Below are 56863 nucleotides of genomic sequence, written 5' to 3'. Positions count from 1 at the left end.
TTGCCGGATTATGTCAGGGCGACGACCGAGATCACCGCCATGCACGCCGATGCGGCCGACATTGCCGATCTTGAATTGTCACCGGGCGCGATCGCGTTGGTGACCCGCGCCATGAACACCGACCTCGCGGGCGTGCCGGTCCAATACGCCATCACCCGCTTCGCTGCCGACAGGGTTCAGTTCACGATAGAGAATTGAATTTTATAGGGAGGGTGGGCTGTTTGAGCCGGGAACAAGTGCGCCGCATCTCCCCACTCGTGGGGGAGATGGCGAAGCTGACAGAGGGCGACGGCCAGACGAGATTTGCATGACTCGCATGGCGCACACCGCTCACTCGCAAACCCCTCAATGCGCCGCGGACATGTCCCCGAGCACTTCCTTGGACGCAACCGTCGAGTCCGCTTTGAGCTTGTAGACCATGGGAACGCCGGTCGCGAGGTTGAGCGCGAGGATCTGTTCCTTGCTCAGACGGTCGAGAACCATGACGAGCGAACGCAGCGAGTTTCCGTGGGCCGCGACCAGGACCTTCTGACCGGCGAGCACGCGCGGCAGGATCTCCGTCAGGTAATATGGCCAGACGCGGGCGCCGGTGTCGCGGAGGCTTTCGCCGCCAGGAGGCGGGATGTCGTAGGAGCGGCGCCAGATGTGGACCTGTTCCTCGCCCCACTTGGCACGGGCATCGTCCTTGTTCAGGCCAGAAAGGTCGCCGTAGTCACGCTCGTTGAGCGCCTGGTCGCGGATCGTCTCGAGGCCCGGCTGGCCGACATTGTCGAGAATGATCTTGCAGGTATCCTGCGCTCGCTTCAGGTCCGATGTGAAGGCGATGTCGAACTTGATGCCGTAGTCGGCAAGCGCCTTGCCGCCGGTATTGGCTTCCTCGATCCCAAGTTCGGTGAGATCGGGGTTTTTCCAGCCGGTAAACAGGTTCTTCAGGTTCCAGTCGCTCTGGCCATGGCGAACGAGGACGAGAGTACCGCTCATGAAATATTCCTCCGTAGTGGGATCAATGTGAAGAGAGCCCGAGCACGTCGAGCATGGAATAAAGACCGGGCTTCTTGCCGCGCGCCCAGAGCGCCGCCTTGATGGCGCCGCGTGCGAAGATCGAGCGGTCGCCGGCGCTATGGGACAGCGTCACCTGTTCGCCTTCGCCGGCAAGGATAACTGAATGCTCTCCGACCACCGAGCCGCCGCGCAGCGTTGCAAAGCCTATGGAACCCGTTGGCCGTGCGCCGGTATGGCCGTTGCGGACACGCACCGAGTTTTCAGTGAGATCAATGCCGCGCCCGGCCGCTGCGGCCTTGCCGAGCAACAGAGCGGTCCCGGACGGTGCGTCGACCTTGTGCTTGTGGTGCATTTCGAGGATTTCGATATCCCAGTCGTCAGGCGACAGAGCCCGTGCAGCCTGCCCGACCAGGGCGCTCAGCAAATTGACGCCTAGGCTCATATTGCCCGATTTGACGATGCGGGCGTGGCGCGCCGCCGCCTCGATCTTTGCCTCGTCCTCAACTGAACATCCCGTCGTCCCGGTAACATGGACGATACGCGCCTGTGCCGCGAGCCCGGCAAAGGCAACGGTGCTGGCGGGTCTGGTGAAATCGATGACACCCTCGGCATGCAGAAAAGCTGAGAGCGGATCGTCGGTGATCGGGATGCCGTTCTGACCGAGACCGGAAATCTCGCCGGCGTCCTTGCCGACAAAGAGAGAGCCGGGGCTGGCGATTGCGGCATGCAGCGTTGCGCCCTCGGTCGAATGGATGGCGCGGATCAGCGCCTGACCCATCCGGCCTGCAGCCCCTACCACCACCAGCTTCATCGCATTGTCGCTCATGTCGTCCGTCTACCGTCTCGTTTCAGGCTGCCGTGGCTATCAGCCGTGGCTGGATGCTGCCGGCCGCTGCAGGTTGTTGAGGCGAGCGTAGAGGCCGTCGCGAGCGACCGCAAGCGTCTCGTGATTGCCTTCTTCGACAACACGACCCTGCTGCATGACGACGATCTTGTCGGCTCTGACAACAGTCGACAGCCGGTGCGCTATCACGACGACGGTGCGACCGCTCATGGCCTCGTCAAGCGCCTTTTGCACAGCTGCTTCCGATTCCGTATCCAACGCCGAAGTCGCCTCGTCGAGAAGCAGGATCGGCGCGTTGCGTACCAGCGCGCGCGCGATCGAGACGCGCTGGCGTTGCCCGCCGGATAGCGTCACGCCGTTTTCGCCGACGGCCGTGTCATATCCCTGGGGCTGCGCAACGATGAAATCATGCGCATATGCCAGCCGGGCTGCTTCCTCGACCTCTGCATCGGTCGCCTCCGGGCGGCCGTAGCGGATGTTGTCGCGGATCGTGCCTTCGAAGAGATACGGCTGCTGCGATACATAGGCCAGATGCCGGCGTAGCGAATGCTTGGTGATGTGGCTGATATCTTGCCCGTCGATGAGGATCTGCCCCTCGAGCGGATCGTAGAACCTTGGGATCAGGCTGATTACGGTCGACTTGCCGGCACCCGACGGGCCAACAAGCGCCGTGGTCTGTCCACCTTCGGCGATGAAGTCGACACGGTTAAGCACCGCTTCGCCCTGCGCATAGGCGAATGTCACGCCCTTGAACTCGATCTTCGCCTCGGTGACGACAAGTTCCTTGGCGTCGGGAAGGTCCCGCTGACGGGGCTCCATATCGAGAATATCGTAGATCATCCGCGCGTTGACGACGGCACGCTCCATCTGCACCTGCAGCCGGGCGAGCCGGCGGGCGGGGTCGTAAGCGAGCAACAGGGCGGTGACGAAAGAGAAGAAGGCGCCCGGCGGGACATTCTGATAGATCGACCGGTACGCGGCGTAGGCAAGCACGCTGGCAATGGCAAAACCGGCAAAGCTGTCCGTCAGCGGTGCCGTTCGCTCTGAAAGGCGCGCAATCCGGTTGGCCCGGCCCTCGGCGGCCGTGATCAGCTTGTTGATCTTGCGATCGAGCTCCTCTTCCATCGTGAAGGCTTTGACGATGGCAATGCCCTGGATCGTTTCCTGCATCGCGCCAAGAACATGGCTGTTGAGGTTGATCGATTCACGCGTGGCAGCGCGCAGGCGCTTGGAGACATAGCGAAGCGCGTATAACAGTGGCGGCGCCAGCACCAGCACGGCAAGGCTCAGCAACGGATCCTGAATGACCATCACGCCGATCAACGTCACGAAGGTCAGAAGATCGCGCACCGTCGAGGTGATCGTCAGGTTGAGAACGTCGCGGATACCGCCGACGTTCTGGCTGACCTGCGCTGCAATATGAGCAGAGCGCGCTTCGTTGAAATAGCCGACGGAGAGCGACATCAGGTGCGTGTAGAGGCGCCGCTGGTAGCGGGCAACAATATTGTTGCCGATCTTCGAGAGCGCCACTGCCTGGCCGTAACTGGCAAAGCCGCGAAGCATGAAAGCGACGAAAATCGACAGACAGATGATCACGACCATGCTGGCGCGTCGATTGACGAAGGCTTCGTCGATGACCGATCGCATGATCCAGGCGGTGAACCCGGTAGAAAGCGAGACCACGACGAGGCAGGCGATTGCGAATGCATAGCCCCTGATATGGTCGCGGCCGTTTTCGGCGATGATCCGCTTCAGGATACCCGTGATGGTCTCTGTGTTGACGCTAACTTTTTTGCTGTCGGGCGATTTCAAAAATCGGCTTCCTGTCTCAAACCAAGCGAGCCGCTGTTGGCATGGGCTTTCGCGGCTCTATAAAGAGTTCGGACCGGTTTGGCTAGCGCGGTTCAGCGCCGCCAGCGCCGGCCTTCCGTCGCTACGCCGAAATTCTGCGGCATGCGCGCATAGGACGATAATCCCTCGAGCGCTGCGAGCGGATGGGTGACGACATAGGTCGGGATCGCGCGCATCATTGCGGAGTGAGGCGCCTTGTCTTCGAAGGCGGCGCGGAACTCCGGCTTCTTCAGCGCCGGGATGATCTTCTGCGAGATGCCGCCGGAAAGATAGACGCCGCCGCGGGCCATGAACAGCAGCGCGACGTCGCCGGCCAGCCGGCCGAGATAGGTGACGAAAAGCGATACCGTCTCCTCGGCAAGCTTGTCGGTGCCAGCGAGCCCGTGCGTGGTGATATCGGCGGGCTCCTTCAACGTCGGCTGGACGCCGTCGACCTTGCAGAGCGCATGATAAAGGTTCTGCAGGCCACGCCCGCAAAGGATTTGTTCCGCCGAGATCCGGCCTTCGATGGCCTCGAGATGCGGCCAGATCTGCAGGTCGCGCTCGCTGCGCGGGCCAAGGTCGATGTGGCCGCCTTCGCCCGGTATCGGAATCCAGGCGTGCTGGGCATGGACAAGACCGGCAACCCCGAGACCGGTGCCGGGTCCAAGCACGGCGCGTGATGCGACAACGGTTTCGAGTTCCGGCCCGATGGCCTCGCGGGCGTCGCCGGAAAGAGTGGCCACCGCCAGCGCTTGTGCCTCGAAATCGTTGATGATGAGCACGTCTTCGAAACCAAGGTCACTGATCATCGTCTTCGGCCGGACGACCCAGTGCGAATTTGTCAGAGGGATTTCGTCACCGTTGATCGGACCGGCAATGGCGAGCACGGCGGAGCGCGGACGCACGGAAGTCTTGTCGAGCACGCCCTGCTTGATGGCGTCGTCTATTGTCTTGAAGTCTGCAGCATGCAGATTGGGAAATTGCTTCGGCTCGGCATACGCATCGACGAGGACGGAGAAACGAGCATTCGTTCCGCCGATGTCGCCCATCAGGATAGGAAAGGGCAGGGGGGCTTCGCTGTTATTGAGCTTTGGCATGGCCGGTTCCGTGTCTGCCGCCGAGGCGGATTGGTCTCAAAGTGTGGTGATCAGTCGTTCGGCGGTCGCTTCGTTGAGCGCCATTGGAATATCGTAGACGATGGCAAGCCGCATCAGCGCCTTCACGTCGACATCATGCGGCATTGGCGTCAACGGGTCGACATAGAAAATCAGCACGTCGATCTCGCCTGTGGCGATCAAGGCCCCGATCTGCTGATCGCCGCCGAGTGGTCCACTTTTCAACCGGGTAACATCGAGATCCGGACAGACAGCGAGGACGCGGCCGCCGGTTGTCCCGGTTGCAACGATGCGGAACTTAGCCAGGATATGCTGGTTCCGGCGAGCGAAATCCGCCATCGCGTCTTTCTTCTCGTCATGCGCGATCAGCGCAACGCATTTGCCGCCAGCCATGGAATATCGACTCCGCCCGAGGTATTAAATCGATTTGACAGCCTTCTATAGCAAGCCATTGCGGTTTGAAAGATAGGCGGACACGAGGTCCCGCCTGTTTTATTAGCCCCTACTGCTCTGTTGCCGGCAGCGAATCGTCGGGCTCGGCACCTGAAATCGGCTGAGCCGGCACAGCTCCAGCCTTGCCGCCGAGCGTCGCAGCTTTCACGGACGTGATCGATGGAGCGCTCAGCACTGCCTTGCAGGCCTGCGGCAGGTCGGAGACCATGACCTCGCGCGGCTTTACCGGTTTGACGCCGGGCTTCGGTATCGGCTTTGCCCATGGTTCCTGGGTGAACCACCAGGCAAGCGTCTTGTCGCAGCCGTCGCCGGCCGCAACCGGCGCCTGAGGCGTGCACCCGATCGAACCGACAGGGCAGCGGATGCGAATGTGGAAATGCGAGTCATGACCATATTCCGGGCGCAGCTTGCCAAGATTGCTGCGGTCGCCGGTCCAGGTATCGCACATCTTCTTCTTGATCGCGGGATTGACGAAAATGCGCTCGACCTGGGGATAGCTCGCGGCGCGCATCAAGAGCCTGGCGCGCGCGTCGGTCCAGACATTCGGATCAATGGTCAGGAACGCGTTCTTCTGCAGCATCGATGTGAAGGGCATGCTCTCGCGCTCCGCCGGCGTCAGTGTCCGTTTCGGCATCGGCGTCAGCCAGACATCGGCATCCAGCCCGATCTGATGCGAGGCGTGACCGTTGGACATCGGCCCGCCGCGCGGCTGGGAGATGTCGCCGACAAGGATACCCGGCCAGCCGTCAAATTTGGCCGCATCCTGAGACAGGCGTTCGAGCAGCGCGATCATTTCCGGCCGCCCCCAGCGTCGATTTCGCGATGGGCGCATCGCTTCCCAGGTCGGTCCGTCCGCTGGCAGAGCGACCGCGCCTGAAAGGCAACCCTTGGCATAGAAGCCGATCGATTGCGGTGGTCCCTGCGTCGGCAAGGTCACTGCGCCGAAGATCGCCTTGGCGCTGCCGGGCGTCGGAGCCGCCTGCTGCGCTGCGACGTCGCCGGCGATAAGCCCCGCGCCGATGCTTGCGGCAAAGGCAAGGCTAGTGAGAGTGCGAAAGGTTCGAGCCAGACGGAAATTCATGCCATTCCCTAAAAATGCTGCCGGCGGCGGCCGAAGTGATTTGCGATCGAATCTACCGTGAAATCGAATAAGGGTGAATCGATGTTTTTTGCCGCCGGCGTTTAGAATGGCATCCCGGCCCGACGGCTTTCTTCGATCGGGCCGGGATTAGGCTCAATTCGTCAGAATGTCGTCAGTCTTTCGTGTGCGCGAAAGACGCGGAAAAATCCGGGTGAGAGCAAAATCATGCATCTCCGGAGTGAATGTCGCACAGGCGTCTTCTGCGACGATGACAGCGTAATTGCGCGCGTAGGCATCGCGCACCGTCGATTCGACCCCGAAATTTGTGGCAATGCCGGTCAGGATGATGGTCTTGATGCCGCGCCGGCGAAGCTGCAGATCGAGCTCGGTGCCGTAGAAGGCGCTCCAATGACGCTTGAGAATTCTGAAGTCAGGGGTGATCGCCGCGATTTCGGCCGGCTCCGCCATCGCTGCGGCCGGCAGCCCGCCTTCGGGAAAGACGGTGGTTTCGTCGACAGGCTGGTTGACAGCGTCGGCATAGTCTGCGGAGAATCCGACCGTGACGAAAACGACGGTTCCCCCGTCGGCTTTCAGCTTCCGGGCGATGGCAGCCGTATTGTCGACGACCTGCTGTGCGGAATGGGGTGCGAGCGGCCGGCTGAGAACTAGGCCTTGAAGGTCGATGGAGATGAGCGCGGTGGTCTTTGGATCATAGAGAGACATGAAAAGGCTCCGGGAATAACATGAGGATATCCTCACAATGCAGAATATGAGGGAATCCTCGCAAAAATCAAGTGCCGAGCCGCAGACACGTGCGCCCAAGCGTCAGCGGGGCCACGATCGCGTTGCAATTCTTTTGGAAGCGGCGGCGAAAACCTTCTGTGAAAAGGGCTACGATGGCGCGACGATGACCGAGATCGCGGCGGAGGCGCGTTCCTCGATCGGGTCGCTCTATCAGTTCTTTCCGACGAAACCGCTATTGGCAGAAGCGCTGCATGTCGAGCGGCTGGAGCGGCTGAAAGGCGTTCTGCGGGAACTCGAGGAACGGATGGACGGCCATTCCGCGGCCGATATCGGCGAAGCGATTTTCGACAGGTTGGGTGCGTTCATCGAAGAGTTTCCGGAATTTGCCGTTCTCGCCGGCCGGCGCGACATTCCCAAGGAACGGAAGACCCGCTCGCGGGCGGAGCTGAAGGCCCTGATCGCCGCCATCCTGGCGCGCGCCAATCCGCCGGTCACTGGCGAGATCGTGCTCCTGTCTTCGATCATTCTCGAACTGCTGCGGATCGCGGTCGCGGCGGCAACCGATCCTGATGCGCTCGAGGACCAGCAATTGATCAGGGAATTGCGCCAGATGCTGCGCAAGCGGCTGGATGAAGCGTCGACGCGAGGCTGATCGAACTTCGCAGCTGCGCAAAGATCGGTTTGGATGATCTATTTTTTGCCCTCATTTACCTTATGCTAACCCTCAAAAGCAGGGGATTCTGAATGGCATCGACGTGGTCGAAGACTGGCTTAGCTTGTTCTCTTATTTTCATGCTGGCGGTGCCGGCGGTGTCGCGGGCAGACGATCCGCAATTCCGGATCGGGACTGCCATCATCGGCGATCTCAAATACCCGCCAGGCTTTAAGCATTTCGACTACGTCAATCCCGATGCGCCGAAGGGTGGCGACCTGAAGCTATCGGCCTCCGGTACCTACGATACGTTCAACCCGGTACTGCAGAAGGGCGAGACCGTGGCGGGCATGACGCTGGTCTTCGACACCCTCTTGAAGACGGCGGATGACGAGACGGCGTCCTCCTATGGCCTCTTGGCCGAGGGCGTCTCCTATCCCGACGATATTTCCACCGCCACCTTCCGGCTGCGGCCCGAAGCGAAATGGGCGGATGGAACGCCGGTCACGCCTGAGGACGTCATCTTCAGTTTCGAAAGGTCCAAGGATCTCAATCCGCTCTACATGAGCTACTACGCTCACGTCACCGGCGCCGAGAAGACCGGCGACCGGGATGTCACCTTCCATTTCGACGAAAAGAACAATCGCGAACTGCCGCAGATCCTTGGCCAATTCCAGATCGTGCCGAAACACTGGTGGGAGGGCAACGGCCCGGACGGCAAGCCGCGCGACATAAGCCGCACGACGCTGGAGCCGGTCATGGGCTCGGGGCCGTATAAGATCGCCGCCTTCTCGCCGGGCTCGACGATCCGCTATGAGCTGCGCGACGACTACTGGGGAAAGGATATTCCCGTCAACGTCGGCCAGAACAACTTCCGCTCGGTCACCTACACTTATTTCGGCGATCGCGATGTCGAGTTCGAGGGCTTTCGCTCCGGCAATGTCGACTATTGGCAGGATAATCAAGCCAGCCGCTGGGCGACTGGCTATGATTTTCCGGCTGCAAAGGATGGCCGGATAAAGCGCGAGGAATTGCCGAACCCGCTGCGCGCGACGGGCGTGATGCAGGCGCTGGTGCCGAACATGCGCCGCGATCAGTTCAAGGATGAGCGCGTCCGTGAAGCGCTGAACTATGCCTATGATTTCGAAGAGCTGAACCGCACTGTATTCTTCAATCAGTATACGCGGGTCAACAGCTTCTTCTTTGGGACGGAGCTGGCCTCGTCCGGCCTGCCGCAGGGCCGCGAGCTGGAATTGTTGAACGAAGTCAAGGACAAGGTCCCGGCCTCGATCTTCACTACGCCTTACACCAACCCGGTCGCCGGCGATCCGCAGAAATTTCGTGACAATCTCCGCCACGCGATCGAGCTTTTCAAGGAAGCCGGCTACGTCCTCAAGGGCAACCAGATGGTCAATGCCAAGACCGGCCAGCCATTTTCCTTCGAGATCCTCTTGAGCAGCCCTATTCTCGAAAGGGCGACGCTCCCCTATGCGCAGAACCTGAAGAAGATCGGCATCGATGCGCGTGTCCGCACGGTCGACCCCTCGCAGTATACAAATCGCACCCGCAGCTTCGACTACGACATGATCTGGAATGTCTGGGCCGAAACAGTCAATCCGGGCAACGAGCAGGGCAATTATTGGGGCTCGGCCTCAGCCAACCGACCGGGCTCGAGAAATTTCGCAGGTATAGCCGATCCGGCTGTCGACGCGCTGATCCCGAAAATCATCCTCGCCAAGGATCGGGATGAGAAGAACGCCGCTGCGAAAGCGCTCGATCGGGTCTTGCTGGCGGGCCATTATGTTGTGCCGCTCTACTATGCCTCGACGGTCCACATTGCTTACTGGGACAAGTTCGACCGGCCGGCCCAATTGCCGGAATACTCGCTCGGCTTTCCCGATGTCTGGTGGTCCAAGGTGGCGGCAAAGTGAGCGGCCCTTGCATTGGCAAGTCGGCTGGGGTCCAAATGCCCCATGCCGAATCAGCAAGAGCGAAGCCTTGAGGATAGAAGGTTCGGCCGGCGGGCGCGCCGGCAGCAAAGGGTTGATGGTTTGACAGTAGGACGAGCGCAGGAAGGCCACGGCTTGCTCCCGCAACTGGGAGCGGAAGGCTGATGGGCGCCTATATCCTGCGACGACTGCTGCTGATGATCCCGACTGTGGTCGGCATCATGGCAATTTCATTCGCGGTCGTGCAGTTCGCGCCGGGCGGCCCGGTCGAACAGGTAATCTCCCAGCTGACCGGCCAGAGCGACAGCGCGTCGGACCGGCTTTCGGGCGGCGGCGACCTGATGGGCCAGCAATCCTTCGACGATAGCAGCTCACGCTATCGGGGCGCGCAGGGGCTCGACCCGGAACTGATCGCCAAGCTGGAAAAGCAGTTCGGCTTCGACAAGCCACCGCTGACCCGTTTCGGGGAAATGATGTGGAACTACATCCGCTTCGATTTCGGCGAGAGCTTCTTCCGCAACACTTCGGTGATCAATCTGATCCTCGACAAGATGCCGGTTTCTATCTCGCTCGGCATATGGATCCTGCTGTTTTCCTACACGATCTCGATCCCGCTCGGCATTCGCAAGGCTGTCAAGGACGGCTCGACCTTCGATGTCTGGACCTCGGGCGTCATCATCATCGGCTATGCCGTGCCGAGCTTCCTGTTCGGCATTCTGCTGATCGTGGTTTTCGCCGGTGGCTCGTTCTTCGACTGGTTTCCGCTTCGCGGCCTCGTGTCGGATAATTTCGCCAGTCTTTCCTGGTGGCAAAAGCCGCTCGACTATTTCTGGCATCTGCTTCTGCCGCTGATTTCGCTGTCGCTTGCCGCTTTTGCCACCACGACGCTGCTGACCAAGAATTCCTTTATCGAGGAGATCAAGAAGCAGTATGTGACGACCGCGCGCGCCAAGGGACTGACGGAGCACCGGGTGCTCTACGGCCACGTCTTCCGCAACGCCATGCTGATCATCATCGCGGGCTTTCCCGGCGCCTTCATCTCCGCTTTCTTCACCGGCTCGCTTTTGATCGAAAACATCTTCTCGCTCGATGGCCTCGGACGCCTGGGCTACCTCTCGGTGGTCAATCGCGACTATCCGATCGTCTTTGCAACGCTCTACATCTTCTCTCTGATGGGCCTCTTCGTCGGGCTGATTTCGGATCTCATCTACACCTGGATCGACCCGCGCATCGACTTCGAGCGGAGGGATGTCTGATATGGACAAATCGGTCGCGGCCCCGCTCGCAACGCCCATCAAGCCCCCGCGCAAGGGTCTGCTTTCGCCGCCGAACCTTCGCCGCTGGGAGAATTTCAAGGCCAATCGGCGCGGCTATTGGTCGTTCTGGCTGTTCATGGTGTTGTTCGTGCTCAGCCTTGGCGCCGAATTCCTTGCCAACGACAGGCCCATCATTGCCTCCTACAAGGGTGAAATTCTCTTCCCCGTCTTCGTCAACTATCCCGAAGACAAGTTCGGCGGCTTTCTCGCCGAAACAGACTACCGCTCGTCCTTCATCACCGACGAGATCAACGCAAACGGCTGGATGATCTGGCCACCGATCCGCTATTCCTACCAGACGGTCAATTCCAACATCCCGCATTCCGCGCCGACTGCACCCTTCTGGCTGATGAGCAAGGAAGAGCGCTGCTCGGCCTATCCGCTAAAGGCTGCCGATCCGGAATGCAGGTTGGGCAACCTCAACTGGCTCGGCACCGACGACCAGGCGCGCGATGTGACCGCGCGAATGATTTACGGTTTCCGGGTCTCGGTGCTTTTCGGCCTGGCGCTGACCATTTGCTCGGCGATCATCGGGGTGACGGCCGGTGCCGTCCAGGGCTACTTCGGCGGCTGGACGGACCTGCTGCTGCAGCGCTTCATCGAGATATGGTCGTCGATGCCTGTGCTCTATATACTCCTGATCATCGCCGCGATCCTGCCGCCCGGCTTCTTCGTGCTGCTCGGCATCATGCTGCTGTTTTCCTGGGTCGGCTTCGTCGGCATCGTCAGGGCCGAGTTCCTGCGGGCGCGCAATTTCGAGTATGTCCGCGCCGCCCGCGCGCTGGGCGTCAACAACCGCACGATCATGTACCGGCACCTGTTGCCGAACGCGATGGTGGCGACGCTCACCTTCCTGCCGTTCATCCTCTCAGGCTCGATCTCGACGCTCACATCGCTCGATTTTCTCGGCTTCGGCATGCCCCCCGGCTCGCCGTCCCTCGGCGAAATGATCGCGCAGGGCAAATCCAACCTCCAGGCCCCCTGGCTCGGCCTCACCGCATTTTTCACCATGTCGATCATGCTTTCCTTGCTGATCTTCGTGGGCGAGGCGGTGCGCGACGCCTTCGATCCGAGGAAGACGTTCCGATGAGTGCGAGTTCCGAAACCCTGCTGTCCGTCCGCGATCTTTCCGTCGATTTCCATCAGGGAGGCCGAACGTCTACCGCCGTCGATCGAATTTCCTTCGATATCGAGAAGGGCGAAGTGCTGGCGCTGGTCGGCGAGTCCGGGTCGGGCAAGTCGGTCTCGGCAAACTCGATCCTGCGCCTGCTGCCCTATCCCTCGGCGAGCCACCCGTCCGGCGAGATACTGTTCAAGGGCAGGGATCTGCTGAGGGTTTCCGACAACGAGCTGCGTGCGGTCCGCGGCAACGACATCACGATGATCTTCCAGGAGCCGATGACCTCGCTCAACCCGCTGCACTCGATCGAGAAGCAGATCGGCGAGATTCTGGCGTTGCATCAGGGGCTGACCGGCCAGGCGGCGCGCAGGCGCATCCTCGAATTGCTCAATCAAGTCGGCATCCGCGAGCCGGAAAAGCGCCTCAAGGCTTACCCGCACGAGCTTTCGGGTGGGCAGCGTCAACGTGTCATGATCGCGATGGCTCTTGCCAATCGCCCCGAATTGCTGATCGCCGACGAGCCGACCACTGCGCTCGACGTCACCGTGCAAGCCCAGATCCTGGAGCTGCTCCGCGAGCTGAAGCGCGCGCACGGCATGTCGATGCTGTTCATCACCCATGACCTCGGCATTGTCCGCAAGTTTGCCGATCGCGTCTGCGTGATGACCAAGGGCAAGATCGTCGAAACCGGCACGGTCGAGCAGGTCTTCACCAATCCGCAGCACGAATATACGCGGCATCTCCTGGCGTCCGAGCCGCGTGGCGACCCGCCGCTTGCCGATGAAAGCAAGCCTGTCGTCATGGAGGGATCGGATATCCGCGTCTGGTTCCCCATCAAATCAGGGCTGATGCGCAAGGTCGTCGATCACGTCAAGGCGGTCGACGGCATCGATCTCAGCCTGCGCGCCGGCCAGACACTCGGCGTCGTCGGCGAGAGTGGTTCCGGCAAGACGACACTCGGCCTGGCGCTGACGCGGCTGATCTCGTCGAAGGGACGAATCAGTTTCGTCGGCAAGGATATCGAGGCCTATTCCTTCACCCAGATGCGGCCGCTCCGAAACCAGCTGCAGGTGGTCTTCCAGGATCCGTACGGGTCCCTCAGCCCGCGCATGTCCGTAGGCGACATCATTGCCGAGGGGCTGAAGGTGCATGAGCGTGCCCTCTCGTCGGAAGAACGCGATCGGCGTGTCTGCTGGGCGCTGGAGGAGGTTGGCCTCGATCCTCTGACCCGCTGGCGGTTCCCGCATGAATTTTCCGGCGGACAGCGTCAGCGCATCGCGATCGCCCGCGCCATGGTGCTGAAGCCGCGTTTCGTCATGCTCGACGAGCCGACCTCCGCGCTCGACATGAGCGTTCAGGCACAAGTGGTCGACCTTCTGCGCGATCTCCAGCGCAAGCATGATCTAGCCTATCTCTTCATCAGTCATGACCTGAGGGTCGTGAAGGCACTCGCCAACGACATGATCGTCATGCGGTTTGGCAAAGTGGTGGAGAAGGGTCCATCCGCCGATATCTTCCGCGATCCGCAGCACGACTACACCAGGGCGCTTCTCGCCGCCGCTTTCAATATCGAGGCGGTAGAGACAGCCGCGATCCAGCAGTAAAGACATTTCTCCATGACTCGAAGCCCAGTCCTCGTCGATCTGAAGTTCGACCCGCAAACCATCGCCAATGCGTTGCAGAAGGCATTTCCGGATCGTGGCAGCATCAACCTCGCCGATCCGGTAAACAGCGGTGCCGATCTCGCCGATGTCGACTACGCCATCCTCTGGAAGCCGGAACGAGCGCTCTTTTCCAGGGCGCCGAACCTGAAGGTGATCTTCTCCGGCGGCGCCGGCGTCGACCACATCATGGACCTTGCCGGATTGCCGGATATTCCCGTGGTCCGTTTCGTCGACCATAGCCTGACGACGCGCATGAGCGAGTGGATCGTGCTGCAGTGCCTGACCCATCTGCGCCAGGTGGACGCCTATCGGAAACAAGCACTCGACCAGCATTGGCACGAGCTTCCCCAACCGGAAGCAAGCGAGATCACCGTCGGCGTCATGGGGCTCGGCGTGCTGGGTCTGGATGCCGTGGCGAAGTTGAAGACTATGGGGTTCGACGTCATCGGCTGGTCGCGGCGTCACAAGACAATCGACGGCGTGACAACCTACGATGCCGATAATCTGGACGCCTTTCTGCGAGAGACCGACATCCTCGTCGGATTGCTGCCACTCACGCCTGAGACCACCGGTATCTACGACAAGGCGCTATTTTCGAAACTCCGTCAGGACGGGGCGCTCGGCAAGCCGGTCTTCATCAATGCCGGCCGCGGCAAGAGTCAGAACCAGGCTGATCTGACCAACGCGCTGTCATCAGGTGTCCTCGGAGGTGCCTCGCTCGACGTTTTTGAGATCGAACCGCTGCCTGCCGAAGATCCGCTCTGGACGATGGATAATGTCGTCATTACGCCACATGCCGCAGCGGCGTCGGATGTGCGCGCGCTCTTTCGAAATGTCGAGACACAGATTGCCCGTCTCGAGCGCGGCGAGGCGTTGGAGCACGTCGTGGATCGCGCCACCGGTTACTAGCGGTTCTCCAACGGCGGAACCTTTCCTTGCGGCCTATCGTTTCCTTCAAGGAATACTGGGGCAGGCGTTCGCTTGTCTTCCGTGCAAAACCTCGAAGGAGGCAAGGATGGCGACGCATATGGAAAAGGATACTCGATGGGAAAAGTCCGACAACCAACTGCATAGCGAAGAAACGCTTCCGGAAGTCGAAGCCAAGCAGGGTCGTGGCGGCAAGAGAATCCTGACTGTCCTCCTGGCCACCCTGGTGCTCGCCTTTATCGTCTGGATACCCGTTGAGATATGGGGCAACAACAAGGCCGAACAGGCAGCGCCCCAGCCGGCGGCGCAAAACCAGATCACGACGACCGCACCAAAAGCAGCGACCGAGACACCCGCTGCCGTCGACGGACAGCATCGCTAGCCTGTTTGAAGATCGAATATCGAGCACGCCCTGTCGCAAAACCGCGGCAGGGCGTTTAATTTTGTATCAAATTTCTTTAAGCGGCTAGACTCTTTCGCCACATTTTTTGATAAGAATGCACCGCACGCGGAGCTTGCCATTAGGCTGAGGCATGGCGGCCGAGGTCCAGGCCAGGAGACAGGGCAGCAAGCATGACCAAGACGGATATCGCCACCCGCGTCTACAATCACACCTGGAAGCTCGACCCGATCGTCCGCAGCCTGATAGACACCGATTTCTATAAGCTGCTGATGCTGCAGATGATCTGGAAGCTTTATCCGGATGTCAATGCGACGTTCTCACTGATCAACCGCACGAAAACTGTCCGGCTAGCCGAGGAAATCGACGAAAAGGCGCTTCGCGAACAGCTTGATCACGCGCGCACGTTGCGCCTTTCCAAGAAGGAAATGATCTGGCTGGCGGGTAACTCGTTCTACGGCCGCGCCCAGATTTTCGAGCCGGAGTTCCTTACCTGGCTCTCGAATTTCCAGCTGCCGGAATACGAACTGACGAAACGCGACGGCCAGTATGTCCTCGATTTCCACGGCTCGTGGAAAGAGACCACCATGTGGGAAATTCCGGCGCTCGCCATCATCAACGAAATGCGCTCGCGCGCCGCGATGAAGGCGCTAGGCCCGTTTACCCTCGACGTTCTCTATGCCCGCGCCAAAGCTAAGATGTGGGAAAAGGTCGAGCGGCTGCGTCAGCTTCCCGACCTCAGGATCTCGGATTTCGGAACGCGCCGGCGGCACAGCTTCCTTTGGCAGCGCTGGTGCGTCGAGGCGCTGAAGGAAGGCGTCGGTCGGGGTTTTACCGGGACCAGCAACGTGCTTCTAGCCATGGACTCGGATCTCGAAGCTGTCGGCACCAATGCCCACGAGTTGCCGATGGTGGCCGCAGCCCTTGCCAACACCGACGCGGAGCTGGCGAACGCCCCTTACAAAGTGCTGCGCGACTGGAACCGCCTCTACGGTGGCAACCTCCTGATCGTCCTGCCGGATGCCTTCGGCACGGCAGCCTTCCTGCGCGATGCGCCGGAATGGGTTGCCGACTGGACCGGCTTCCGCCCCGACAGTGCCCCGCCGATCGAAGGCGGCGAGAAGATCGTCGCCTGGTGGAAGAAGATGGGACGCGACCCGCGGCAGAAGCTGCTGATCTTTTCCGATGGTCTCGATGTCGAGGCGATCATTCATACCTACAAGCACTTCGAGGGTCGCGTGCGAATGAGCTTCGGCTGGGGCACAAATCTCACCAATGATTTCGCCGGCTGCGCTCCGACTGAAATCAGTGGCCTGAACCCGATATCGATCGTCTGCAAGGTCATCGAAGCCAACGGCCGCCCGGCGGTCAAGCTGTCCGACAATCCGCAGAAGGCGACCGGAGAGGCCGCCGAGGTCGAGCGCTACCTGAAGTTCTTCGGTGCCGAGGACCGCATCGAGCAGCCGGTTCTCGTCTAGCGGTTACATCGCCGTAAATCCGTTGTCGACGAAGAGATGCGCACCGTTGACGAAGCTCGATTCATCGCTCGCCAGGTAAAGCGCCGCCCGCGCGACGTCCTCCGGCTCGCCGATGCGCCCCTGTTGCGCGGCGATTGCCGCATCCGAAACGTCGACACCCAGCGCCTGTAGCTCCGCGACCTCCTTCAAACCGTGAGGTGTGCGAATGAAGCCCGGGCAGACGGCATTGCACCGGATGTTGCGGTCCCTGAACTCCACGGCGATCGCGCGAGCGAACATGTGAACCGCACCCTTGGTCGTGTCGTAAAGCACCTCCATCGGCGTCGCGGCAACGGCCGAGATGGAGGAGGTGCAGACGATGGCACCTCCGCCTGCCGATAGCATCTGCGGCAATACCGCTTTGGTCATCAGGAACATCGATCGCACATTGACCGCGTGCAGCCATTCCCAGTCCTCAAGCGTGGTCTCGAGGAACGGCTTGATGACGATCGTGCCTGCATGGTTGAAGAGCACGGTGACCGGTCCGAACTGCCGCTCCACGCCGGCAACGGCCGCATTGACCTGCGTCTCATCGGAGACGTCGGCGACCCAGTGCTCGGCAATGCCGCCCATGCGGCGTATGTCTGCAACGGTCTCCGCCGCCGCCTCGCCGTTTCGGTCGATGATGGCGACGACCGCACCTTCGGCGGCAAACAGTTTTGAAGCCGCTCCGCCCATGCCCGTTGCGCCACCTGAAATAATTGCGACCTTGCCCCTCAGCCTGTCACCCATGCCTGCGTCCATCCTCGAAATTGTGGAGTTGCGATGTTAGAATAGGCTTTCGAAATGGCTTGGCAACGGTGCGCCCGTCGTCGCGAACATCGTCGGCGCCAAGACTGGCCGGATCGGCATTGAAATGTCCTTGCCGATCGGCCGCTCGAAGCGCCATATCCCACGGTCAAATTCCCAATCTGGAGATTTCAGCATGGAATATCGTTATCTCGGCGGATCCGGCTTCCGCGTTCCCGTCTTAAGCTTCGGCACCGGCACCTTCGGCGGCAAGGGCGAATTCTTCGGCGCCTGGGGCGCCACCGACGTCAAGGAGGCGAGCCGCCTGATTGATGTCTGCCTGGATGCCGGCCTCAATTTCTTCGACAGCGCCGATGTCTATTCGGGCGGCGTTGCGGAGGAGGTTCTGGGCGAAGCGATCAAGGGACGCCGTGACAAGGTGCTGATCTCGACCAAGGCAACCTTTCGCTCCGGCGATGGCGCTAACGACGTCGGCTCCTCCCGTTTTCACCTGATCGAGGCCTGTGAAAAGGCACTGAAGCGTTTGAAGACCGATCACATCGATCTCTTCCAGCTGCACGGCTTCGACGCCATGACGCCGATCGAGGAGACGCTTTCGGCTCTCGACGACCTCGTCCGCGCCGGCAAGATCCGCTATATCGGCTGCTCGAATTTCTCCGGCTGGCATCTGATGAAATCACTGGCGATAGCCGATCGCCACAACCTGTCGCGCTACGTCGCGCACCAGGCCTATTATTCGCTGATCGGTCGCGACTACGAATCCGAGCTCATGCCGCTTGCCCTCGACCAGAAGGTCGGAGCCGTCGTCTGGAGCCCGCTCGGCTGGGGCCGCCTGACCGGCAAGATCCGCCGCGGCCAGCCTCTGCCGGCAGTCAGCCGGCTGCACAAGACGGCGGAGCAGGGCCCTCAGGTTGACAACGACTATCTCTATAATGTCGTCGACGCACTCGATGACGTGGCGAAGGAGACCGGCAAGACCATTCCGCAGGTGGCGCTGAACTGGCTGCTGCAGCGCCCGACCGTCTCGAGCATCATCGTCGGTGCGCGCGACGAGACCCAGCTCCGTGACAACCTCGGTGCCATCGGCTGGAATCTGACGTCGGAACAGGTTGCGACGCTCGATGCGGCGAGTGCGCGGCCGCTAGCCTATCCCTATTGGCACCAGAGCGGCTTTCCGGAACGCAATCCATTCCCGGTCGGATGATGCAATCGTCTTAAAAACTTTCCTTGAATGGACGCAGGTCGATTTCCTGCGTCCAGGCGGATGGGTGCTGACGGTGAATATGCCAATAGGTATCGGCAATGGCATCGATATGAAGCAGGCCGTTCTCGCCCATCGCAGCAACCGCGCCGGGTCGGCCCATTCGAAGCCGTTCGCCATCGATGCCGCCATCGATGATCGTGTGGGCGACATGGATGCCGAGCGGTCCGAATTCACGCGCCATGCTCTGGCTGATCATCCGCAATCCGGCTTTGGCGGATGCGAACTGCGCAAAGCCGGCCTTGCCGCGAAGGCTTGCCGAAGCGCCGGTGAAAATCACTGTGCCGCGCCCAAGCGGCGCCAGGTGCCGGGCAGCCTCGCGCCCGACAAGGAAGCCGCCAAGGCAGCACACACGCCAGAATTCCTCGAATTGTGCCGCGCTGACCTCGCGGAAGGCAATATTGCGGTTGATGCCGGCATTGAAGACGACAAGATCCGGCGGGTCGATCCCCTCCCTGGGCGCAAATGCATTTTCGAATAGACTGACGGCGGCGCCTTCATCGGTCGCATCGGTTTCAACCGCCTCGGCACTGCCGCCGGATGCGGTTATAGCGTCGGAGACCTTGGCAATCTTCGCCAATGTCCGCCCGGCGACGATGACATGATAGCCTTCCGCAGCAAACCGGCGACACAAGGCACCGCCCAGACCCTGTTCAGCACCGACACCGACGACGATAGCGCTTGGTTTGTTCATTCTGCTGCCTCCTGGGCGTCCAGCGTTGGATGATCTGCATATCCCGTGGCTCGTACCCCGTAGAAAGCGCCGGGTGATGGGCCTCAGTTAGATGATGATCATCATTTAATTTAGTTGCGCGCTGGGCGCAAGAAATTTAGTGCCCCCGGCAAGCCTGCCGAACGCAGCCACATCGCACAGGTAGAGGCGGCGCAAAGGCCCGGCGAGCCGAAACTATTCAAGCCAAAGCTGCTATTGCGTTGTCGGTGGAAATTTGAAGCCGTGCCGTATAATGGCGGACAGGGTGGGATTCGAACCCACGGTACGCTTTCACGCACACACGCGTTCCAGGCGTGCGCCTTAAACCACTCGGCCACCTGTCCATCTGCACTTCGCATCCGGTAAAGGAGCAATCGTGGGAACGGCGCGATATATACCCATGAATTTTTCCGGAGCAACCTGAATCTAACAGTTTTTTGACTTCTCGACATAAAACTCTGCCGGGGCGTTGCATTGCGCTGGGTTGGCCTCCTATCTATTCATTCTAATGGACGACTATTGGCTCGGGCGGCCGATCGATATGGTTGGCGTGTCTGAGTGGCTGGAGGGGTCGATGCGTTTCCTTTTGCGGTTTGCGAGCCTTGTCTCGCTGGTGGTGGCGACCATTGCCGGAACGATTGATTCCATTCAGTCCGTGGCAGCCTCGGCCGTGGTGATGACGCCGATGGGCGATGCCTGGCAGGATGTCAGCCCCGCGACGCTGCAGAAGCTGCAGTCTGCCGTCTCGTTCTATCTCCACCCGCGTCTCTATACGCAGGGAATTGAGTGGCTTTTGTCTCAGCCGACCTTCGCGGTCTTCCTGGCAATCTCGCTGATCTTCTGGATGTTGGCCTACCGCAAACGCCAGGTGGCCGGGCGCTTCACCGCCTGAGAGCGCTCGGCTTGGCTATAAAAGCTGCAAGTTAACGCTTATATTGACCAAAAATCAGTCCGTTAGGCCTCGGTTTTGGCAATTCCCACAAATTTTTACCAACTGAAAAATTTCTCGTGAATTTTTCGTTTGGCCATGCAAGGATGCGCGCTAGCCAGGTCTCGGGGGAGGCCGGCGGTTCCGCAGACATGTCCGGAAAACGGGCTTGCGGGAGGACCCAACAAGATAGCAACAACAGGGCTGCACTAATGAAAAAATCCGTTTTGACCCTTTTTGCCTTGGCTGCGATGGCGGCTTCGGCGCTCGCGGCCGATATCAAGCCGGCGATCGTCTACGGCACCGGTGGCAAGTTCGACAAGTCCTTCAACGAGTCAGCCTATAACGGCGCTGAAAAGTTCAAGAAGGAAACCGGTATCGCATATCGAGACTTCGAGCCGACCGGCGACACGCAGGGCGAGCAGGCGCTGCGCAACTTTGCGAGCAAGGGCTTCAATCCGGTGATTGCCGTGTCCTTTGCCTGGACCTCGGCCCTTCAGAAGGTCGCTGCAGAATTCCCGAAGACCAAATTCGTCCTCATCGACGATAGTCTTGATCTGCCCAACGTTCGCTCCGTCAAGTACAAGGAAAACGAAGGCTCCTACGTCGCCGGTATCATGGCGGCAATGGCCTCGAAGACCGGCAAGATCGGCTTTGTCGGCGGCATGGACATCCCGTTGATCCGCAAGTTCGAGTGTGGATACGAGCAGGGCGCACGCGCTGCCAACCCGAAGATCGAAGTGCTCCAGAACATGACCGGCACGACGGATTCGGCATGGAACGACCCCGTTCGCGGCGGCGAGCTCGCCAAGAACCAGATCGACCAGGGAGCGGACGTCGTTTACGCGGCAGCCGGTGCCACCGGCCTCGGCGTGCTGCAGACGGCTGCCGACAACAAGAAGCTTTCTGTCGGCGTCGACAGCAACCAGAACTACCTGCATCCTGGCTCCGTCCTGACGTCCGTCGTCAAGCGCGTCGACCTTGCGGTCTATGATGCATTCTCCGACGCCAAGAACGGCAAGTTCACCGCTGGCACCCAGGAACTGGGTCTCAAGGAAGACGGCGTTGGCGCCGCCATGGACGACAACAACAAGTCGCTGGTCACGCCTGAAATGAAGGCTGCCGTCGACAAGGCCAAGGCCGACGTCATCTCCGGCGCCGTCAAGGTCCACGACTACACGACCGACAACACCTGCCCGAAGAGCTGATATGAAGATGGGGCGTATGGCGAACATTTCGCCATACGCCCTTTTCATATCCAGAGTTCCCATTTCTGGAGCCGTGTTGTGAGCCAATCGCCCGCCATCGAACTTGTGGGTATCGATAAGAAATTCGGTACGGTCCACGCGAATAAAGACATCAATCTGACCGTTGCCAAGGGTACGATCCACGGGATCATCGGCGAGAACGGTGCCGGCAAGTCGACACTGATGTCGATCATCTACGGCTTCTATCATGCCGACAGCGGCGAAATCCGCGTCAACGGCACTCCTGTGGTCATACGCGACAGCCAGGCCGCGATCGCCACCGGCATCGGCATGGTGCATCAGCATTTCATGCTGGTTGAAAATTTCACGGTGCTGGAAAACGTCATGCTTGGGGTCGAAGGCGGTGCGCTTCTTGCCAGGGGTGTTGCCTCCGCGCGCACCGAGCTCAAGCGGCTGGAGACCGATTACGGTCTGGAAGTCGATCCGGACGCCGTGATTGAAGAGCTGCCGGTTGGGCTGCAGCAGCGCGTCGAGATATTGAAGGCGATGTATCGCGGCGCCGAGATCCTTATTCTCGACGAGCCGACGGGCGTGCTGACGCCGGCCGAAGCGGATCATCTCTTTCGCATTCTTCGCGTCCTGCGCGATCAGGGCAAGACCGTTATCCTCATCACCCACAAGCTGCGCGAGATCATGGCGATCACTGATACGGTGTCGGTCATGCGCCGCGGCGAGATGGTTGCGACCCGCAAGACGTCGGAGACGACCGTCGAGGAGCTAGCCGAGCTGATGGTTGGTCGCCGGGTGCTGCTCCGCGTCGAGAAGGGGCCCGCCAATCCAGGTGATTTCGTTCTTTCCGTCCGTAATCTCACGGTCAAGGACAGTCGCGGCGTCGTCATGGTCGACAATGTCTCCTTCGACGTTCGCGCCGGTGAAATCGTCGGCATAGCGGGTGTCGCCGGCAACGGCCAGTCGGAACTGCTGGAGGCGCTGGCCGGCATCCGCAAACCCGCATCCGGCGAGATTCTCTTGAACGGCAAGACGATCGACAAGGTCGATCCCGCTCTCCTGCGCTCGTTGGGGCTCGCTCATATTCCAGAAGACCGGCATCACATGGGGCTGGTGTTGAAGTTCGAGGAATACGAGAACTCGGTGCTCGGCTATCATCATGATCCGGCCTACAGCAGAGGCCCGTTCCTCAATCTCGACGCGATGCGAAAGGATGCGGAGGACAAGATCAAGAAATATGACATCCGCCCGCCGAATGCGCGGTTGCGGACCGCCAATTTCTCCGGCGGCAATCAGCAGAAGATCGTCGTTGCCCGTGAGATCGAGCGCGATCCGAAGATGCTGCTGATCGGCCAGCCGACCCGCGGCGTCGACATCGGCGCCATCGAATTCATCCATCGCCGGATCATTGAGATGCGCGATGCCGGCAAGGCTATTTTGCTGGTTTCGGTGGAATTGGACGAGATCCGTGCGCTGTCTGATCGTATCCTCGTGATGTTCGCCGGCCACGTCGTCGGCGAAAAGACGGCTGACGCCGGTGAACAGACCCTCGGCCTGATGATGGCCGGCATTGCCGCATGAGGCCTAGATGAGCACTGCTTCCGTTCCGCTTCCCAATTGGATCACCTATGTCCTGATCCCGCTGGTGAACCTTGTACTGGCTTTCCTTGTGTCCGGCTTCGTTGTCTGGCTGATCGGCGAGAACCCGATCGATGCGCTGGTGCTGCTGGTGCAGGGCGCGCTCGGCAATGGTGAAGGCATCGGCTTCACGCTGTTCTATGCCACAAGCTTCATCTTTACAGGCCTCTCGGTCGCCGTCGCAGTCCATGCCGGTCTTTTCAACATAGGCTCGGAAGGCCAGGCCTATCTCGGCGGCCTCGGCTGCGCGCTAGTCGCGCTGGCGCTCGATCATTATGTTCCGTGGTATGTGACGATGCCTTTCGCAATCGTCGGTGCGGCCATCTTCGGTGCCGCGTGGGCCTTCGTTCCGGCCTGGCTTCAGGCTAAGCGCGGCAGCCACATCGTCATCACCACCATCATGTTCAATTTCATCGGCGCGCCGTTGATGGTCTATCTGCTCGCGCACGTATTGATCGTGCCCGGCAAGATGGCGCCGGAAACGAGGACCTTCCTTGAAGGCGGGCAGTTGCCGAAGCTCGATTGGCTGATGGCCATGTTCGATACCACGATCGGCTCTGCGCCACTCAACGTCTCGTTCCTGATCGCGCTGGTCATGGCCTTCCTCGTCTGGCTGCTGATCTGGCGCACCAAGCTCGGCTATGAAATGCGCACCCTCGGCCTCAGTCCGACAGCGGCGGTCTATGCCGGCATCCCCTATGCCCGCACCGTCATCATCGCCATGCTGATATCAGGCGGCCTCGCCGGCATGATGGCGCTAAACCCCGTCATGGGTTCCTCGGCGCGCCTTCAGGTCGAGTTCGTCGGTGGCGCCGGCTATGTCGGTATCGCCGTCGCCCTGATGGGCCGCAACCATCCGTTCGGCATCATCCTGGCCGCAATCCTGTTCGGCGTGCTCTACCAGGGAGGCGACGCTGTCTCCTTCGATATGCCGGAGATCAACCGCAACATGATCCTTATGATCCAGGGTCTCGTCATTCTGTTCGTCGGCGCGCTGGAATTCATGCTCCGCCCGACCTTCGTGCGGATCTATCAAACACTTGCCGGAGCGAGGGCGGTATCATGATGTATTACGATACCCTCATCAGCATTCTGGGCTCCACGATCCGGCTGTCGATCCCGCTGATATTCACCGCCCTTGCCGGCCTGTTTTCCGAGCGAGCGGGCGTCTTCGACATCGGTCTTGAAGGCAAGATGCTGGGCGGCGCCTTCGCGGCCGCAACTGTAGCCTATCTAACCGGTTCGCCGTGGCTCGGGCTGCTGGCCGCGATCGGCACATCGGTGGCATTCAGCGCCTTGCATGGCTTCGCATCGATCACAAACCGCGGCAATCAGATCATCTCTGGCGTCGCCATCAATTTCCTGGTGGCCGGTCTGACCGTGGTTCTCGGCCAGGCCTGGTTCAGCCAGGGCGGACGCACGCCGCAGCTCGGTGCCGAGGCTCGCTTCGGCGCTATCATCCTTCCGGGTGCCGAATCCCTGCGCAGCGTGCCGATCATCGGGCCGCTCTATGCCAACGTCATCTCCGGCAACAACGCTCTCACCTATCTCGCCTTCGTCGCCGTGCCACTCTCCTGGTGGATCCTTTATCGCACCCGCTTCGGCCTGCGCCTGCGGGCGGTCGGCGAAAATCCGGGCGCTGTCGATACGGCAGGGATTTCGGTTACCTGGCTCCGATATCGCGCGGTTCTTTGCGCCGGTTTTCTCTGCGGCTTCTCTGGCGCCTATCTGTCGACCGCCCAGTCTGCCGCCTTCATCGAGAACATGTCGGCCGGCAAGGGATATATCGCCCTGGCCGCGCTGATCTTTGCCAAATGGAAGCCAGTGCCCGTCATGTTTGCCTGCCTGCTCTTCGGTTTCCTTGATGCTTTCGCCAATTTCATGCAGGGCAAGGCCGTGCCTTTCATCGGCGAAGTTCCGGTGCAGTTCTTCCAGGCGTTGCCCTATGTCTTGACCTGCATCCTGCTTGCAGGTTTCATCGGCGTCGCCCATCCGCCAAAGGCCGGGGGCGTGCCCTACACAAAGGAGCGCTGATCTCATGTCGCATGATCTGTTCGAAGCAGCCCGCAACGCGATGGCCTTCGCCCACGCTCCCTATTCGAAATTTCCGGTGGGGGCAGCGATCCGCGCCGACGACGGCAAGATCTACGCGGGGGCGAATATCGAGAACCTGTCGTTCCCTCAAGGGTGGTGTGCCGAACCGACTGCGATCAGCATGATGATCATGGGCGGGGCCAGGAAGATCGTCGAGATGGCCGTCATCGCCGAGAAGCTGGCACTTTGCCCGCCCTGCGGCGGCTGCCGGCAGAAGATCGCCGAATTCGCCAGCAAGGACACCAAGATCTACCTCTGCGACGAGGTCGGCGTGAAGAAGACCATGTCGATGGAGGAAATGCTTCCCTTCGGCTTTGCGACCGAGATACTGGGATGACCGGCGTCGTCAACCTGCTCCGTGAGAAGCTCGGGGAAATGGCGCCGCGTCATGGCATCATCCTCGGCTCCGGTCTCGGCACGCTCGTCAGTGCATTGAGGAATCCGGTTCGCATGGCCTACGCGGACCTGCCGGGCTTCCCCGTCAGTGCGGTTTCCGGTCACGCCGGCGAACTTGTGGCCGGCTATCTCGGCGACGTGCCGGTCATCATGCTCTCGGGCCGCGTGCACTATTACGAGAAGGGCGATGCCAATGCGATGCGCTTGCCCATCGAGGCCCTCCTGGGCCTTGGCGTGCAGTCTCTGATATTGACGAATTCGGCCGGATCGCTGCGGGACGACATGCCGCCGGGCTCGGTGATGGAGATCACCGACCATATCAACTATTCCGGGATGAACCCGCTGGTCGGCGAGGAAAGCGATAGGCGTTTCGTCGGCATGACCAACGCCTACGACAAGGATCTGTCGGCGCGTATGCGGCTGGCGGCGGAAAAGCTCGGTATAGCGCTCTCGCAAGGCGTCTACATGTGGTTTTCCGGCCCGAGCTTCGAAACGCCGGCTGAGATTCGCATGGCGCGGATTCTCGGAGCGGATGCAGTCGGGATGTCGACCGTTCCTGAAGTTATTCTCGCGCGTCTTTTCGGCCTAAGGGTTGTGGCGGCTTCGGTCATCACTAACTATGGTGCCGGCATGACCGGCAGCGAACTCACGCATGAGGAAACGAAAGACATGGCGCCCGTCGGTGGCGCTCGTCTTGCCGCAATCTTGAAAGAGATGATTGCGGGCGGAGGAAACGACAGTGAATAACAATCATTCTCTGAGAGAGACCGCGGCGGTTGCCTTGTCTCTTCTCGATCTCACCAATTTGAAGGACGACTGCACCGATGCGCAGATCGTGACGCTTTGCGCCCGCGCGCAGACCCCTTTCGGCAACAGCGCCGCCATCTGCATCTGGCCGCGTTTCGTGGCGCAAGCCCGCGGCCTTCTTGGCCCGGAACACCCCGTCAGGATAGCAACAGTGGTGAATTTTCCAGCCGGCGACATGGAAATCGCCGATGTCGCGGCTGAAGCGCGGGAAGCAATCGCCGACGGCGCCGATGAGATCGATCTCGTCATCCCCTATCGCGCGTTGCTCGCCGGCGACGAACAGGCCGTCATCGATATGGTAACGGCAGTGCGCGCCGAATGCACATCGCCAACGCTCCTGAAGGTCATCCTCGAGACCGGCGAACTCAAGGACGTGGCGCTGATCCAGCGCGCCTCCGAACTGGCGATCGACGCCGGCGCCGACTTCATCAAGACATCGACCGGCAAGGTCGCCGTCAACGCAACGCTGGAAACCGCCGACATCATGCTGCGGGCAATTCGTCACAGCGGCCGCAAGGTCGGCTTCAAGCCGGCGGGGGGAATTGGCTCGGTGAACGAAGCTGCTCTCTACCTGAGCCTTGCCGAGACGATCATGACGCCGGACTGGGCAATGCCGTCGACCTTCCGTTTCGGCGCATCGGGCCTGCTCGATGACATCCTTGCTGTATTGAGCGGCGGTGAATCGACTACGCTCGCTGCCGGCTATTGAACGATGATTCCCCAGGAGATCATCAAGCGGAAGCGTGACGGCAGCGCACTGTCGGTCGCCGACATCGAGGGTTTCATTGGTGCCCTTGCGAAAAATGAGCTTGCCGAAAGCCAGATAGGCGCTTTTGCCATGGCAGTCTGGTTTTGCGGGATGTCGCGCGAGGAAACCGTCGCGCTGACGCTGGCGATGGCGCGCTCCGGCGACACCCTGTCATGGTCCGGTATCGGACGACCCATTGCCGACAAGCATTCGACCGGCGGCATCGGCGACAACGTCTCGCTGATGCTGGCGCCGATCGCGGCCGCCTGCGGGCTTGCGGTACCGATGATCTCCGGTCGTGGCCTCGGCCACACGGGCGGCACGCTCGACAAACTGGAATCGATCCCGGGTTACACCATCACGCCGGATGCAACTCGCTTCCGCAAGGTTGTCGAAGAGGTCGGCTGCGCCATCATCGGCCAGACAGGATCGCTGGCGCCTGCGGACGGCAGGCTCTATGCGGTGCGGGATGTGACGGCAACTGTCGATAGCGTGCCGCTGATCACCGCATCCATCCTGTCGAAGAAGCTGGCGGCCGGCCTCGAAACACTGGTGCTCGACGTGAAAGTCGGCAACGGCGCTTTCATGACGAGCCGGGAGGAAGCGGAAACACTGGCCCGTTCCCTGGTGGATGTCGCCAATGGTGCCGGCGTGAAAACATCTGCACTGATAACCGACATGAACCAGCCTCTCGCGGATGCTGCCGGAAACGTGGTCGAGCTGCGTCATTGCCTCGATTTCCTGGCGGGCAGGAAATCGAGTACGCGCATCGAGGCGGTCGTCCTAGCTTTCGCAGCGGAAATGCTTTTCAGCTCGAAGTTGGCGACGTCGCTGCCCGAGGGCGAGGCCATGGCCCGGCGAGCGCTGTCCTCGGGCAAAGCTGCTGAAGTCTTCAGTCGAATGGTCCACGGGCTCGGTGGTCCGGCCGACCTTCTGGAAAACCCCGACAGATATCTCCAATCAGCGCCGGTCCGGCGTCCGGTCCTCGCCAGCGCGGATGGTTGGCTCGCTGCATGCGATGCACGCGCCATCGGCATGAGCGTTATCGACCTCGGCGGCGGCCGTCGCCGTCCGCAGGACGAGATTGACCACCGGGTCGGCTTCACGGATATTCTCGCGCTCGGGACTGAGGTCCGCAAGGGCGACGAGATCGCAACCGTTCACGCGGTCGATGAGGCATCCGCTGAAAGGGCATCGGCCGAAATTGCCGCCAGCTATCGGATAGCGGAAATGCAGCCGGAACTGACTCCGATAATCGTCCACCGTCTTTGAAGGGTTTCCCTACTCGGTAAGACGCAACGCCCCATCTTCGACACTGTAGGAAGCGAGCCGCTTCAGGAAGCTCACGCCGATCAGCGTCGAGCTCAATGCGGAGTCTCTCAGCACCAGGGCATCGACATCGCGCACCCGAATAGGGCCGATCTCGATCCGATCGAGCCTGACAAATGCCGCCTTCGTCTCTCCGTTGGCGGTATTTACGGAATTGCGGAAATCGAGATTCGCAGCGCCAAAGCCAAGGTGGCGCGCTGTGCTCTCGTTGACGGCGACATAGGTCGCGCCCGTGTCGATCAAGCCTTGAACCGGTTTGCCGTTGATCTTGAAATCGGCAGTATAGTGGCCCTGCGTGTTTGCCTTCAGCCGGACATTGCCGTGCGGGTCGACATCCATCGGCTGCTGTTGCGGCATGGCTACGCTCAAGACTGAAGTCTGGGGATCGGTAGCCGGGATGCCTTTTTCAAGAAAAGACGGGACTTCCGCAGCGACAATGGCGATTACGCCGGCAAAAACAAGAACTCGCACGAGCATCAACAAGAATCCTTCCTGTACGAACCTCCACTTCATGCGAGGCGTGATGATCCGCTATCCTTAATCCGCGAATACTGACAAGTTGCTAATGCGGTCGCAAAAAAAGCCCGGCGGTGCGATTTGCCGGGCCTACGTCAGCAGATATGCCGTTAATGGGCAGTCAGTTCACTTCGTCCCATACATGCGGTCACCGGCATCGCCGAGACCGGGAACGATATAGCCCTTCTCGTTGAGGTGGCTGTCGATAGACGCGGTATAGACCGGCACATCGGGATGAGCGGCGCGAAAATTCGCAAGACCTTCAGGCGCTGCAAGCAGGCAGAGGAAGCGGATATTGTGTGCGCCACGTTCCTTCAGCTTGTCGATCGCCGCGATCGAGGAGTTACCCGTGGCAAGCATCGGGTCGACCACAATGATCAGCCGTTCCGCAATGTCTTCCGGCGCCTTGAAATAATATTCGACCGGTTGCAGGGTTTCATGGTCGCGATAGACGCCGATATGCGAGACGCGCGCCGAGGGGACGAGGTCGAGCATCCCTTCGAGCAGTCCGTTGCCAGCGCGCAGGATAGAGGCGAAGACCAGCTTCTTGCCCTCGAGGATCGGCGATTCCATCGTCTGCAACGGGGTCTCTATCGTCTCCATGGTGAGTTCGAGGTCACGAGTGACCTCGTAGCAGAGCAACGTCGATATCTCTCGCAACAAGCGGCGGAAACTTCCCGTCGACGTGTCCTTGCGCCGCATGATGGTGAGCTTGTGCTGCACAAGCGGATGATCGATGACAGTGACGCCGTCCATGGTTTCAGCCTTCCGACAATTTCCTCGTATCAGACGTTTCTTTCACGGAATTCGATCCGGCCGCAAGAGAATAGGCTGATTTCGTCCGACGTCATCCCCAGTCTCCGGGCGCTTGAGCACCCTCATATCTTCGCAAGCAGTGCCCGTCGCGTTTCCTCATCGACAAATGCGGCTTCGATCGCAGTACGCGTCATCGCGTTGATCTCGTCGTCGCTAAAGCCGAAGGCAGTGGAGGCGAGATCATATTCTCGCTTCAGCGAGGTATGGAAGAACGGCGGATCATCGGAATTGAGAGTGACGCGAACGCCCGCATCCCTGAGCGCCCGCAGGGGATGCGAGGCGAAATCGGGAAAGACGCCGAGCGCGATATTGGAGCCGGGGCAAACCTCGAGCACTGTGCCGAGATCGGCAAGCCGCTTCACCAGATCCGCATCCTCGACGGCGCGTACGCCATGGCCGATCCGCGACGGCTTCACGAGATCGATCGCGTCGGCAACGCTGAAGGCACCGCAGATTTCGCCGGCATGAATGGTGATGCCGAGGCCGGCTTCCCGTGCGATATCGAATGCACGCGCATAGTCCGCCACGCGCCCCATGCGCTCCTCGCCGGCCATGTTGAAACCGGTAATGAGCGGATTGTCGCTTTTTGCCGCATATTCGGCAGCGTTGATGACGCGCTCGGGACCGAAGTGCCGCTCGCCGGTGACGATCAATCGCGCCTCGATGCCGGACTTCGCCTTTGCCGCACGGATGCCGGCCGAAACGCCCGACATGTAGGCGTCGGCCCCAAGCCCGATGCGATCGCCGTGATCAGGCGAGACGATCAGCTCGCTGTAGATCGTCCCGATGCCAGCCAGTTCATCGAGATAGGCCTCGGTCAGAAGCGCATAATCTTCTTCTGTCCGATAGACTTCCGAAACTTTGTCGTAGGCGACCAGGAATTCCGCGAAATCGTTCCAGAGATAGATGCCGTCGCGCATGAAACCGCTGGTGTCGACGTTGTATTTCTGCGCCTGGCTTTGGGTAAGCGATGGGGGAGCAGCGCCTTCCAGATGGCAATGCAGCTCGACCTTCCTCAAATGCGATGTCACAGGAAACTCCTTCCATGCGGCCCGGCCTTTATGCCGAGATGATATGCTATCGTTTCGCCGATATCGGCATAGGTGGAGCGGATACCGATGGAGCGGGAGCGGAGACCTGGTCCATAGGCGATGATCGGCACCCGTTCCCGGGTATGGTCAGTACCACGCCAGGTCGGGTCGCAACCGTGGTCGGCCGTCATGATCACGAGGTCGCCGGGTTTCAGCTTGCGATACACTTCCGGCAACCGGGCATCGAACGCCTCCAGCGCCGCGGCGTATCCCGGAACATTCCGCCGGTGACCATAGATCATGTCGAAGTCGACGAAATTGGTGAAAACGAGGTCGCCGTCGGCAGCGGTTTCCATGGCCTCGAGTGTCGCGTCCATCAGCGCCGCGTTGCCGTTGGCCTTTATGACTGACGACACGCCCTGATGTGCAAAGATGTCGCCGATCTTGCCGACGGCATGCACTGTCCGCCCGTCCGCGACCAGCCGGTCGAGCAATGTAGGCTCCGGCGGCGGAACCGAGAAATCGCGGCGATTTCCGGTGCGCTCGAACGTCGCCCGCGTCTCACCCAGGAAGGGGCGAGCGATAACCCTGCCGATATTGTAAGGATCGAGCAGGGTGCGTGCGATCTGGCTGAGGTGCATCAGCCTTTCCAGTCCGAAATGCTTTTCGTGCGCGGCAATCTGGAAGACCGAATCCGACGAGGTGTAGCAGATCGGCTTGCCGCTTCGGATGTGCTCCTCACCATATTTGTCGATGATGTCGGTGCCCGAGGCATGGCAATTGCCGAGAATGCCGGGCAGGTCGGCGGCCTGGCAGAGTGTGTTGACCAGTTCGGGGGGAAAAGCGTCGCCTTCCAAAGGGAAATAGCCCCAGTCGAACGAAACAGGCGTGCCGGCGATTTCCCAATGACCGGACGGCGTATCCTTGCCGCGCGATATTTCGTTGGCGCAGCCGTAGAGCCCGTAGACGCGCTCCGGCATCGGCATCCCGGCTGGATAGTTGCCGGTGGCCGTTTTGGCGATCTGGAGTAGTCCTAGCGCCGACATGTTGGGAAGCATCAGCGGACCGGAGCGCAAGCCTTCGCGATCACCGGCGCCCGCCGCGCAAAACTCGGCGATATGACCGAGCGTATTGGCTCCTTCATCGCCATAGGCCGCAGCATCGGGAGCGCCGCCGATGCCGAAGGAATCCAGAACAAAAAGGAAGGCACGCGCCATATTCCACCCAAGCGTTTTTTATTCGGCGCGATAGGGCTCGCTCCCGCGTGCCGTCGCCGTATTGACGGTCACCCATATAACGGGCGCGCTGGCTTGGCAATTTTCATATTCGACGTGAGATGGGGCTGCCGCTCAGCAATCGTTGCAGGGGATCGATGTGCCCTGCCGCTGGCGATAAAAATATTGCCGTTGGATACTGATCGTGTTGGTCCCCGACGGGAGGAAGCCGGTTCCAAAGGTCGGGAGCGCATAGGGAACGCTGAGTTCGGTACGAACAAGGAACGAGCTCGGCGTGCTCAAGTCAGTCGGCACTGTCACGGGACTGTTTACGACATAAGGCTTGCTGCCATCCTGAGCCCAGGACCAGGTAACCGTCCCCTTGCCGCTTGCATCGATCGTGATGCCTGAAATTTTCAGAGTGAGGCCGGTCGTGCCGAATGGCGCGAAGGTTGCGGTGGCAACGGCAGGCATGGTGGCCAGGAAAGTCTTGTTGATCGATGGCGACTGCTGCGTGACAATGTCTGCGATGGTGCCGGCCGACCGGCTGGCGCGTTTGGCAAAGCTCAGGGCGATGGTCGTTTCTGCTGCCCCCAGGTAGAGCAACAGCAGGACCGGTACGATAATCGCGAATTCAATCGCGCCGACGCCCCGACGGTCCCTCCCGAAGAGACGAAGCAGAGTGCCAAGCCGGGTCGACAGCAGTCTGTGCGTCAGTGCATTTGCGGTCGCGGACCGCTCGCTGTGCTCGTCCAAAGGCGCCCTCAAGGGTATTTTTCATTCTGGAAAACGGACGTTGCGACGATGAGGTAGTCCGTCGGGACGGAGCCGGTAGTACGAATTGTGGTGATATAAGGCCGGACGATATCGGCCGTGATCTGCCAGCGGTAATAGGCCCGCAACATATTGGTCGTGCTAGGACCGCCGGGCGCATATTTGAATCCGCTGAAGTTGATGTCGGAATACTGCGCGGTGGTTGCATAAGGGATAGCGGTCGGAATTGCCCCAAACGAAGTATAGGTTTCCACGTCGAGATAGAGTTTTGAGAGCTTCGAGGGCGGTCCGGAAATGTCGAGCGCCGAACAGGCAATCAGGATCGAAATTTCGTTGCAGAAAGCCTGGCGGAATTCAAAGTCCTTTTTGTCGGTACTCCGGCCCATGTTGTATGTGATCTGACCGGTACGAAGCTGACGTCCCAAGGTGTCGACTGCGTTGGTCACCAGCTGTTCGGCAGTAAAAGCGACGAATGTCTCGATAATGGCAAAGATGATCATGAAATAGGGAACGGCGAGCAGTGCAAATTCGATCGCCGTCGCTCCGTCCTTGGAACGCAGCAGCCGGCGCAGTTTGCTCAACGAGGCAGGGTGCCGCGTTTCAGCGGTTTCGTCTGCCTCATGATCATCTGCCTTCATACCGGTATCCGAATCTGTTTGCGTTCGGCGCCAGCCTAACGGGCCTTTGTTGATATTCCGTTTCTCCGTTCACCCGCAGTTTAGGGATATTTACCACCCTCACGGGCTGGCGGGCGCAGCAGCGGTACTCTGTTGTGCATGCACCTCGCAGTTCGGGGTGCAGGAGAGGACGGAACGATCGGTCTGTCGGTAGACACGAACCGTATTGCCCTCGTCTATCGATACCAGGATGCGTTCGTCGACAATCGCATTGCCGTCGGCGTCCAGAAGGACAATGTTTGTCGTCCCGAAGTTGCGACCGGTGAGGACAATCGTCTTCGGGTCCGCAACGGTCGCATCGGCAACTTGCGCGTTGCCGACGATGACTTTGCTGACCGGGCGGTCGAGTTTCAGAATGCGCGCATGGTCCATATAGACCCGCAGCATGTCGTCCTGTGCCTGCGCAAGATGCGGCAGCAGGCCGGTCACCGCGAGGGAGCAGGCAAGAAAGGCGGTATTGCCGCGGGTTGACATTGGCTGGCCTCATAGCGGCGATTTGATGGACGGTTACGCGATACAATGAAAAAGAATAGTGAACGAACCGTTAAGGAGCCGAAATTCTGTATAAAACAGAGGCAACTTGTCGGTTTAGAGTATTCAATATGGGATTCAGCTTGGTGTTGCGCCATGCTTTGATACATTCTCGCGAGTTGCTACCTCTAGTCAATGTCGTCTATTGCACTGCGACTACCTTATTCAATAAAAGATGCAGATAAACGTGAAAAGCATTGTTAACTAAACTCTCGGCCTTTTGGCGTTATCGAAGCGTTAACCCATTTCCTTAAGCCGATTGAAACGGGCATTCGATAGTTTCTTGTCATCCGAACAACGGCAAACAGTTGGCGGACGTGCTGACAACAATGTGGAGTATGACATGACCAAGCTTTTCACACGCTTCCTGAAAGACGAATCCGGTGCGACCGCAATCGAATATGGCCTGATCGCCGCCCTGATTTCCGTTGCCCTCATCACCGGCGCCACTGCAATCGGCGGCGCGCTGAACACGACGTTCACGAACATCGCCACGAAGATGAACGCTGCTGCGCTTGCTACCAAGTAAGTTTGGATAGCACTCTTGTTGCGATAAAGAAAACCGCTCGCTCGCACGAGCGGTTTTCGGCGATTTTAACGAGGTGGGATTGACAATGTTAAGCGCTGCGATTTTCCTGATCTTCCCCTTGTGTCTTGCAATCGCGGCTCTCTCCGATCTTTTCACTATGACCATCCCCAACCGGGTTTCAGTCATCCTGATAGGAGGCTTTACTCTTGTCGCACCGTTCCTTGGCCTATCCCTTCCTGAAATCGGAATGTATTTCGGCGGCGCTGCGATCGTGTTCTGCGTCTGTTTTGCTCTCTTTGCCCTGAATGTCATGGGCGGTGGCGACGCCAAACTCCTGAGCGCCGCGGCCTTATGGTTCGGTTTCAACCAATCCTTGCTGGAATTCGTGATCTACGTGAGCCTCATGGGCGGGCTCCTTACCGTTCTTATCGTGGCACTCCGCGCTCGCGTCGACATTATCACAGTCATTGGCCTGCGAGTGCCGAACTCGCTGCTGGTTGCCAAGAAGATCCCCTATGGACTTGCAATCGGTGTCGGCGGATTCATGGCCTACCCATCATCACCGCTGGTGGAGGCGGCTTTAGCCCAACTTCATTGAATAAGGTCTGACGGCCCTGCACCGGTTACTGACGATAATCGTTTATTAACTTAAATTGTAAGTCTCTCGTTAACTATAATTACACCAATTGCAGAGCATCCTCAGGCGAACAGTTGAGTTCCCCGAGGAATGACCATGAAACCCGCTCGCATAATGATACTCGCAGTGGCAGTCGTCGCCGCAGGTGTTGCCGGGCTCCTGGCGATGCGCCTGGCCGGCGGCCGCAATGTCATGCCGCAGGTCGAGGCGGTCGTTGAAAAAGAACCGACAATCAATGTTCTGGCTGCGAGCGCCAATCTGCCCATTGGATCAAGGCTCAGCGACGCCTCCATCCATTGGATGCCCTGGCCTCAGGGCGGAGTGGTCAAGGGTTTCATAACCCAGACCGACCGACCAGACGCCCTGAAGGATTTGACTGGGGCCATAGTGCGCCTTCCGATTTTTGACGGCGAGCCGATCCGCGAGGAAAAGATTGCCGACTCGAACAGCCGGATCATGTCGTCGCTGCTGCCTTCGGGAAAGCGTGCAGTCGCCACCGAAATCTCGGTCGCAACCGGGGCCGGCGGCTTCATCCTTCCAAATGATCGCGTCGACATCATCATGGTGCGCAAGGGCGACACCGTCAGATTCCAGACCGAAACAGTGCTCAGCAACGTTCGCGTGCTCGCGATCGATCAGCAGATCGAACAAAAGCAGGACGGCTCCAAGTCTGTCGTCGGCACCACCGCCACGCTCGAACTGACGCCCGATCAGACGAAAGTTCTGGCCGTTGCCCAGCAGATGGCAGACCGGCTTTCAATGGCATTGCGCTCGGTGGCCGACGCGCAGGAATCCGACACCGGAGCCGCCGACTATCTGCTGACCGGAGACAGCGGCGCTTCTGTTGTCCAGGTGATCAAGTCAGGCGCGATCGTCAGCAACGCTGCCCCAATCAAGGTACAATAGAGGCCAGACCATGGGAAATATTCAAAAGAGAGCCGGTCTTGCCTTCTCAACCGTGATTTCATTCTCGGTCGCTCTCGGCGGCCTTCCTTTCCGTGAGATACCAGCCTCGCTGCGAATGGCCAGCGCCATGGCGGAGGGCGCGGATAGTATCGTCACCGTCGCCGGCATAGGCAGTCACAAGCGGCTGAAGCTCGGCCTCAACAAAGCTGTGGTCGTCGATCTGCCCGCAGATGCGCACGATATCCTGGTTTCCGATCCCAAGATGGCCGATGCAGTGACCCGCACCTCACGGCGCATCTATCTATTCGGCAAGACAGTCGGACAAACCAATATTTTTGTCTTCGGCGCCAATGGCGAGCAAATTGCCAGCCTGGATATCGAAATCGAACGCGACATCAACGGTCTGCAATCAAACCTCAAGCGCTTCATTCCGGACTCGGACATCAACGTCGAGATCGTCTCCGACAATATCGTGCTGACCGGAACTGTCCGTACGCCCCAGGACGCGTCTCGCGCCGCTGACCTAGCGCAGGCCTTTCTCAAGGGAGGCGAGGCGACGACCCGCAATGAAACAGCAAGCGGTACGGGCGGCGACAGTTCGGTCGCGCTCTTCGCCGAAAGCCGCCAGACCTCGCAGATTGTCAATTTGCTTCAGATCGAGGGCGAAGACCAGGTGACGCTCAAGGTCACCGTTGCCGAAATTAAACGCACCGTCCTGAAGCAGATCGGATTCGACAATCTGGTCGGCAATTCGTCTGGTCTGACTGTTGCGCAACTCGGTGCCCCGGCAAGCGATGCCCCGGTAGCACTCGCAGGCGGCGGTCTTGCGGCCCTGTTCAAAAGCTCTATAGGCAAATATGATATCTCGACCTATCTGAATGCTCTTGAGCAGGGGAAGGCAATCCGCACCCTGGCGGAGCCGACATTGACAGCCATTTCGGGACAGCCTGCAACCTTCAAGTCCGGTGGCCAGGCGCTCTACTCGACGACGGACAATAACGGGGTCGTAACGATTACGCCGTATAATTACGGCATAAGCCTTGCTTTTACGCCAGTCGTGCTCTCCGCAGGCAGAATAAGCCTTCATATCCAGACTCAGGTCTCCGAGCCGGCTCCCAGCGGCTCGACCGGTGCCCCCACCTACAACAACCGCTCGGCCGACACCTCGGTGGAATTGCCATCCGGTGGCTCGATCGCCCTTGCAGGGCTTCTGAGCGACAATTCTCAACAGACCACGAATGGTACGCCCGGCGCTTCGAAAATCCCGATCCTTGGCGCCCTCTTTCGTCAAAAGAACGTCCAGCGAGATGAAAGCGAACTGGTCATCATCGCTACGCCCTACCTGGTTCGACCAGTGGCGCGGAATGCGCTTGCAAGACCCGACGATAATTTTTCTCCGGCGGGTGACGCGAGCGCCTTCCTCATGAACCGTGTCAACAAGGTCTATGGCCGTCGTGACACCCCTGTCGCGGATGCCGAGTTCCATGGCTCCGTCGGCTTCATCTACAAGTAAGGGGCGGGTGAACGATGACGAACTCAACCAGAATAGAAAGCGAGCATGCGATGACCGGCATCGATCACATCCCCCATCGCGTCGCCCGCCTGCGCTTAGCCTCGCTTGTCGTGATCGCGATGGTCGCGGTTGTCAGCGGTTGCGCAAACAAAGATGATCTGACCACCGGCGGCATCCCGGACGACTATCGCCAGCGTCATCCAATAGTCCTGACGCAGGCAGAGCATAACGTCGACATTCCCGTCTCCGAAGGCGATCGCCGCATAACGTCCGGCATGCGGGATACCATTCGCGGCTTCGCCCAGGACTATAGGGCCCATGCCACGGGCAACATAGAGATCCTGTCGCCGCGCGGGTCCATAAGCTCGCCGACAGCGTTAAGTATGAGGCGTCAAATAAGGCAGGAACTCGTCGCCAGCGGCATTCCGTCGTCGAGAATCGCCGACAATTCCTATCCCGCCGGCGGTGCGGCGGACGCAACACCAATCCGGCTACGCTTCATGGCGACCACGGCCGTCACCAATGCATGTGGCCAGTGGCCCGAAGACTTGGCGGACAGACCCTTCGACAATCAGAATTACTATAACTTCGGCTGTGCCCAGCAGAACAATCTCGCAGCCCAGGTCGCAAACCCGACCGATCTGGTCGCGCCGCGCGCGCAAACGCCGATCGATGCGGAACAGCGAAGCGGAATTATAGACGGCTATCGCAAGGGCTCCGTTGCAACGAGCAGCGTCTCGTCGACCGGATTCGGCGGCAACTAAGCGCCCGTCGGCTTTGGCCGGCAGTTAAAACAGGACAGAGCCATGAGCGCGATCGAGTATGATATCAAAATGGAAGCGGCTGAGGTCGAAGACCCGTTGCGCATGGGCGATCTCGAAAACATGCGCCCGTTGCCGCGCATCTCCGTTCACGCATTTTGCGAGAGCGAGGCGCTGCAGCAGCTGATGGAGCGCTGCGGTCATGACAGGCGCATGGCCAAGGTAAGCCTCAGGATCACGAGTGGCGGCGCTGCTGCTGCAGCCAACATGTTTGCCACAACGCCGACGCCAAACCTTATCATCCTCGAAACGCGCTCGAGCCCGGCGACCCTGTTGGCCGATCTGGCTCCGCTCGCCGCTGTGTGCGATGCCAGCACAAAAGTCGTGGTCGTCGGCTATCACAATGACATCACGCTTTATCGCGAACTTATGCGCAATGGTATTTCGGAATATATCGTCCAGCCGATCGCCATGTCCGATGTCATGGCGGCCATGTCGGCGATCTTTATCGATCCGAGTGCCGAGCCGCTGGGTCGTAGTATTGCCTTTATCGGCGCCAAGGGCGGCGTCGGCGCCTCGACCATCGCCCATAACTGCGCCTTCGGCATCTCCAATCTGTTCGCGACGGAAACCATACTCGCCGATCTCGATTTGCCATACGGTACGGCCAACATCGATTTCGACCAGGATCCCGCGCAAGGCATTGCCGAGGCGGTCTACGCACCAGAACGCCTTGATGAGGTTTTTCTCGACCGCCTGCTGACGAAGTGCTCGACGCATCTGTCGCTGCTGGCAGCTCCGTCGATGCTTGACCGAGCCTATGATTTCGATGGGCCGGCCTTCCAGCCGGTGCTTGACGTGCTTCAGCGCAGCGCGCCGGTGACAGTGCTCGACGTTCCGCATACCTGGTCGGAGTGGACCCGGTCGGTGCTTTCCAGCGTCGACGAAGTCGTCATCTGCGCCATTCCCGATCTCGCCAATCTGCGCAACGCCAAGAACATGCTGGATGCGCTGCGCAAGCTGCGCCCCAATGACAAGGTGCCGCATCTTATCCTCAACCAGGTCGGCATGCCCAAGCGTCCCGAAATCGGTATTGCCGAATTTTGCGAGCCCATGGAGACCGATCCGATCGCTATCATTCCTTTCGATATCGCCATGTTCGGCAACGCGGCCAACAGCGGTCGGATGATATCCGAAACGGACCCCAAATCTCCGACGGCCGAAACCTTTTCTCAGATAGCCCACATCGTCACCGGTCGCGTCGCTGTGCGGAAAGCGAAGAGAGGCGGTCTCCTCGGTCTTCTGGGGCGCAAGTAGAAACGCAATCACGCTTCGCCCTCCGGGGCGCTGCGTCGCGACACTTTTGATCGGCGCATGAACCTTTCTCGCATCCCGGCCGGATGAGAGGCAAAAGCGCCAACCGACTAGAACTGGATCGACCGAATGTTTGGCAAACGAGGAAATGAAGGTTTCGGAAAGAGCGAAGGCGGCACCCCGCAATCGCCGCCGCGCATGCCATCCTCGGCATCAGGTGCTTCGACGATGCTGGTCGAACCGTCGCGTGGCGATACGCCGACGCGCCAGCAAGTAACGCCTCCGCCGCTTCAAACGCCGCAGCGCCGTCGCCCTCAGCGCACCGAGGAATATTACGACACCAAGTCGCAGGTTTTTGCCGCGCTCATCGATACCATCGACCTGTCGCAGCTGTCGAAACTCGATGCTGAAAGCGCGCGCGAGGAAATTCGCGACATCGTCAACGACATCATCACCATCAAGAATTTCGCGATGTCGATTTCCGAGCAAGAGGAATTGCTCGATGACATCTGCAACGATGTCCTCGGTTACGGTCCGCTCGAGCCGCTTCTCGCGCGCGACGACATTTCCGATATCATGGTCAATGGATCGGGCAAGACCTTCATCGAAGTCGGCGGCAAGACGATCGAATCGGAAATCCGATTCCGCGACAACCAGCAGCTTCTGTCGATCTGCCAGCGCATCGTCAGCCAGGTCGGCCGCCGTGTCGATGAATCGAGCCCGATATGCGATGCGCGCTTGCCGGATGGCTCGCGCGTCAACGTCATCGCACCGCCGCTGGCGATCGATGGTCCGGCGCTCACCATCCGTAAATTCAAGAAAGACAAGCTGACCCTCGATCAGCTCGTCCGCTTCGGCGCCATCACCCCCGAAGGCGCGGTTGTCCTGCAGATCATCGGTCGCGTGCGCTGCAATGTCGTCATTTCGGGCGGTACCGGTTCGGGCAAGACGACGCTTCTGAACTGCCTCACCAACTACATCGATCGCGACGAACGTGTCATCACTTGCGAAGACACCGCCGAATTGCAGCTGCAGCAGCCGCATGTGGTCCGCCTCGAAACGCGTCCGCCGAACATTGAAGGCGAGGGCGAGATCACCATGCGCGATCTCGTCAAGAACTGCCTGCGTATGCGTCCGGAACGCATCATCGTCGGCGAAGTGCGTGGACCGGAAGTATTCGACCTTTTGCAGGCGATGAATACCGGTCACGACGGCTCGATGGGGACTATCCACGCCAACACCCCGCGCGAATGCCTCAGCCGTATGGAATCGATGATAGCGATGGGCGGTTTTACCCTGCCGGCAAAGACCGTGCGCGAGATCATTGCAAGCTCCGTCGACGTCATCGTCCAGGCAGCCCGCCTGCGTGACGGCTCGCGGCGCATCACCCAGATTACCGAGGTGGTCGGCATGGAAGGCGATGTGATCATCACCCAGGATCTGATGCGTTACGAGATCGAAGGCGAAGACGCGAACGGAAAGCTGATCGGCCGCCATGTTTCGACCGGCATCGGCAAGCCGAACTTTTGGGATCGTGCCCGCTACTACAATGAGGAAAAGCGGCTTGCCGCCGTGCTCGACAAAATGGAAATCGACTCGAAATAGGGCTGAATGCGATGTTCGGTTTTGATCCGATGGTACTGTTGATCGTTTTACTGGCTGCGGTTTCTGCCGCCGCCGTCTGCTATGGCGTGCTCTACGCAAGATTTGAGACCCAGAAGAAAACCGACGTCAGGGTCAATCGCGTCAAGGCCGCAGATGCCGATCGATTGCAGGTCAAGGCAGCACGTGATCACTTGCAGGAATTGTCGAAGCGCCGCAAGTCGGTGCAGGATTCGCTGAAGGATCTCGAAAAGCGGCAGGTGGAAAAGCACAAGAAGGCGCTAACGTTGAAGGCCAGGCTGTCGCAAGCCGGCTTGTCGCTCTCGGTCTCGAAGTTCTACATCATCAGCATTGTCTTCGGTCTTGCAGTGATGGCCATCGTGTTCCTCGCCGGTGCACCGCTTGCAGTCGTGCTTGGATTGCCTTTTGCCATGGCCTTCGGTCTGCCGCGGTGGATCGTTGGATTCCTGGTCAAGCGCCGCCAAGCCAAATTCCTGGACGAGCTTCCGAACGCGCTGGATGTGATCATCCGTTCCATTCGATCGGGCTTGCCGCTCAACGATGCCATTCGGCTGGTGGCAGCGGAAGCGCGTGAACCGGTCAAGGGCGAATTCCGGCGCGTGGTGGAGGCGCAGCAGCTCGGCCTCAGCATGTCGGACGCCTGTGGCCGCATGAGCGCTTACATGCCTTTGCAGGAGGTCAATTTCTTCGCGATCGTGATTTCTATCCAGGCGCAGGCGGGTGGCAACCTGTCGGAAGCTTTGAATAATCTTTCTCGCGTGCTGCGAGAACGGAAAAAGATGAAGGCCAAAGTCCAGGCCCTGTCGATGGAAGCAAAGGCGTCGGCCTGTATTATCGGAGCGCTGCCATTCATCGTCACCGGGCTCATTTCGATGACTTCCCCGCACTACATGATGCCGCTCTGGACCGACCCCCGTGGTCATATGATTGTTGCCGGAGGTCTAGTCTGGATGTCGATCGGCATATTCGTCATGCGCAACATGATTCAATTCGACATCTGACCGGAGGAAAATTGCCATGACTGATTTTGCTTCCAGAGTCACCGATCCGAGCATGATCCTCGCGATCGTCGTGGCGATCGCCGTCTTTGCTACATTCTGGACGATCGCCATCCCCTATTTCGAGCGCGGTGATCTCGGCAAGCGAATGCGGGCGGTCTCCACCGAACGCGATCAGATCCGCGCCCGCGAGCGGGCCAAGATGAACATCGATGGCGGCAAGGCAACGCTGAGGAGCCAGAACAACCGCTCTGTCCGCAGTATCGCAGAGAAATTCAACCTCAAGGAAGCGCTTGTCGACGCCAACACCGTCAATCGTCTGCGTGCGGCAGGCCTGCGCTCGGAGAATGCCCTGAACTCGTTTCTGGTGGCGCGCTTCTTCTTGCCCTTCGTCTTTCTGGCCCTTGCGGGCTTCTGGGTATTTGGTCTCGGCTATCTCGAGACCAGGGGGCTTCCCCTGCGGATTCTAGCCGTCGTCGTGGTCGGCTATATCGGCTTCTATTCACCCAACATTTATATTTCAAACCGAATGGGCAAACGGCAGAAGTCGATCAAGCGCTCATGGCCCGATGCGCTTGACCTTATGCTGATCTGCATCGAATCGGGGATTTCGATCGAAGCGGCCATGCGCCGTGTCTCGGATGAGCTAGCCGAGCAATCGCCCGCGTTGGCCGAAGAAATGGTGCTGACGACTGCCGAACTCTCGTTTCTGCCAGACCGCCGAACCGCCCTGGACAACCTCGCCAATCGTACGCAGCTTTCGAACGTCAAGGCCGTGACCCAGGCACTCATCCAGGCCGAACGCTATGGCACGCCGATTGCCACTGCATTTCGTGTCCTGTCACAGGAATCCCGTGACGAGCGCATGAATGAAGCGGAAAAAAAGGCCGCCGCCCTGCCGCCGAAACTGACGGTGCCGATGATCCTGTTCTTCCTGCCCGTTCTTATTGCCGTCATTCTCGGCCCAGCCGGCATCCAGGTTTCGGATCGATTCCACTGAGCGGCTTGTGACGTGTGTTCGGCGACGCTAAGCTCGGGCCTCGCGTGACCGGCGACAAGGGATGGGTATCCATCGGGGAGCGCGGAGGATGATTGCCGCGCGCCGAGGCAACCCTTCGAACCGGGACTTGGAGTTGCCCTATGTCGTCCTTCTTCGTCTTCTTCAGCATTATTGTTGCTATCGCAATTGGGGCGATGAGCCCCGGTCCGAGTTTCGTGCTGGTATCCCGCATCGCCATTTCGCGATCCCGCACGGCAGGATTTTCCGCAGCGCTCGGCATGGGTGTCGGCGGCGTGACCTTTGCGACGCTCGCGTTGCTCGGCCTCAACGCGTTGCTGATGCAGGTCGCCTGGCTCTATGCACTGCTGAAGATCGGCGGCGGTCTCTATCTTATTTATCTCGGCATTCGCATCTGGAAGGGAGCTACGGAGGAACTTCGCGTTGACGCTCCCTCAGGCCCGGCGACTATTTCGCCGGTGCGAAATTTCTGGTTCGGATTGGCGACGCAGTTGAGCAATCCAAAGACCGCCATCTTCTATGGCAGCATCTTTGCAGCCCTTCTCCCAGCGTCACCGAACGGTTGGCTGCTCATGGCCGTGCCGCCTGCGGTCTTCGCGGTGGAGGCCGGATGGTATTGCGTAGTGGCCTTGGCCTTTTCGTCGAGCCGTCCGCGCGCGTTCTATTTGCGGCTGAAGACCTGGATAGACCGCGTCGCCGGCGCTGTCATGGGCGCACTCGGCCTGCGCCTTGTCGTGGAAAGTCTGCCGCGTCATCTCTGACACCAGCTGCCAAGGCGTGATGTCTAGTTGACGGTCTTGTTTTTGTTGGCGTCGCTCGCAGCCAGTTTTTGCCAGGAATTCTGCTGGGATAGCATGGCACGCAGATAGGCGAGGTTGGCATCCGCTTGTTGCTGCGTCAATTCTCGCTTGGCGATCTGCTCAGCCTCCGGAAAGCGCCCCTGCAGCCCGACGACGAGGGCAAGGTTCTGGCGCACGCGACTGTCGGCAGTCGGTTGAGCCACAGCTGACCGCATATAGGTTTCCGCAGTTTTCAGGTCGCCGGTCAGGACATAGGACATTCCGAGATTGGAAAGGATCGAAGGTTCGTTCGGCTGAATGTCGAGCGCATCGCGGTACTTTGCCCGTGCTTCGCTCGCACGGCCAAGCTGGTCGAGGATCGCGCCCTCGGCCGATACCAGCCGCCAGTCGGGCTGATCGGGGGTCTGTGCCCGTTCTATGGTCGCAAGTGCCGCATCGAGCTGTCCGCCAGCGGCCTGTGCCTTGCCATAGGCCGCGAGCACACCGCGATCATCGGGGTGTGCGATCGCTACTTGTTGCATGACCGAGAGTGCCTGGGCGTTGCGGCCGGCCGTGCGCAGCGCGCTGGCATAATTGACGCCCACGTCACGATCTTTGGGATTGGCCTCATAGGCTTTGCCGAGGGTCGCAGTCGCCTGGACAAGCTCGCCGGCGTCCATTTGTTCGACGGGCTTTGAGAGTTTCGGGATCGAACCCGTCGTCATCTTGTCCTGCGACGTGGATGCGCATCCACCAAGGATGAGTGCCAGGAGCGCCGCTGAAGCACTGAGAAGAACACGGCTCTTGAATGACGACGAAGGTGTCGAAGTGGTCATGGCGGGTCCCTGAAATCCGAATTCCTGCGCCTGGCCTCAAAGCGGATACAGGGAAAGGTTTGACGCAATCTTCGCTCCAGCAATAATCTGTTAACCCTAACGGAGTGTTAATGCATCGATTCTCCATCGCGAGAACGAGAGGATAATAATGGCTCCCTACCAGTTCATCGACCGCGCCACCCCCTTCAACACCAACGGGGGCGGGACGCTTCCGATCTTTGCGGTCACGCCCGCACATATCGAGACGGGCACCATTGATCCCATCGCCCTCGATTGGGCTCGCAAGGTCGGATACAAGGCCGAAAGCGGATCGCTTCTGCTTATTCCGACCGAAGAGGGGCAGCTGGGCGGCGCCCTCTTCGGCCTCGGTTCCAATCCCTCGGAGCAGCCATTCCTGACGGGAAAGCTCGCCCGCTCGCTGCCGGCCGGCGAGTGGCACATCGAAACGGCCCCGCTGACGGCCAATCGCCTGTCGCTGGGCTTCGGTCTCGGAAGCTACCGCTTCGACCGCTATAAATCAGAAAAATCGGCGGCGGCGACACTCATGATCCCCAGGGACGCCGACGCCGTCGATATCAAGCGCCAGCTCGCCGGTGTCTTCCTCGCCCGCGATCTCATCAACACACCGACAAATGACATGGGCCCCGAGCAGCTCGAAAACGCCTTCCGCGATCTTGCCAAGCACTACAAGGCCGAGGTCTCCGTCATTGTCGGCGACGATCTACTGAAGGAAAATTTCCCGCTGGTACATACCGTCGGGCGTGCTAGCGCCGACGCACCTCGGCTTCTCGAATTGCGCTGGGGCAAGAAGGGTCATCGTCGTATCACGCTGGTTGGCAAGGGTGTCTGCTTCGACACCGGCGGCCTCGACATCAAGCCTGCGGCCTCGATGCTCCTGATGAAGAAGGATATGGGAGGCGCCGCCAATGTCATGGGTCTGGCATTGATGATCATGGACGCAAAGCTCAAGGTCGACCTCCGCGTCATCATCCCGGTCGTCGAGAACTCGATCGCGTCGAATGCCTTCCGCCCGGGCGACATCTATAAGAGCCGCAAGGGGCTGACGGTTCAGATCGACAACACCGATGCCGAAGGTCGGTTGATCCTTGCCGACGCACTTGCCTATGCCGACGAGGAAGCGCCGGATCTGATGATCGACATGGCGACGCTGACGGGAGCCGCGCGCGTCGCGCTCGGGCCCGACCTGCCGCCCTTCTTCACTGATGACGACAATCTTGCCCACGACCTGGCGGATGCCAGCATCGAGACCGACGACCCACTGTGGCGGCTGCCGCTCTATATGGGCTACGACAAGGATATCCGTGCCAAATTCGCCGATATCACCAATGCGCCGGCGGGCGGCATGGCCGGGTCCATCACCGCAGCCCTGTTCCTCAAGCGCTTTGTCACCAAAACCGAGAGCTGGGCCCATTTCGACATCTACGGTTGGGCGCAGAACGAGCGTCCCCATTCGCCGGGCGGCGGCGAGGCGCAGGCAATCCGAGCGCTTTACCATCACATCCGACAAAGCGTCAGATAGGGACCTTTTTCCAGCAGCTACCTTTCTTGAATCCGCCACGATCATCGCGGAGAATGGAACGGTAGCGTAACGGTCTCGGGGTTTCTCTTGTCGCTCGAATTGTCCGCATCTCAGGCTCTTGGGCTTTGGCACGGTGTCGCGCTGGAGCAGGTGCGGCTCGATAAGCGCGACCTGACGCTTCGGCAAATGGCGATCCTGCTGCAGATTTACCTGGTGCCGCCGCCGCATACAGTGCGCGGTCTTGCTGCAACGCTTGCGGTCAGCAAGCCGGTCATAACCCGCGCGCTGGACACGATGGGCGAGATGGGTCTGGTCGATCGGGTACGCGACGACCGGGATCGCCGCAATGTTATAATCAAGCGCACCGTGGATGGTGCGCTCTATCTTGAAAAGCTCGGCGACCTGGTGATCGGCCAGGGACGCCGGTTGTCGCTTTGAGGACCAACGCCATGATGTTCGATCGCCGATTGCATGCCTTCAGACCGGATCTCGCCGAAGCGGCGCTCGAGGGCAAAGTCGATGCTTCACGCTTTGTCGAGGGAACGCCCGCCCGCATTGCCGCGCCGGTGGCAGCGCTTCGCCCGGAGCCCGATATATCCAGGGGGATCGATACCGAGCTCCTCCTCGGCGAGGACGTCTTGATATTCGAACGCAAGGACGGCTGGTGCTGGGTAAAGGCGATTTCGGACGGCTATGTCGGCTATCTCCCCGAGACGGCCGTTGGCGAAGCAGGCGAAGCGCCAACCCATGTCGTCGTGCCGCAGCGCACTTTGCTCTATCCCGAACCCGAGCTCCGGAAGCCGCATGTCGGTGTTCTCTCGATGGGTAGTCGTCTTCGGATCGCGGGTGAGGCGGAAGCTCGTGGAAATCACTATGTCGTCCTTGAAGACGGTACCGCCATATACGCCAGTCACGTAAGGCCGATCGGCTATAATGACGGCGGCGACTATGTTGAAATAGCAGCTCGCTTCATGGAGACGCCTTATCTCTGGGGCGGCCGCTCCGGCCTTGGCATCGATTGCTCGGGCGTCGTGCAGCTGTCGATGCTGATGACCGGCAGGGCAGCACCGCGCGACACCGACATGCAGGCAAAAGGTCTCGGCTCGCCCATCGAGCGCGAAGAGCTGCGCCGCGGCGACCTGGTATTCTGGAAGGGACACGTCGCTATCATGGAAGATCCCGAAACGATCATCCATGCCAACGGCCACACGATGACCGTCGCCCGTGAAAATTTCGTCGACGCCGTCAAGCGCATCGGTTGGCTTTACGAGCAACCGACCGGGTATCGCCGTCCTCTTGCCTGACTTCCCCCTTGGAACTGTTTCGTCCGGAAATCGTTGTTCGTTCAGAGCATAGGTCTGTTCGAGAGGAGAATGATGATGGCTGTCACGGCAATGGAAGTGAAGGTCAAGGATATCGTCGCCAATGGCGGCCTGCCGAAAAACCGCAAGGTCGACGAGCTCCGCAAGCTTCAAAGCGAGGCGCGCGGCATTCAGCGTGCCGGCACCGAAGGCCCGATGAGCCCGGACGACGGCCTGCAGGACGACCTCCGCGTCGTGGAAAAAGCATTGCACGAGCTTGGCGCCGATATCGAGGAAAAAGGCCCCGCTTCTCTCTGACAGCCCAAGTTAGCGGCTGGCCTCGCGCGGGTCGAGCAGATCGCGCAGGCCATCGCCGAGAAGGTTGAAGCCGAGAACCGAAAGCGCAATGGCAAGTCCCGGTAATATTGCAAGCCAGGGTGCCAGCGCTAGATAGGTCTGGGCGTCAGCCAACATCCGACCCCAAGTGGGCGGCGCCGGGCCGAGCCCGAGGAAGCTGAGGCCAGCTTCGGTGAGGATTGCAAGACCAAGCTGGATACTTCCCTGAACGATGATCTGGCTAAGGATATTCGGCAGGACATGCCGGATAGTAATCTGCAAGCGGCTGTTGCCGATGGCCCTCGCCGCCAGAACATAGTCGCGGCTCCAGGCCTGCAGGGCGGTCGCAAGCGCGACACGCGCGAAAACCGGGATCATGAACACCGCGATTGCAATGATTGCGGTCAGTCGCCCGGTGCCAAGGAATGCGCCAAGCATCATTCCCGAAAGGATCGGCGGCAGGGCGAAGACAATGTCGCAAGCCCGCATCACCAACGATGAGAACAGGCCGCGCAGGGCTGCAGCAGCTATACCGCAAACCGTGCCGATAGCAGCGCCGATAGCGACGGCGGAGACTGCGATCGACAGGGAATTCCAGCAGCCGACCATCAGCATCGACAGAACGTCGCGGCCGAGCTGGTCGGTACCGAGAAGGCCAAACGAAAGCGGCGGCTGCAGCTTGTGGATGATTTGCAGTCTAGCCGGCGGCACGGGTGTCCAAACCAGCGACAGTAGCGCCACCGCCGTGAGCATCAACGTGATGACGAGCCCGGCAATCAGGTTGCCTCGCATGCGAAGCGGCCGGGAATGGAAGCGCTTCGGGACGGCAACGGGTTTCGGATTCGCGGTCAAAGCTCTCTCCCACGAAGCCGCGGGTCGATGGCTAGATAGGAAAGGTCCACCAGGAAATTCATGACGACGACGAGACCGGCGAAGAAGACCACGACATCCTGCATGACGATGATGTCGCGCTGGTTCAGTGCCTGATAGGCAAGGCGGCCAAGTCCCGGCAGGTTGAAGACGTTCTCGATCAACACTGCGCCGGCGACGAGGAATGTGAACTGCAGGCCAAGGATGGTCAGTACTGGCACCAGCGCATTCGGCACGACGTGATTCCAGAGCACTGAACGTCGCGACAACCCCTTGGCTCGGGCGGTGCGAACAAAATCCTCATGCATGACGTCGATCATCGCCGTGCGCGTCACCCGCGTCAGCACTCCCGCCTGTGGCAGCGCAAGGGCAATCGCCGGCAGAGCGAGCGCCTTCAGAGCCGGCAGCAGTCCGTTGCCCCAGCCGGGAAATCCACCTGCGGGCATCAGCCCAAGCGTCGTCGAGAACAGGATGATCAGCAGCAGAGCCACCCAGAAGCCGGGCACGGCAATACTCATCTGCGACAGGATCGTAGCAAGGATGTCGAAGACCCCACCGCGCCGCGCGGCCGCGGCCACGCCGAGCGGCACTGCGATCGCAATGGAGAGGAAGATGGCGAAAACGGCGAGTGGCAGCGTAACGGCGAGCCGTTCAAGGATCAATCCGCCCACTGGTACGCCATAGGTATAGGATTGGCCGAGATCGCCGGTGAATGCCCCCAGGAGCCACCTGCCGTAGCGCAGCATAAGCGGCTGGTCGAGACCCATGGTGTGACGCAGCGCTGCCAATGTCTCGGGCGTGGCCGATGTGCCAAGCGTGATCGCGGCCGGATCGCCCGGCAGCACTGCCATGACTGTGAAGATCAGCAGCGAGACGGCGATCAGTGTCAGGATGAGGCCTGCGAACCGGCGCGAAAGAAGTACGATCATTCCATTTCCACCGCCCATGGGTTCGGCAGGCTTGTCGCTGACAACGTCGCCTTGTCGACGCCGAGAGCTTTCGCGAGAGATTAGCCGGCTTAGTCCTCCCAGGAAACCTCTGTCAGCACGTTTGAAGGGATTGGCTCATTTTCCCAGAGGCCTTTCAGCTTCCTGTCCCAGACGCCGAGCTTGGGCATTACGAAGAGGTAGAGGGCCGGAACGTCCTGCGCGAGCATCGATTGTGCTTCGCCATAGAGCTTGTTCTGCTCGACCGGATCAGTCGATTCCTGGATCTTCTTCATCAGCCCGTTGAAGGCAGGATTGCTGTAATTGAAATAATAGGGCTCGCGCGAATAGATATCGATATCAAGCGGCTCGGCATGGGCAACGATGGTCATGTCATAGTCGCGAGCGGTAAAGACGTCCTGAACCCATTTCGCCGGAAATTCCGTCGGCTCTATGTTCATGGTGACGCCGATATCCGCAAACATCGCCTGCATGACTTCAGCACTGCGCGGCGCATAGGACATTTGCGGCGTCTTGATAGAGAAGGTGAAACCGTTGGGATAACCCGCCTCGGCCAGCAGTGCCTTGGCCTTTGCGGGGTCGTAGGGCAGCGTCCCCGTCAAGTCCTCGTAGCCCGGATCGTTCGGCGTGTAGTGGCTGCCGATCGCCGTCCCGAGGCCGGACCATGCGCCGTCGATGATCGTCTTGCGGTCGAGAGCCATCATCAGGGCCTGTCGCACGCGTTTGTCGTCGAAAGGCTTGCGGCTGTTGTTCATGCCGGCGACGACCTTGAGCTCGGTGTTGCCGACCTTCGTCATCAGTCGCGCATCGCCGTCGAACGAACTCATCAGCTCGGGCGCCGCGAATTCCGGAAAGGCATCGATATCGCCGGCCTTCAACGCGGCAGCTTCGGCTTGCGGATCTGCGATGAAGCGGAAGCGCACCTTGTCGAGCTTTACCTGCACCGCCTTGTTCCAGTAGCCAGGGTTCTTGACGAGGTCCACATGGTCCCCCTTGGCCCAGGCCGCAAACTTGAACGGCCCGGTGCCGACAGGCGTCGTCTTGTCATTGGCCGCCGATTTCGGACCGACCATTACTGAGGAAGGCCAGCCAAGCCAGTAGAGCAGGCTACCGGTCGGAGAAGACAGGTGCAGGACCAGCGTTTCGGCGTCGGCTGTGTCGATGCTGGCGATGGTTGAGAAGAAGCGTTTCTGCGGATTGACCGAATCGGAGCCTCGGGCTCGGTCGAGTGCGAATTTCGCCGCTGTCGCATCGAAGGTCTCGCCATCGTGAAATTGCACGCCGGTCTGAAGCTTGAAGGTATAGGTCAGCCCATCGGGCGAAATCGTCCAGCTTTTCGCCAGTTGCGGAACGACCTTGCCGTTCTCGTCGATAGTCACCAATCCCTCGAAGATGTTTTGCCACGTCACCTGACCGATCGCGACCGGCGCAGCAACGGTCGGGTCGAGCCCGGCGGGCTCAACGCTCATGCCGAGATTGAGCGTCGTCTTTGCCGCTTCAGCTGGCATGAGGCCGCCAAGAAAAACTCCTGCTGTAATCGCTGCGGAAAGGAGATGGCGAGAAAGAGTGTCCGCGGACGGACGCTGAAGTTTGATCATCATATTGCCTTCGGCTCTCGGCCCGCTCGGATTTGCGCGCGAACATATTACCTTTTTCAGGACAACGTCATCCCGGGAAAGCGATCCCGCCAGGCCGGTTGCGCACCTTCGACACGAAGTGCGGTCGCCTCATAGACGCCGCGGGCAATAGCGCGCGCCATGACGATCGTCGCCAGATGACAAAGTTCGAGGAAGTTCACTATGTCGCCAAGTGGTCTGGCGCCGGTCGAGGCGGCGAATACAGTATCCCCATCGAAAGGCAGGTGGGCCGGCAGCAGCGCCCGGGCAAAGCCACCATGTGCCATGATCGACAGGCGGTGCGCCTCCGCCTTGGTCAGCGTGGCATCCGTGACGACGACGCCGATCGTGGTGGCTGTTACGTTGACGCCCTTGAGCTGCATCGTCGTATCGGCTGGAGTGATTGTCTGCGGCAGACCCAGGCCGCCGAATTCGCCATTCTGCTCGAAGGGTGCCGCCCAGAAATGCGGTCCATCGCCCACCGTCGCCGAACCGAGCGCATTGACCGCGACGAGCGCTGCGATCCTGTGTCCGGTGCTGCTGATGGCGCTGGCAGACCCAAGTCCGCCCTTGACCGTCGCAGTTGTCGCGCCAGTCCCGGCGCCGACGGTGCCCAGATCAAAGACGCCTTTCCCCGCCGCTTTGAAAGCGTCATAGCCGATGTCGCGATAGGGCGAATGGAGGCCCCAATCCTTGTCGCCGCCGTTGAGGAGGTCCATCAGGATTGCCTGGGGCACGATCGGTACGCGCGTGGTGCCGACCTGGAGGCCGCGGCCGATCTCGCGCAGGCCCGCCTGCACGCCGCCCGCTGCGTCCAGCCCAAAGGCGGAGCCGCCGGAGAGCACGAAGGCGTCGACCGTTCCGACCGTCATCGCAGGATCGAGCAACGCAGTATCTCGACCGCCGGGCGCGCCGCCAAGCACGGTTCCAGAAGCAACTGTCGGTTCGTCGAACACGATCACGGTCGCTCCGGATCCGAGCCGAAGATCCGTCGCGTGACCGACGGAGAGGCCCTCGATATCTGTGAGAAGGTTGAGCAGTTCGGCCAATGGAGATCCTTCGTATGACAATCCCAGCGCCGTCAGGACGCCTCACGATAGGATCGCAAAGGGCAGAAAAAGACAAGACCGGCCAGGCTTGTCGCCGGACCGGTCTTTGATTGTTCAATTGGTTGGATATGATGCGCCCGGTCGCGACACCGGATGCGTTCGATCTCAGACGTGCCTTGGCTCGGCTTTGCTGCGTGACAGCAGATCGCGGATTGCGAGTTTCACCTCGTCCGTGGAGCCGAAACGCTGCTCGTCGAGATCATGTACGTGAAATTTGACGGCAATGAACTTCAGCCGATCGTCCTCAGGAACGACAATGCCGACGGGCACACCCGCATATTCGATAACTTGCTTCTTCATAAATTAAACTCCCACTGCGCCTTGCGCAGTTATGGCGAACTGAACGTTTTGATCCGGAAATGGAGGAACGTCACATTCGACAGCGCGGGCAGGAGCGGATGCCCGAGCGGTCTTGGCCAAGCACGGGCCGTCCAAGGATAAATGCGATGACTTCAGAACGCGGCATGTCACTTTCCCTGTGTTGGCGTTGCGCTTTTGAGGATCTCCGGCAACCCGGGCGATCCACCGATGAACCCGCTATTACTCTACTTATATTGTAGATAATAACTTGGATATCACCAGAAACATATTCCGAAAGATGTCAAAATATCGACGATTAGAAAAATATAATTCCGAAAGCGAGAAGATTGGCGGAAGATATCGATTGCTCTTCCTCAAATCGAATCGATCGCAAACTTTCTCCAATCACCAGCACAGAGATAGGAATTCCAGCGTCGCCCGGCAATGCCCCGAACGGGTAAAAATAGGATTGCCGCCAAATCACCCTAATGGTTAACGTAGCTCAGGAGGCCACGTAAGCACCTTCTTCGAAGGCTCTTTCCAAGGATTTCACAAAGAAATCCGCACTCTGGATGGAGAGGCAGAGAGGAGGCTTGATCTTCAACACATTCAGGTGATCACCGGTCGGCTGCATGATGACGCCGAGGTCGAGCAGCCTCTCGCAGATTGCCGTCGTCTCTTCCGTCGCCGGTGTCAAATGGTCGTGATCGCGGATAAGCTCAAGGCCGAGATAGAGACCCATGCCGTGGACGGCACCGATGATCGGGAAGCGCTCCATCAACGCCGCGAGGCCCACCTTGAGATGATCCCCGACATCACGGGCATTCTGTTGCAGCGCTTCGTCCTCCAGGATGTCGAGCACCGTAAGTCCGGCGACGCAACTGACGCGGCTTCCGCCGGCTGACGAGAAAAAGTAACCCTCCTTCTCGAGCGATTCGGCGATCTCGCGTCGGGTAATGACGGCGCCGAGAGGATGGCCGTCCCCCATGCCCTTGGCGACCGTAATGATGTCGGGCACGACACCCTGCTGCTCGAAGCCCCAGAAATAATGGCCGAGGCGGCCGTAGCCAACCTGCACCTCGTCGGCGATGCAAAGGCCCCCGCGTTCGCGGACCAGCGCGTAAATCTGCTCGAGATAGCCCTGCGGCAGCGGAATGCCGCCCGCATTGCCATAGACCGATTCGGCAATGAAGCCGGCAAGCCGCTTGCCGCTGTCGTCGATCGCTTGGATCAGCGGCATCGTAGCTTCGATATAGTCACCGGCGGATTGGGGGCCATGGAACTTGCCACGATAGGTGTTGGGAGCAGGGGCCGCATGCACCCAGCCAGGCCGGGTCGTCAGCGCCATCGGATTGTCTGCGATCGAGGTCGACACCGCATCGCTCGCCGCCGACCAGCCATGATAGCCCTCAAGCAGGCAGATAATGTTGGTTGCACCCGTATGTGCCCAGGCGAGCCGCAGCGCCAGATCATTGGCCTCTGTTCCGCTGTTGACGAGAAATACGCTGTCGAGGCCTTCAGGCGCCAGATTGGCCAATCGTTCGGAAAATTCGGCGATTGCCGAATAGTGGAAGCGTGAATTGGTGTTGAGCAGGGACCACTGGTGCTCGATCGCCGCTGCCATCCGCGGATGGGAGTGACCGACGAGCGTCACGTTGTTGATCATGTCGAGATAGGCACGCCCATCGATATCGAACATATATTCCTGCCACCCGCGCTCCATCTGCGGAGGATTGGCGTAATAGTGCTTTTGCGGCTTGGCAAAATGGGCATTGCGGGCCGCAAGCAGCGCGATGCTGTCATGCCGGCCCGCCTCCAGGGCAGGGCTGAGCATGGTCGCTGGCGAGGGGCACATCGCGGACCAGGCGTCGACCTGGTGCCTGGCGCAGAATAGCGGCGGTATCACGCCGGGCATGCGGCAAAGCTGGACACGCAGTCCGCCCACCGCCGAGCCTTCGCCGGCAATCACGCCAAGCGATGCTCCTTGTGCGACTTCGGTATCTTCCACCAACGGGCAATCCAACCCGTCGAGATGCAGGCTGACGGTGTCGCCGACGAGCGCCAGGTGCTGGTTGAGCCACTGGATGCGCCCGGTGAAAGGCGCCGCCACAATGGTTCCGGCCGGCAGGCAGACGTCACAATGCAGAGCGAAATTGTCAGGCGCCTTCAGGCTCGCCAGTGCGGTATGCGAGAGGCGAAATTCGCCATAGCGGGTCGCGGCGATGCCCGACCCGATCGCCGCCTTGGCCAACAGCCGCCAGTCGATGTCTGGCTTCAGCCAGTTGCCCGCCTTGAAATCCAGGCTCGTGACGGTGAGATCGAGCGGCGCGATGGTTTCCGGGGCAATCTCAGGCAGCAGCGACGACCAGCCATCTGTTTTGATCCCTGGAACAGCTATGCCAACCGAAGCGAGGATAGCTGCTTCCATGACCTCCGGCTGCGTCGATGTTGCGACATCGAAGATTTCTCGCTCGAACTCGACGTTGTCCTTGACGTAGTTATTGTCGGGATCGATCGAGAGTTGCTGTTCGCTGCTGGCCGAAAGGATCACGGCGCGGGCGACGATCAACGGCCAGAGCGCCTTGAGTTCCGGCTCCGTCAACGGATAGACGGCGTGATAGGCCTGGATCGCCGGCAGGATGTAGAAGGCGTCGCCTTCGGCATGATGCAGCAGCGACGCGCAGGTGACGGCAAGGTCGCCGACCAGCCATCCCTGGATGATGTCGCCGAAATCGATGACGCCGTTTGGAATCAAATGGCCGTGCGCATCGGGCTGGCAGACGACATTGTCGTCGGTGACGTCATGGTGGACGGGCTGCACCCTGAGTTCAGCTGCCAGCGGCTGGATACGCTTGACCGCGGCGACCATAGCCTTGGCGATCCGGTCCCGGGCCTCATGATTGGTGATCGCCGAGAGAAGATGTACGGCGACCGGGCCTGCCCGGCGCAGATCCCACTGCAGGTTCCGGTTGAGGCCGGGATGATCGAAATCGGCAAGATCACGTGCGAGCCGCGCGCAGAGAGTTCCCAGCGCCGCGACCGTCGTCGTCGCCAGGTGCTTGCGCCGCGTCAGCGACTGGCCGTCGATATAATCAAGCACCCGAACCTGGTAGTCCTGCTCCCGCAGGGTCAACGCGACGATATCCTCGCCATTCAGCGACGGAATGACGTTCGGTACTCGCAGCGATTCGGCGTTGCCAACCAGATGGCGGATCGCGGCGTTCTGCGCCTCGAGTTCGATCGTCTGGTATTCCGCCCGGCAGATCTTCAGCACGTAGCGCGCGGCATCGGTATCGATCCGATAGTTGCGGTCCTGCTGGCTTCCAAGTTCGAGAAGGGTGCCGGAAAGCCCGTAGTGGGTTTGCAGGATAGTCGCTGCTTCTTCCGCCGTCACATCGGGGCGCGGCAATTGCATGCGGTTGACAAGCGCGGCATCAGTCATGGCATCCCCGGAAAATCGAACGACTACAACAGCAAATAAGAAAAACCCTGCCAGCGGCAAGACGAAGATGCAATCACCCGCAATGCTTAGGATAAATTGTACGGACTATTATCGATTCAGGCTACGGCGAACCTTCATTCACCCAACAAAAAAGGCGCCGGTTGCCCGACGCCTTCGTATCCAAGCATTTCCCGACCAATCAGCCCATGCGTTCTGAGGCGTAGGAGCCGGGGCTGGCCGGGAAGACGATGGTGCGGTTGCCGTTGATGAAGACGCGGTGATGGATATGGGCGTGGATGGCGCGGGCCAGCACCTGGCTTTCGACGTCGCGGCCCATCGAGACGTAGTCTTCCGCACTTTGCGAATGGGTGACCCGCACCGTGTCCTGCTCGATGATCGGGCCTTCGTCGAGGTCGGCGGTGACATAATGGG

General features: G+C 60.0%; 57 protein-coding genes, 1 tRNA gene and 1 riboswitch (1 of these 59 cut by a window edge). Of the genes, 33 read left to right on the top strand and 25 right to left on the bottom strand.

The features are described from left to right. Nucleotides 1-198, top strand: the 3' end of a protein-coding gene (phnF, locus tag CPY51_RS05115; RefSeq protein WP_111159021.1) for a phosphonate metabolism transcriptional regulator PhnF. It extends 540 nt beyond the left edge of the window; the window shows 198 of its 738 coding nt (coding positions 541-738); the start codon falls outside the window, past its left edge; its stop codon occupies nucleotides 196-198. 147 nt (nucleotides 199-345) lie between these two features. Here the strand turns inward: phnF and CPY51_RS05110 are convergent, their stop codons facing one another. The 7 genes from CPY51_RS05110 to CPY51_RS05080 form a co-directional block, all read right to left on the bottom strand. Continuing rightward, nucleotides 346-981, bottom strand: coding sequence for a 2,3-bisphosphoglycerate-dependent phosphoglycerate mutase (locus CPY51_RS05110; protein WP_111159019.1), 636 nt, complete (start codon nucleotides 979-981; stop codon nucleotides 346-348). Nucleotides 982-1003: 22 nt separating this feature from the next. After that, on the bottom strand, nucleotides 1004-1828 hold the full coding sequence (dapB, locus tag CPY51_RS05105) for a 4-hydroxy-tetrahydrodipicolinate reductase (protein ID WP_111159017.1): 825 nt from the start codon (nucleotides 1826-1828) through the stop codon (nucleotides 1004-1006). 39 nt (nucleotides 1829-1867) lie between these two features. Beyond that, nucleotides 1868-3658, bottom strand: coding sequence for an ABC transporter ATP-binding protein (locus tag CPY51_RS05100; RefSeq protein ID WP_111159016.1), 1791 nt, complete (start codon nucleotides 3656-3658; stop codon nucleotides 1868-1870). A 92-nt stretch (nucleotides 3659-3750) separates the two neighbouring features. Next, nucleotides 3751-4776, bottom strand: coding sequence for a glucokinase (locus tag CPY51_RS05095; RefSeq protein WP_111159014.1), 1026 nt, complete (start codon nucleotides 4774-4776; stop codon nucleotides 3751-3753). 36 nt (nucleotides 4777-4812) lie between these two features. Beyond that, the gene (locus tag CPY51_RS05090; protein ID WP_111159012.1) at nucleotides 4813-5187 is read right to left on the bottom strand and encodes a methylglyoxal synthase; all 375 of its coding nucleotides are present in this window, start codon (nucleotides 5185-5187) and stop codon (nucleotides 4813-4815) included. A 109-nt stretch (nucleotides 5188-5296) separates the two neighbouring features. Further along, complete coding sequence (gene mepA / locus CPY51_RS05085; RefSeq protein WP_111159010.1) at nucleotides 5297-6328, bottom strand: penicillin-insensitive murein endopeptidase; 1032 nt, start codon at nucleotides 6326-6328, stop codon at nucleotides 5297-5299. 153 nt (nucleotides 6329-6481) lie between these two features. After that, the gene (locus CPY51_RS05080) at nucleotides 6482-7051 is read right to left on the bottom strand and encodes a hydrolase (RefSeq protein WP_111159008.1); all 570 of its coding nucleotides are present in this window, start codon (nucleotides 7049-7051) and stop codon (nucleotides 6482-6484) included. Nucleotides 7052-7088: 37 nt separating this feature from the next. On the opposite strand from CPY51_RS05080, the gene CPY51_RS05075 reads away from it, so the two are divergent. The 8 genes from CPY51_RS05075 (at nucleotide 7089) to pncB (ending at nucleotide 16578) form a co-directional block, all read left to right on the top strand. Beyond that, entirely contained in the window at nucleotides 7089-7724 is a 636-nt protein-coding gene (locus tag CPY51_RS05075) for a TetR/AcrR family transcriptional regulator (protein ID WP_111159006.1), read from the top strand. A 92-nt stretch (nucleotides 7725-7816) separates the two neighbouring features. Further along, nucleotides 7817-9655 (top strand): extracellular solute-binding protein, encoded by a 1839-nt coding sequence (locus CPY51_RS05070; RefSeq protein ID WP_111159004.1) that lies wholly within the window; start codon nucleotides 7817-7819, stop codon nucleotides 9653-9655. Nucleotides 9656-9837: 182 nt separating this feature from the next. Next, nucleotides 9838-10929, top strand: a complete 1092-nt coding sequence (locus CPY51_RS05065) for a microcin C ABC transporter permease YejB (protein ID WP_111159002.1) — start codon at nucleotides 9838-9840, stop codon at nucleotides 10927-10929. Nucleotide 10930: 1 nt separating this feature from the next. Continuing rightward, nucleotides 10931-12079: an ABC transporter permease gene (locus tag CPY51_RS05060; RefSeq protein WP_111159000.1), complete on the top strand. Its 1149-nt coding sequence runs from the start codon at nucleotides 10931-10933 to the stop codon at nucleotides 12077-12079. Beyond that, nucleotides 12076-13713 carry an ABC transporter ATP-binding protein gene (locus CPY51_RS05055; protein WP_111158998.1) on the top strand — a complete coding sequence of 546 codons (1638 nt, stop codon included), beginning with the start codon at nucleotides 12076-12078 and terminating at the stop codon, nucleotides 13711-13713. The genes CPY51_RS05060 and CPY51_RS05055 overlap by 4 nt, the downstream gene beginning before the upstream one ends. 12 nt (nucleotides 13714-13725) lie before the next feature. Next, a complete protein-coding gene (locus tag CPY51_RS05050; RefSeq protein WP_111158996.1) occupies nucleotides 13726-14682 on the top strand; it encodes a 2-hydroxyacid dehydrogenase in 957 nt (318 codons plus the stop codon). Nucleotides 14683-14788: 106 nt separating this feature from the next. Continuing rightward, complete coding sequence (locus CPY51_RS05045; RefSeq protein WP_111158994.1) at nucleotides 14789-15082, top strand: hypothetical protein; 294 nt, start codon at nucleotides 14789-14791, stop codon at nucleotides 15080-15082. A gap of 191 nt (nucleotides 15083-15273) precedes the next feature. After that, nucleotides 15274-16578, top strand: coding sequence for a nicotinate phosphoribosyltransferase (gene pncB, locus CPY51_RS05040; protein ID WP_111158992.1), 1305 nt, complete (start codon nucleotides 15274-15276; stop codon nucleotides 16576-16578). Between the two features lie 3 nt (nucleotides 16579-16581). On the opposite strand, the gene CPY51_RS05035 is transcribed toward pncB, so the two are convergent. Further along, nucleotides 16582-17349 carry an SDR family NAD(P)-dependent oxidoreductase gene (locus CPY51_RS05035; RefSeq protein WP_111159110.1) on the bottom strand — a complete coding sequence of 256 codons (768 nt, stop codon included), beginning with the start codon at nucleotides 17347-17349 and terminating at the stop codon, nucleotides 16582-16584. A gap of 193 nt (nucleotides 17350-17542) precedes the next feature. Between CPY51_RS05035 and CPY51_RS05030 the strand changes: the two genes are divergently transcribed. Next, nucleotides 17543-18571 carry an aldo/keto reductase gene (locus tag CPY51_RS05030; protein ID WP_111158990.1) on the top strand — a complete coding sequence of 343 codons (1029 nt, stop codon included), beginning with the start codon at nucleotides 17543-17545 and terminating at the stop codon, nucleotides 18569-18571. A gap of 10 nt (nucleotides 18572-18581) precedes the next feature. Here CPY51_RS05030 and CPY51_RS05025 read toward each other — a convergent pair whose 3' ends face one another. Both CPY51_RS05025 and CPY51_RS05020 read right to left on the bottom strand, forming a co-directional pair. Next, nucleotides 18582-19322, bottom strand: coding sequence for an SDR family NAD(P)-dependent oxidoreductase (locus tag CPY51_RS05025; RefSeq protein ID WP_111158989.1), 741 nt, complete (start codon nucleotides 19320-19322; stop codon nucleotides 18582-18584). A gap of 272 nt (nucleotides 19323-19594) precedes the next feature. After that, nucleotides 19595-19684: transfer RNA gene (locus CPY51_RS05020), tRNA-Ser, on the bottom strand. 230 nt (nucleotides 19685-19914) lie between these two features. On the opposite strand from CPY51_RS05020, the gene CPY51_RS05015 reads away from it, so the two are divergent. From CPY51_RS05015 to deoA, 9 genes are all read left to right on the top strand, one after another. Beyond that, a complete protein-coding gene (locus CPY51_RS05015) occupies nucleotides 19915-20232 on the top strand; it encodes a hypothetical protein (RefSeq protein ID WP_111159108.1) in 318 nt (105 codons plus the stop codon). A 248-nt stretch (nucleotides 20233-20480) separates the two neighbouring features. Then, complete coding sequence (locus CPY51_RS05010; RefSeq protein WP_111158987.1) at nucleotides 20481-21476, top strand: BMP family lipoprotein; 996 nt, start codon at nucleotides 20481-20483, stop codon at nucleotides 21474-21476. A gap of 78 nt (nucleotides 21477-21554) precedes the next feature. Beyond that, entirely contained in the window at nucleotides 21555-23066 is a 1512-nt protein-coding gene (locus CPY51_RS05005; RefSeq protein WP_111158985.1) for an ABC transporter ATP-binding protein, read from the top strand. 7 nt (nucleotides 23067-23073) lie between these two features. Further along, a complete protein-coding gene (locus CPY51_RS05000) occupies nucleotides 23074-24189 on the top strand; it encodes an ABC transporter permease (protein WP_111158983.1) in 1116 nt (371 codons plus the stop codon). Beyond that, the gene (locus tag CPY51_RS04995) at nucleotides 24186-25157 is read left to right on the top strand and encodes an ABC transporter permease (protein WP_111158981.1); all 972 of its coding nucleotides are present in this window, start codon (nucleotides 24186-24188) and stop codon (nucleotides 25155-25157) included. The genes CPY51_RS05000 and CPY51_RS04995 overlap by 4 nt, the downstream gene beginning before the upstream one ends. A 4-nt stretch (nucleotides 25158-25161) precedes the next feature. After that, entirely contained in the window at nucleotides 25162-25554 is a 393-nt protein-coding gene (locus CPY51_RS04990; RefSeq protein WP_111158979.1) for a cytidine deaminase, read from the top strand. Further along, nucleotides 25551-26360: a purine-nucleoside phosphorylase gene (locus CPY51_RS04985; RefSeq protein ID WP_111158977.1), complete on the top strand. Its 810-nt coding sequence runs from the start codon at nucleotides 25551-25553 to the stop codon at nucleotides 26358-26360. Before CPY51_RS04990 ends, CPY51_RS04985 begins: the two co-directional genes overlap by 4 nt. Next, nucleotides 26353-27129, top strand: a complete 777-nt coding sequence (deoC, locus tag CPY51_RS04980; RefSeq protein WP_111158975.1) for a deoxyribose-phosphate aldolase — start codon at nucleotides 26353-26355, stop codon at nucleotides 27127-27129. Before CPY51_RS04985 ends, deoC begins: the two co-directional genes overlap by 8 nt. 3 nt (nucleotides 27130-27132) lie before the next feature. Beyond that, on the top strand, nucleotides 27133-28440 hold the full coding sequence (deoA, locus tag CPY51_RS04975; protein WP_111158973.1) for a thymidine phosphorylase: 1308 nt from the start codon (nucleotides 27133-27135) through the stop codon (nucleotides 28438-28440). 9 nt (nucleotides 28441-28449) lie between these two features. On the opposite strand, the gene CPY51_RS04970 is transcribed toward deoA, so the two are convergent. The 7 genes from CPY51_RS04970 to CPY51_RS04940 all read right to left on the bottom strand — a co-directional run bounded on the left by CPY51_RS04970 (nucleotide 28450) and on the right by CPY51_RS04940 (nucleotide 33999). Then, nucleotides 28450-28974, bottom strand: a complete 525-nt coding sequence (locus tag CPY51_RS04970) for a TIGR02281 family clan AA aspartic protease (protein WP_111159106.1) — start codon at nucleotides 28972-28974, stop codon at nucleotides 28450-28452. Between the two features lie 165 nt (nucleotides 28975-29139). Continuing rightward, nucleotides 29140-29769 (bottom strand): uracil phosphoribosyltransferase, encoded by a 630-nt coding sequence (upp, locus tag CPY51_RS04965; RefSeq protein ID WP_111158971.1) that lies wholly within the window; start codon nucleotides 29767-29769, stop codon nucleotides 29140-29142. A 122-nt stretch (nucleotides 29770-29891) separates the two neighbouring features. Continuing rightward, nucleotides 29892-30860 carry an adenosine deaminase gene (locus CPY51_RS04960; RefSeq protein WP_111158969.1) on the bottom strand — a complete coding sequence of 323 codons (969 nt, stop codon included), beginning with the start codon at nucleotides 30858-30860 and terminating at the stop codon, nucleotides 29892-29894. Further along, entirely contained in the window at nucleotides 30857-32077 is a 1221-nt protein-coding gene (locus CPY51_RS04955) for a phosphopentomutase (protein WP_111158967.1), read from the bottom strand. The genes CPY51_RS04960 and CPY51_RS04955 overlap by 4 nt, the downstream gene beginning before the upstream one ends. Nucleotides 32078-32209: 132 nt before the next feature. After that, nucleotides 32210-32791: a TadE/TadG family type IV pilus assembly protein gene (locus CPY51_RS04950; protein WP_111159104.1), complete on the bottom strand. Its 582-nt coding sequence runs from the start codon at nucleotides 32789-32791 to the stop codon at nucleotides 32210-32212. Between the two features lie 47 nt (nucleotides 32792-32838). Then, complete coding sequence (locus CPY51_RS04945) at nucleotides 32839-33486, bottom strand: TadE/TadG family type IV pilus assembly protein (RefSeq protein WP_111158965.1); 648 nt, start codon at nucleotides 33484-33486, stop codon at nucleotides 32839-32841. Nucleotides 33487-33585: 99 nt separating this feature from the next. Next, the gene (locus CPY51_RS04940) at nucleotides 33586-33999 is read right to left on the bottom strand and encodes a pilus assembly protein N-terminal domain-containing protein (RefSeq protein WP_111158963.1); all 414 of its coding nucleotides are present in this window, start codon (nucleotides 33997-33999) and stop codon (nucleotides 33586-33588) included. A gap of 400 nt (nucleotides 34000-34399) precedes the next feature. On the opposite strand from CPY51_RS04940, the gene CPY51_RS04935 reads away from it, so the two are divergent. From CPY51_RS04935 to CPY51_RS04890, 10 genes are all read left to right on the top strand, one after another. After that, nucleotides 34400-34585 carry a Flp family type IVb pilin gene (locus tag CPY51_RS04935; protein ID WP_111158961.1) on the top strand — a complete coding sequence of 62 codons (186 nt, stop codon included), beginning with the start codon at nucleotides 34400-34402 and terminating at the stop codon, nucleotides 34583-34585. An 85-nt stretch (nucleotides 34586-34670) separates the two neighbouring features. After that, the gene (locus CPY51_RS04930) at nucleotides 34671-35183 is read left to right on the top strand and encodes an A24 family peptidase (RefSeq protein WP_111158959.1); all 513 of its coding nucleotides are present in this window, start codon (nucleotides 34671-34673) and stop codon (nucleotides 35181-35183) included. 135 nt (nucleotides 35184-35318) lie between these two features. Next, the gene (cpaB, locus tag CPY51_RS04925; protein WP_111158957.1) at nucleotides 35319-36128 is read left to right on the top strand and encodes a Flp pilus assembly protein CpaB; all 810 of its coding nucleotides are present in this window, start codon (nucleotides 35319-35321) and stop codon (nucleotides 36126-36128) included. Between the two features lie 10 nt (nucleotides 36129-36138). Beyond that, a complete protein-coding gene (locus tag CPY51_RS04920) occupies nucleotides 36139-37641 on the top strand; it encodes a type II and III secretion system protein family protein (RefSeq protein WP_111158955.1) in 1503 nt (500 codons plus the stop codon). Between the two features lie 50 nt (nucleotides 37642-37691). Beyond that, the gene (locus CPY51_RS04915) at nucleotides 37692-38405 is read left to right on the top strand and encodes a CpaD family pilus assembly protein (protein WP_111158953.1); all 714 of its coding nucleotides are present in this window, start codon (nucleotides 37692-37694) and stop codon (nucleotides 38403-38405) included. A 42-nt stretch (nucleotides 38406-38447) separates the two neighbouring features. Then, a complete protein-coding gene (locus CPY51_RS04910; RefSeq protein WP_111158951.1) occupies nucleotides 38448-39719 on the top strand; it encodes a CpaE/TadZ family protein in 1272 nt (423 codons plus the stop codon). A 126-nt stretch (nucleotides 39720-39845) separates the two neighbouring features. Next, nucleotides 39846-41321, top strand: coding sequence for a TadA family conjugal transfer-associated ATPase (locus CPY51_RS04905; RefSeq protein ID WP_111158949.1), 1476 nt, complete (start codon nucleotides 39846-39848; stop codon nucleotides 41319-41321). Nucleotides 41322-41332: 11 nt separating this feature from the next. Beyond that, nucleotides 41333-42340, top strand: coding sequence for a type II secretion system F family protein (locus CPY51_RS04900; protein WP_111158947.1), 1008 nt, complete (start codon nucleotides 41333-41335; stop codon nucleotides 42338-42340). Between the two features lie 16 nt (nucleotides 42341-42356). Further along, complete coding sequence (locus CPY51_RS04895) at nucleotides 42357-43337, top strand: type II secretion system F family protein (RefSeq protein WP_111158945.1); 981 nt, start codon at nucleotides 42357-42359, stop codon at nucleotides 43335-43337. Between the two features lie 34 nt (nucleotides 43338-43371). After that, nucleotides 43372-43453, top strand: a riboswitch (ZMP/ZTP riboswitch). Nucleotides 43454-43477: 24 nt separating this feature from the next. After that, a complete protein-coding gene (locus CPY51_RS04890; RefSeq protein ID WP_111158943.1) occupies nucleotides 43478-44116 on the top strand; it encodes a LysE family translocator in 639 nt (212 codons plus the stop codon). Between the two features lie 23 nt (nucleotides 44117-44139). Here the strand turns inward: CPY51_RS04890 and CPY51_RS04885 are convergent, their stop codons facing one another. Continuing rightward, the gene (locus tag CPY51_RS04885; RefSeq protein WP_111158941.1) at nucleotides 44140-44970 is read right to left on the bottom strand and encodes a tetratricopeptide repeat protein; all 831 of its coding nucleotides are present in this window, start codon (nucleotides 44968-44970) and stop codon (nucleotides 44140-44142) included. A 148-nt stretch (nucleotides 44971-45118) separates the two neighbouring features. Here CPY51_RS04885 and CPY51_RS04880 point away from each other — a divergent pair, with 148 nt between their 5' ends. The 4 genes from CPY51_RS04880 to CPY51_RS04865 all read left to right on the top strand — a co-directional run bounded on the left by CPY51_RS04880 (nucleotide 45119) and on the right by CPY51_RS04865 (nucleotide 48129). Further along, a complete protein-coding gene (locus CPY51_RS04880) occupies nucleotides 45119-46510 on the top strand; it encodes a leucyl aminopeptidase family protein (protein ID WP_111158939.1) in 1392 nt (463 codons plus the stop codon). Between the two features lie 87 nt (nucleotides 46511-46597). Continuing rightward, entirely contained in the window at nucleotides 46598-46948 is a 351-nt protein-coding gene (locus CPY51_RS04875) for a MarR family transcriptional regulator (RefSeq protein WP_111158937.1), read from the top strand. Nucleotides 46949-46959: 11 nt separating this feature from the next. After that, nucleotides 46960-47814: a C40 family peptidase gene (locus CPY51_RS04870; protein WP_111158935.1), complete on the top strand. Its 855-nt coding sequence runs from the start codon at nucleotides 46960-46962 to the stop codon at nucleotides 47812-47814. 75 nt (nucleotides 47815-47889) lie between these two features. Then, on the top strand, nucleotides 47890-48129 hold the full coding sequence (locus CPY51_RS04865; RefSeq protein WP_111158933.1) for a hypothetical protein: 240 nt from the start codon (nucleotides 47890-47892) through the stop codon (nucleotides 48127-48129). Nucleotides 48130-48138: 9 nt separating this feature from the next. Here CPY51_RS04865 and CPY51_RS04860 read toward each other — a convergent pair whose 3' ends face one another. The 7 genes from CPY51_RS04860 to CPY51_RS04830 all read right to left on the bottom strand — a co-directional run. Continuing rightward, on the bottom strand, nucleotides 48139-48939 hold the full coding sequence (locus CPY51_RS04860) for an ABC transporter permease (protein WP_111159102.1): 801 nt from the start codon (nucleotides 48937-48939) through the stop codon (nucleotides 48139-48141). 56 nt (nucleotides 48940-48995) lie between these two features. Next, nucleotides 48996-49946, bottom strand: coding sequence for an ABC transporter permease (locus CPY51_RS04855; protein ID WP_111158931.1), 951 nt, complete (start codon nucleotides 49944-49946; stop codon nucleotides 48996-48998). Between the two features lie 89 nt (nucleotides 49947-50035). After that, the gene (locus CPY51_RS04850; protein ID WP_195909428.1) at nucleotides 50036-51562 is read right to left on the bottom strand and encodes an ABC transporter substrate-binding protein; all 1527 of its coding nucleotides are present in this window, start codon (nucleotides 51560-51562) and stop codon (nucleotides 50036-50038) included. Between the two features lie 56 nt (nucleotides 51563-51618). Continuing rightward, nucleotides 51619-52629: a P1 family peptidase gene (locus tag CPY51_RS04845; RefSeq protein ID WP_111158927.1), complete on the bottom strand. Its 1011-nt coding sequence runs from the start codon at nucleotides 52627-52629 to the stop codon at nucleotides 51619-51621. A 165-nt stretch (nucleotides 52630-52794) separates the two neighbouring features. Further along, entirely contained in the window at nucleotides 52795-52989 is a 195-nt protein-coding gene (locus CPY51_RS04840; protein WP_111158925.1) for a hypothetical protein, read from the bottom strand. Nucleotides 52990-53491: 502 nt separating this feature from the next. Further along, nucleotides 53492-56431, bottom strand: coding sequence for an aminotransferase (locus tag CPY51_RS04835; protein ID WP_111158923.1), 2940 nt, complete (start codon nucleotides 56429-56431; stop codon nucleotides 53492-53494). 199 nt (nucleotides 56432-56630) lie between these two features. Further along, the coding region (locus CPY51_RS04830; RefSeq protein ID WP_338049401.1) for a formyltransferase family protein at nucleotides 56631-56863 on the bottom strand (233 nt) is incomplete at its 5' end.

Origin of the sequence: Arminella tubonensis (assembly GCF_003240585.1) — a bacterium.
Classification (GTDB): Bacteria; Pseudomonadota; Alphaproteobacteria; order Rhizobiales; family Rhizobiaceae; genus Rhizobium; species Rhizobium tubonense.
Note: the sequence above shows the minus strand (reverse complement) of the source record. Positions and strands in the feature narration are given on the sequence as shown.

Bases quoted from the DNA above. Each gene is read 5' to 3' on its own strand.
- CPY51_RS05110 (WP_111159019.1), bottom strand. From the start codon at position 981: ATGAGCGGTACTCTCGTCCTCGTTCGCCATGGCCAGAGCGACTGGAAC.
- dapB (WP_111159017.1), bottom strand. From the start codon at position 1,828: ATGAGCGACAATGCGATGAAGCTGGTGGTGGTAGGGGCTGCAGGCCGG.
- CPY51_RS05095 (WP_111159014.1), bottom strand. From the start codon at position 4,776: ATGCCAAAGCTCAATAACAGCGAAGCCCCCCTGCCCTTTCCTATCCTG.
- CPY51_RS05090 (WP_111159012.1), bottom strand. From the start codon at position 5,187: ATGGCTGGCGGCAAATGCGTTGCGCTGATCGCGCATGACGAGAAGAAA.
- mepA (WP_111159010.1), bottom strand. From the start codon at position 6,328: ATGAATTTCCGTCTGGCTCGAACCTTTCGCACTCTCACTAGCCTTGCC.
- CPY51_RS05080 (WP_111159008.1), bottom strand. From the start codon at position 7,051: ATGTCTCTCTATGATCCAAAGACCACCGCGCTCATCTCCATCGACCTT.
- CPY51_RS05075 (WP_111159006.1), top strand. From the start codon at position 7,089: ATGCAGAATATGAGGGAATCCTCGCAAAAATCAAGTGCCGAGCCGCAG.
- CPY51_RS05070 (WP_111159004.1), top strand. From the start codon at position 7,817: ATGGCATCGACGTGGTCGAAGACTGGCTTAGCTTGTTCTCTTATTTTC.
- CPY51_RS05065 (WP_111159002.1), top strand. From the start codon at position 9,838: ATGGGCGCCTATATCCTGCGACGACTGCTGCTGATGATCCCGACTGTG.
- CPY51_RS05060 (WP_111159000.1), top strand. From the start codon at position 10,931: ATGGACAAATCGGTCGCGGCCCCGCTCGCAACGCCCATCAAGCCCCCG.
- CPY51_RS05055 (WP_111158998.1), top strand. From the start codon at position 12,076: ATGAGTGCGAGTTCCGAAACCCTGCTGTCCGTCCGCGATCTTTCCGTC.
- CPY51_RS05050 (WP_111158996.1), top strand. From the start codon at position 13,726: ATGACTCGAAGCCCAGTCCTCGTCGATCTGAAGTTCGACCCGCAAACC.
- CPY51_RS05045 (WP_111158994.1), top strand. From the start codon at position 14,789: ATGGCGACGCATATGGAAAAGGATACTCGATGGGAAAAGTCCGACAAC.
- pncB (WP_111158992.1), top strand. From the start codon at position 15,274: ATGACCAAGACGGATATCGCCACCCGCGTCTACAATCACACCTGGAAG.
- CPY51_RS05035 (WP_111159110.1), bottom strand. From the start codon at position 17,349: ATGGGTGACAGGCTGAGGGGCAAGGTCGCAATTATTTCAGGTGGCGCA.
- CPY51_RS05030 (WP_111158990.1), top strand. From the start codon at position 17,543: ATGGAATATCGTTATCTCGGCGGATCCGGCTTCCGCGTTCCCGTCTTA.
- CPY51_RS05025 (WP_111158989.1), bottom strand. From the start codon at position 19,322: ATGAACAAACCAAGCGCTATCGTCGTCGGTGTCGGTGCTGAACAGGGT.
- CPY51_RS05015 (WP_111159108.1), top strand. From the start codon at position 19,915: ATGCGTTTCCTTTTGCGGTTTGCGAGCCTTGTCTCGCTGGTGGTGGCG.
- CPY51_RS05010 (WP_111158987.1), top strand. From the start codon at position 20,481: ATGAAAAAATCCGTTTTGACCCTTTTTGCCTTGGCTGCGATGGCGGCT.
- CPY51_RS05000 (WP_111158983.1), top strand. From the start codon at position 23,074: ATGAGCACTGCTTCCGTTCCGCTTCCCAATTGGATCACCTATGTCCTG.
- CPY51_RS04995 (WP_111158981.1), top strand. From the start codon at position 24,186: ATGATGTATTACGATACCCTCATCAGCATTCTGGGCTCCACGATCCGG.
- CPY51_RS04990 (WP_111158979.1), top strand. From the start codon at position 25,162: ATGTCGCATGATCTGTTCGAAGCAGCCCGCAACGCGATGGCCTTCGCC.
- CPY51_RS04985 (WP_111158977.1), top strand. From the start codon at position 25,551: ATGACCGGCGTCGTCAACCTGCTCCGTGAGAAGCTCGGGGAAATGGCG.
- deoA (WP_111158973.1), top strand. From the start codon at position 27,133: ATGATTCCCCAGGAGATCATCAAGCGGAAGCGTGACGGCAGCGCACTG.
- CPY51_RS04970 (WP_111159106.1), bottom strand. From the start codon at position 28,974: ATGCTCGTGCGAGTTCTTGTTTTTGCCGGCGTAATCGCCATTGTCGCT.
- upp (WP_111158971.1), bottom strand. From the start codon at position 29,769: ATGGACGGCGTCACTGTCATCGATCATCCGCTTGTGCAGCACAAGCTC.
- CPY51_RS04955 (WP_111158967.1), bottom strand. From the start codon at position 32,077: ATGGCGCGTGCCTTCCTTTTTGTTCTGGATTCCTTCGGCATCGGCGGC.
- CPY51_RS04945 (WP_111158965.1), bottom strand. From the start codon at position 33,486: ATGAAGGCAGATGATCATGAGGCAGACGAAACCGCTGAAACGCGGCAC.
- CPY51_RS04940 (WP_111158963.1), bottom strand. From the start codon at position 33,999: ATGTCAACCCGCGGCAATACCGCCTTTCTTGCCTGCTCCCTCGCGGTG.
- CPY51_RS04935 (WP_111158961.1), top strand. From the start codon at position 34,400: ATGACCAAGCTTTTCACACGCTTCCTGAAAGACGAATCCGGTGCGACC.
- CPY51_RS04930 (WP_111158959.1), top strand. From the start codon at position 34,671: ATGTTAAGCGCTGCGATTTTCCTGATCTTCCCCTTGTGTCTTGCAATC.
- cpaB (WP_111158957.1), top strand. From the start codon at position 35,319: ATGAAACCCGCTCGCATAATGATACTCGCAGTGGCAGTCGTCGCCGCA.
- CPY51_RS04920 (WP_111158955.1), top strand. From the start codon at position 36,139: ATGGGAAATATTCAAAAGAGAGCCGGTCTTGCCTTCTCAACCGTGATT.
- CPY51_RS04915 (WP_111158953.1), top strand. From the start codon at position 37,692: ATGACCGGCATCGATCACATCCCCCATCGCGTCGCCCGCCTGCGCTTA.
- CPY51_RS04910 (WP_111158951.1), top strand. From the start codon at position 38,448: ATGAGCGCGATCGAGTATGATATCAAAATGGAAGCGGCTGAGGTCGAA.
- CPY51_RS04905 (WP_111158949.1), top strand. From the start codon at position 39,846: ATGTTTGGCAAACGAGGAAATGAAGGTTTCGGAAAGAGCGAAGGCGGC.
- CPY51_RS04900 (WP_111158947.1), top strand. From the start codon at position 41,333: ATGTTCGGTTTTGATCCGATGGTACTGTTGATCGTTTTACTGGCTGCG.
- CPY51_RS04895 (WP_111158945.1), top strand. From the start codon at position 42,357: ATGACTGATTTTGCTTCCAGAGTCACCGATCCGAGCATGATCCTCGCG.
- CPY51_RS04890 (WP_111158943.1), top strand. From the start codon at position 43,478: ATGTCGTCCTTCTTCGTCTTCTTCAGCATTATTGTTGCTATCGCAATT.
- CPY51_RS04885 (WP_111158941.1), bottom strand. From the start codon at position 44,970: ATGACCACTTCGACACCTTCGTCGTCATTCAAGAGCCGTGTTCTTCTC.
- CPY51_RS04880 (WP_111158939.1), top strand. From the start codon at position 45,119: ATGGCTCCCTACCAGTTCATCGACCGCGCCACCCCCTTCAACACCAAC.
- CPY51_RS04870 (WP_111158935.1), top strand. From the start codon at position 46,960: ATGATGTTCGATCGCCGATTGCATGCCTTCAGACCGGATCTCGCCGAA.
- CPY51_RS04865 (WP_111158933.1), top strand. From the start codon at position 47,890: ATGGCTGTCACGGCAATGGAAGTGAAGGTCAAGGATATCGTCGCCAAT.
- CPY51_RS04860 (WP_111159102.1), bottom strand. From the start codon at position 48,939: ATGCGAGGCAACCTGATTGCCGGGCTCGTCATCACGTTGATGCTCACG.
- CPY51_RS04855 (WP_111158931.1), bottom strand. From the start codon at position 49,946: ATGATCGTACTTCTTTCGCGCCGGTTCGCAGGCCTCATCCTGACACTG.
- CPY51_RS04850 (WP_195909428.1), bottom strand. From the start codon at position 51,562: ATGATCAAACTTCAGCGTCCGTCCGCGGACACTCTTTCTCGCCATCTC.
- CPY51_RS04840 (WP_111158925.1), bottom strand. From the start codon at position 52,989: ATGAAGAAGCAAGTTATCGAATATGCGGGTGTGCCCGTCGGCATTGTC.
- CPY51_RS04835 (WP_111158923.1), bottom strand. From the start codon at position 56,431: ATGACTGATGCCGCGCTTGTCAACCGCATGCAATTGCCGCGCCCCGAT.